Here is a 57,671-nt window from a genome sequence, read left to right as displayed (position 1 = left end):
ATACCTTTGCCACGATTCGTACTGCAACCGCTACCGACTGTCCGCGCGCAGTTCCAACACGCCCGACTCAGCCAGCGCCAACCTGGGTTTCCGGACAGTGGCCCTCTGACTCAGGCGCAGGCCTCTGACTCAGGCGCGGCCGTGGGCCCGATGCCCGAGCTTCCCTTTGGGTCCTGCCGGAAGTTCGCCTGACACGATCCGCGTCGCGGTCACCGCAGTGCCGTCCTTGATCCCGCTGGCGTGCACGGTGTCACCGGCCTTCAGCTCAGCAACCGTGGCCGAGGGCAGCATGGGCTTGCCCTTTCCGTTCCGGAGCTGCGACAGGTCCGTCGGGATCTTGGTGATGCGGGTTTCGGCGTTGATGGCATACCGCTGGGTGAAGCCGTCTTCGCTCTTGACCGTGACCTCCGAGTCGCTCACCGATTCAATGGTTCCGGCCTGGGTGACCACGGTGCGGTAGCTGCCATCCTGTTGTTTCACGACGTGCTCGCCGTGGATACCTTTTCCGCGTCCCTCCGCGGCCTTGGTGTCCGCTGAGGTGGTCGGGCTTGGTGAGGCGGTGGAGCTCGACGGCGAAGGGCTCGGTTGGGTGCCCGCCCACACTGCGGCGGTCCCACCTCCGGTCAACGCGACGGCGATCCCACCGGCAAGGAGGACCTTTCGAAATCCTGGTGTGATGGTGCCCATGCATCCATTGTGCGCGCGTCAGGACAAAAAAGTAGCCCGCCGTGGTGGCGTTCCGGATGGGAACGGGCACCACAGCGGGCTACTTGCGGGTCAAGCCAAGGGATCAGCCCTCGACGCCGAGCTTCTGCAGGATCAGCTCGCGGACACGGCCGGCGTCGGCCTGGCCACGGGTGGCCTTCATGACGCCACCAACGATCGCGCCGATGGCCTGGACCTTGCCGCCTCGGATCTTCTCCGCGACATCCGGCTGCGCGGCGAGTGCGGCGTCGATGGCTTCCAGGAGGGGGCCGTCGTCGGACACCACGGCCAAGCCGCGCTTCTCGACGATCTCAGCCGGAGTTCCTTCGCCGGCGAGCACGCCGTCCAGGACCTGGGTGGCCATCTTGTTGTTGATCTTGCCGTCTTCAACCAGCTTGTTCAGCTCCACGATGACCTGTGGGGTGACACCCAGCTCGGAAGGATCGACGTCGGCAACCTTGGCGCGGCCAACGATCTCGCCCATCCACCACTTGCGGGCAACGTCAGCAGACGCTCCTGCTGCGATGGTTTCCTCGATGGAATCCATGACGCCGGCGTTCACCACATCGCGGAACTCGAGATCCGAGTAGCCCCAGGCTTCCTTGAGGCGCTTACGGCGTTCCGCCGGGGGCTCCGGGAGGGTAGCGCGAAGCTCCTCCACCCACTCACGGGAAGCAACGACGGGAACCAGGTCCGGCTCCGGGAAGTAGCGGTAATCGTCGGCGTCGGACTTGGGGCGACCGGACGTCGTCGACCGCGTATCCTCGTGCCAGTGGCGTGTCTCCTGGATGACCGGCTCGCCGGATTCCAGGACGGCAGCATGGCGCTGGATCTCGTAACGGACGGCGTGCTCGACGGCGCGCAGGGAGTTCACGTTCTTGGTTTCCGAACGGATACCGAAGCGCTCCCGGCCGTGCGGCCGCAACGAAACGTTGGCGTCGCAACGGACGTTGCCGCGCTCCATCCTGGCATCGGAAACACCGAGGTTCTTGACGATCTCGCGGATTGCCGCGACGTAAGCCTTGGCCAGTTCCGGTGCGCGGCTGCCCGCGCCCTCGATCGGCTTGGTGACGATTTCCACCAGTGGCACACCCGAACGGTTGTAGTCCACCAATGAGTAGTCGGCACCCTGGATACGGCCGGCAGCGCCACCCATGTGGGTGAGCTTTCCGGCGTCTTCCTCCATGTGTGCGCGTTCGATCTCCACGCGGAACACCGTGCCGTCTTCCAGCTCGATGTCGAGGTAGCCGTCATACGCGATCGGCTCGTCGTACTGGGACGTCTGGAAGTTCTTGGGGGTGTCCGGGTAGAAGTAGTTCTTCCGGGCAAAACGGCATGATTCGGCGATCTTGCAGTTCAGGGCAAGGCCGATCTTGATGGATGACTCCACCGCCGTCTTGTTCACCACGGGAAGGACACCGGGCATGCCGAGGTCTACTTCGTTGACGTTGGTGTTCGGCTCGTCACCGAAAACGTTCGGAGCGGAGGAAAACATCTTGGTCTTGGTGTTGAGCTCCACGTGGACCTCGAACCCCAGGACGGGATCGTACTTCTCCATGGCCTCTTCGAAGCTCAGGGTTGCGTCGACGGACATTAGTTGGAACCTCCGGCGGTAGTTGCGGCAGCGCCAAGTGCTGGTGCCTGCGCGAGCATCGGGCCGCCCCACTTCTCTTCAAGGATGGATTCAAGGACAGCACCCACGCGGTACAGGCGGGCATCCTCGCGGGCCGGAGCCAGCAGCTGGATGCCGACCGGCAGGCCGTCTTCGTCGGCCAGGCCGCCCGGCAACGACAACCCCGGAATGCCGGCAAGGTTGGCCGGAATCGTCGCGACGTCGTTCAAGTACATGGCCAGCGGATCGTCGAGCTTCTCGCCGAGCTTGAACGCCGTGGTGGGCGCCGTCGGAGAAATCAGGACATCGGCCTGGGCGAAAGCGGCATCGAAGTCGCGTTGGATCAGGGTGCGAACCTTCTGGGCCGAGCCGTAGTAGGCGTCGTAGTATCCGGCACTTAGTGCGTACGTGCCCAGGATGATGCGGCGCTTGGCCTCGTCACCGAAACCTGCCGCGCGGGTGGCTGCCATGACACGCTCAATGGTCATGGGGCCGTCCTTGGGCAGGACGCGCAAGCCAAACCGCACGCCGTCGAATTTGGCCAGGTTGCTGGACACCTCGGACGGCATGATCAGGTAGTAGGCACCCAGGGCGTACTTCAGGTTGGGGCAGGAAACCTCAACGATTTCAGCTCCGGCATCCTTGAGGATCTGGAGGGACTCGTTGAAACGGTTCTCGACGCCGGCCTGGTAGCCCTCGCCGTGGAGTTCCTTCACAATACCGATCTTCATCCCGGCTACGTTGCCCATGCGGGCAGCGGCCACCAGGTTGGTGAACGGGTCGGTCAGGGACGTGGAATCGAAAGGATCGTGCCCGCCGATGACTTCCTGCAGCAAAGCGGAGTCCAGCACCGTACGGGAAACCGGGCCGATCTGGTCCAGCGACGACGCCATGGCAATGGCGCCGTAACGGGACACTGCGCCATACGTCGGCTTGACGCCCACGGTTCCGGTGACAGCGCCAGGCTGGCGGATGGAACCGCCCGTATCGGTGCCCAGTGCCAACGGGGCCTCAAAAGCGGCGACGGCGGCCGCGGAGCCACCGCCTGAACCACCAGGAATGCGGTCCAGGTCCCAGGGGTTGCGGGTGGGACCGAATGCCGAGTGTTCCGTGGAAGAACCCATGGCGAATTCATCCAGGTTGGTCTTGCCCAGGATCGGCATCTTGGCTGCGCGCAGCTTCTTGACCACGGTTGCGTCGTACGGGCTGTGCCAGCCCTCAAGGATCTTCGAACCAGCTGTAGTCGGCTGGCCAATGGTGACAATGAGGTCCTTGACGGCGATGGGCACGCCGGCAAGGGCGTGCAGTTCCTCGGCGGCGGATCCCCCGGCGGCGCGGGCAGCGTCAACCTCGGCGGCTACGGCGAGCGCTTCTTCCGTGTTGACGTGCAGGAAGGCATGTACCTGGCCATCGACGTCGGCGATCCGGTCGAGGTGCGCCTGTGTCACCTCGACAGCGGATACGTCGCCGGAGGCCAGCTTGGCTGCGAGATCAGCAGCGGAGTGGCGGATGAGTTCGTTCTTCAGTTCAGTCATCAGTAATTAGTCCTCATCCAGGATTGCCGGGACCTTGAAACGGTTCTCGTACGCATCCGGAGCGCCGGACAACGCCTGCTCAGCCGTGAACGTGTGACCCACGACGTCCTCACGGAACACGTTGGTCAGCGGAATCGGGTGCGACGTGGCCGGCACGTCCTCTCCCGCGGCTTCGCTGACGGACTTCACCGAATCAACGATGACGGCGAGCTCGCCAGCCATCCTGTCCAGTTCTTCGGCACTCATTTCAATGTGAGCCAGACGCGCAAGATGCGCGACGTCGTCACGGTTGATCGCAGCCATGGATCTCCCCTGCAAAGTTCAAATGGTTTTCCGAACCAGTCTACTTGGCCGGGCACGCGCCTCGGTCAGCCCTCAGCCGCAACTGCTTCAGCGTCCGGTCCGGGTTCAGGTTCCTGATCCGGTTCCGGCCCGGACAGCGTCTTGAAGACGGTCCATCCGACGGCGGTGACAGGAACGGCGAGCAGTGCACCCACGATTCCGGCGATCATGGTGCCGGCAGCCAGGGCCAGCAGGATCGCCAATCCGTGAATGCTGAGGACCCTGCCCATCAGGAGGGGTTGCAGGAGGTGGTGTTCCAGCTGGTTTGCACCGACGACGACGGCCAGCACAATCAGGGCCGTCACAGGACCATTGGAGATCAGGGCGACGGCGACCGCCAAGGTTCCCGCGGCCGTAGCGCCGATGATCGGGATAAACCCTCCAATGAAGACGAAGGCGCCCAGCGGCAACGCCAAGGGAACGCCCAGGATGGCCAAGGCCACCCCAACGATGATTCCGTCCGTTGCGGCAACGATGGCAGTTCCGCGGACGTAGCCGCCCAGGACGACCGCGCTGCGTTCGATGGCCATGTGCGCTTTGGGGCGGCGTTCGGCGGGCAGGAAGCCGATCAGGAAGTTGCGGATCTTGTGCCCGTCCTTGAGGAAGAAGAACAGGATCACAGCCATCAGCACCATTCCGGCCAGGATTTCCCCCAATGTCCGTGCCCCGGTCAGTGCTTCCGTACCAAACGAGCTGGAGGTGAAGAACCGCTGTACCGATTCGCGGGTGTCGTTGATTTGGGCGTCGCTCACCGGGATTGGTCCGGAGGTCAGGAAATCGTGGAGGTGGTCGAGGCCGGCAACCGCCTTCGCTGTCAGGTCTTTCGACTGTGCCCGGATGAGGAACACGATCCCCGTCACAATCCCGCCGAACACCACAAGGATTCCCACGAACGAGGCCAGTACGGCGAGGGCGCGCGGCCAGCCGTGCCGGTCAAGCCAACGCACCAGCGGCGCGATCGCAGCGGCCAGGATCAGCGCGATCGTGAGCGGGATCAACACCAGTGGGACACGGGTCAGCGCCCAGATGACAGCCCAGGCCAGCGCCCCTACGGTCAGGGCCTGGATGGAGCGGATGCTGGCACGTCCCAGACCGTCGGCCCATATCGCGGGCAGGCCGGCGCGAAGGTCAGGCATGGCGATCTCCTTCTCAGCGCCCTCGAAGATGTTGGGCGTTCAGTTCTTCCAGTTGCTCGTCGGTCAGGTCGTCGAAGCCCCGGGCCTCACGCTTGTCGCTGCGCGAAAACCGGATGAACATCAGGATGATGAGCGGCAGGTCCACGATTTCACAGATGAACCACAAAGCATCCCCCGCCAACTGCTGGTCACGCAAGGGATCCGGGAACCAGCCCAAGGCCGCTTGCGTCGTCATCACGTGATCGAGCACCTGCCCGTTAAGGCGGAGCAGGATGCCGGGGACCGCATCGACCAGGAGCTCGATGAAGACGAAGACGAACTCCAGGGTGATGTAGGCACTGGACCGCTGGAAATCGGCTTCCTCGATGATGGGCAGTGCCATGAGAAGGCCCAGCAACGGAATCAGGATGGTCAGGAGAGCCTGCGCCAAAGGATCGGCCCGCAGGGTGTGGAAGGCAGGGGTCAGGAAGGTGGAGAACAGCGCCAACCCCAGTAGCGGCGCGGCGAGCGAATTGCTGACCAATCGCACGGCGGGATGGGCCAGGACGGTGTTCAGCCTCTCGATGCCGGAGGGAGGCAAGGCGGCACGGGCCAGTGAGATCGGCCTGCCCAATCCGATCAGGAGCGGCACCACGAACAGGAGCAGGGAAACCTTGACTGTGAAGGCCCACCGCAGGTCTGAGCTATAGACTCCGAGGAACCCGCAGGTAAGCACAGCCAAGGATCCGAGGCCCAGGACATAGAACGCGACGGTTCGCCAGAGGGGCCAGCTGTGGCCATTGGCGGCGGCAGACTTCAGTCCAAGACCATAGAGCACGCCGAAAGCGCTGATCATGATCACAGCTGCCCAGTCGATCTGCCAGGCGCTGACGAGGACATCAAAGGGCGGCACAGAGCAATGATAGGCACCTGTGGGCGCCCTTGGGTATTTCCCAGAATCGCTCAGTAGCATAGGCCCGCCCCCACCCAGAGGAAAGGCCAGTGCCGTGATCGGTCGCCACGAACGCCCCGCCCCCAACTCACCGGATGGTGATTCTCCCCGCTACCCCGGACAAGGAAGCCTTGTCGAGGAAAGTACCGGCTCACCGCGCCGCAGACGCCCCCGCTGGCCCCGGATTGGGGTCATTGTGGTTGCTGCTGCAGTCGTTGGAGTCCTTTGCTTTGGCGGCTACTGGCTGTGGCGGCTTCAATCGAATATCTCCACCACTTCCCTTGGAGCAGGCGGCCAGCGAAGTGAAGGTCCGGTTGATGACAGGAAGGACCGCCTCCAGATCCTGGTGCTGGGCAGTGATACCCGAAGTGGTAAGAACAGCCAGTACGGAACGGCGGACCAGTCCTCCGGCTACGGGCAGTCCGATGTCATGATGCTGGTGGACATCTCCGCGGACAACAACCACGTGAACGTCATCAGCTTCCCCCGGGACCTCCTGGTGGACGTCCCCGCCTGCAAGGACCAGGCAAGCAACGAGCAGCACGACGCCCGCCCGGGCGTGATGATCAACAGCGCCATGGCCGAGGCAGGAATCGGCTGCGCTGTTGACACCGTCAACAAACTCACCGGGCTGGAAGTGGACCATTTCATGATGGCCGATTTCAACGCAGTCAAAGAGCTGACCACCACGGTGGGCGGGGTGGACGTGTGCGTCAATTCCGCCGTCAACGATTCCGACTCGGGCCTTCACCTCCCCAAGGGAACCTCCCAAGTGCAAGGCGACCAGGCCCTGGCGTTCCTCCGGACACGCCACGCTTTTGCCGACGGCGGCGACCTGGGCCGCATCAAGGCCCAGCAGTCCTTCCTGGGCTCCCTCACCAGGAAACTGAAGTCGGAGGGGACGCTCAGCGACCCCCAAAAGCTGCTGGGCATCGCCGATACGATGACCAAGAACCTGACGGTGGACACTGGCCTGGCCTCGGTTCCTGCCTTGCTGACCATTGGCGACCGGCTCAAGAACATCGACCCCGCCAAGGTGAACTTCATCACCGTGCCCACCGTCCCGGCCCCGTCAGATCCCAACAGGCTCGGACTGGATGAACCCGCAGCCTCGAATCTCTTTGCTGCCCTCAGGAACAGCGCGGACCTTACACAAGCCGGAACCCCCTCCCCCGCGCCGTCAAGCTCCGAAGCCAAACCCGCCTTTGACAAAGCACTCCAGCCCATCAGCATTGCCAACGGAACCGGTGTTACCGGCAGAAGCAACGCAATCGCGGCCTTGGTCACGGCTGCGGGCTACACCAAGACCGTCCGGCTGCAGGGCCAACCCCGCGCCCAAACCATGGTGTACTACCAGGCCGGCTTCGCCGACGTGGCGGCGGACATCGCCGGGACGTTCGGCCTCCCGGCAGCAAACGTCCAGGAGGTGACGGGTATCCAAGGCGTGCAGCTCTACGCCGGTGAAGACTTCGTTTCCGGCGACAAGCCAGCTCAAAGCACTACGCAGGGCAACATCCCCACACAAACGGCAAATGACCAGACCTGCCAGGCTACGAACCCGGTGGGCTGATCATTTGCCGTCAGTGTGGGGGCCGGGCACTCCTGCCACCCACGTCGGTCAGCCGATGCCGATGGCTCCGGTCAGGACTCCGACGGCCAGCATCACAATCGAGATGACTGCGGTCCGCCACAGGACCTTCTTGTGGTGGTCACCCAGTTCCACCTTGGCCAGGGACACCAGCAGCAGGATGGCGGGGACCAGCGGGCTCTGCAGGTGGAACGGCTGGCCGGTGATGGAGGCGCGGGCCATGTCCGCTGCACCAACACCGTAGTGCGCTGCGGTTTCGCTGAGGACGGGCAGGACGCCGAAGTAGAACGCGTCGTTGCTCATGAAGAACGTCATGGGGATGCTCAGGACGCCCGTGATGATGGCCATGAACGGACCCATCTCGGCAGGGATGATCTGGACCAGCCACTCGGACATTGCCTTCACCATGCCCGTGCCGTTCAGGACACCGGTGAGCACAGCGGCGGCCATGACCATGCTGACAACGGCGACGATGGATGGTGCGTGGGCGATCAGCTGTGCACCCTGGTCCTTGACCTTGGGGAAGTTGACCAGCAAGGCGATCGCGGAACCGACCATGAAGACGAACGGCAACGGAACAATGTTGGCGACCAGGGTGACCATGACAGCCACGGTGAGGACCAGGTTGAACCAGAAAAGCTTTGGACGCAGGGTCTTGCGGTTGGGGTCCAGCGCGGTGTCGGCCATGGCGGTGTCGTGGTCGTCCACCAGTGCTTCGGTACGTTCCAGGACCGCGACGCCGGAACCTCCGCCGGTGCCCGGCTTGCCGACGAGAGCAGTTGAGCCGGTACGGCCGAATCCGAAGCGTCCCTTGCCGGAGCCGGAGCCGCCGGCGACAGAACCGCCGCGGCCGGTGCCGCCGTCGAACGCGTCAGCAGGATCGGCGACGTCGCCCCAGATCTCCGGAGCGACTGAGCGGAGGCGGTTGCGTTCCTGCAGGCCGAGCAGCCAGGAGAAGACCAGCACGACGATCAGCCCAACAATGAGCGAGGGGACCATGGGCACGAAGACGTCGTTGACGTCGAGCTTGAGCGCAGTGGCAGCGCGGGCAGTGGGGCCACCCCACGGCAGGATGTTCATGGTTCCGTTGGCGAGGCCGGCGACGCAGGTCAGTACCACGGGGCTCATCTTGAGGCGCAGGTAGACGGGGAGCATCGCGGCGGTGGTGAGGATGAACGTGGTGGAACCGTCCCCATCGAGGGAGACCGCTGCTGCCAGGATCGCGGTGCCCAGCACAACCTTGGCCGGGTCGTTGCCCAGCTTGCGAAGGATGAACTTGACCAGCGGGTCGAAGAGTCCGACGTCGATCATCAAGCCGAAGTAGATGATGGCGAACATCAGGAGCGCGGCCGTTGACGTCATGGACTTCATCGAATCCATGACCATGGGTCCGATGCCCAGGCCTGCCCCTGCGAAGAGACCGAAGATGGTGGGGACGATGATCAGCGCCAGAACCGGCGTCAACTTTTTGGTCATGATCAGGACCATGAATACCGCAATCATTGCGAATCCAAGCAAAACCAGCATGGCCGGCTCCTTTACTACTGTGAAGGGCACCACATCGATGTGATGCGCACTACAGACAATAGGGTGGCGTCGATCACGGACCGGGGTTTCAGGGAATTGTTCAGGATAGTGCTCGTTGCGCACGTTTTGCGCATTGTGCTCAGTGCTTCAATGGAGCAGGAGGAAAGGAGCAAAGGTGCCTGTTTTCAGCAAGGTGGGTATGCGGTTCTCCACCCAGACCCTCCTCCTCCAGCTCGGAGTGGTCCTGCTGGTGGTCCTGCTCAGCGGCGCCGTCCATGCCTGGTTGGTGTACGGACGGATCGGTGACGAAGCCGAAAACCAGGCCCTCACCCTGGCCAGGACAGTCGCGGCAGATCCGGACATCAGGACCGGCGTCCAGGAAATCAGCAAGGAAGAGGGGACCCCGCCGGCGGATGTGCTGGCAGTCGGCCCACTCCAGGCCGCGGCCGAAGCCGTCCGAGCGCGCACCGGAGCCCTCTTCGTCGTCATCACGGACGAAACAGGCCTGCGCCTGGCCCACCCCGACCTTGCCCGGCTCGGCGAACGTGTGAGCACCGACCCCTCCGTAGCCCTCGCCGGGAAGGAAATCACCACCCGGAATACCGGCACGCTGGGCCCCTCAGCCGGCGCCAAGGTCCCCGTATACTCCCCCGATGCCGCCGGCACCATCGTGGGTGAGGTCAGCGTGGGCTATTCCGTGGAGTCCCTCAGCAACAGCCTGGCACGCGACATTGTGCCCATTGCGTTCACCGCCGGCGGCGCGCTCCTCGCAGGCGTGCTGGCCTCCTTCCTCCTTCGCCGCAGGCTGCAGCGGCTCACGCTTGGCTTGGAACCGGAAGAGATCAGCACCCTCGTCCACGACCAGGTGGCTGTGCTCCAGGGGGTGGACGACGGCGTGATCGGCATAGCCGCCGACGGCAGGATCTCCGTCTTCAACGCAGCCGCCTCCCGGCTGCTGGACCTGCCCGATGCCACCGGCCAGGACTGGGCAACTGCGGGCGTCCCCGAACAGCTCAAGCAGCTGACGCAGCCTGCGGCCCGGGATGCAGAGCCCGTCGAACTTGTGGCCGGCGGCCGGGTTTTGGTGGCCAGCGCGCGGAAAGCATGGCATCGGAAAGAGGATCTCGGCTGGGTTGTCATGCTCCGTGACCGCACCGAGCTGCAGCAGCTGACACGCCAGCTGGACGCTGTCGGGACAATGTCCACGGCCCTGCGCGCCCAACGCCACGAGTTCGCCAACCAGCTCCACACCATCGCCGGTTTCATGAGCATCGGACAATACGATTCCGCGAAGGAATACCTCGCCCGGATTTCCGCCACCGGTCCCCTGAAATTTCCCGTTGAGCAGGCCGAACTGCTCCAGGACGCCTACCTTCAGGCCTTCATCGGCGCCAAGGGAGTGGAGGCCTCCGAGCGCGGTGTGAGCCTGCGCGTCGGGCCGGAGACCATGGTCCGTGGCCACGTCGCCGATCCGCAGGACGTCACCACCGTGCTCGGCAACCTCATAGACAATGCGGTCAGTGCCGCCGTCGCCGGTTCCGCCGCGGACCGTTGGGTGGAAGTGGAACTGCTGGACGACGCCGGACGCCTGCACCTTGTAGTGGGCGACTCCGGAGACGGGCTGGGTGCCGCGGACCCGGAGGACATCTTCACCGAAGGATTCACGACGTCGGCGCAACCGGTACGCTCGGGGGCTGGACAAGGATTGGGGCTGGCTTTGGTGCGGCAACTGGCACGCAGGCGCGGAGGTGATGTCCGCGTCCTGGAACACGGCAGCGAGGGTGGCCCGGGCGCGGTGTTCATGGCCACCATTCCCGGGGTCATGGATGAAGGGCCCACAAGCTCAACGGAGAGGGAGGACCGCAGTGGTTGAGGATCTGAGGGTGCTGATCGTCGATGACGACTTCCACGTCGCACGGCTGCATGCGGCGTACGTCGATTCGGTGGCGGGCTTCATGGCCTTGGCGCCTGCGGGGTCGGTATCCCAGGCTTTGCAGGCGATCCACAGCCTGCGCCCGGACCTGGTGCTGCTGGACGTGTACCTGCCCGACGGTTCCGGACTGGACCTGCTGGGGCAGCTGGATGTTGATGCTGTGATGCTGACTGCCGCCTCTGACGCGCAGTCCGTCCGCGTTGCCCTGCGGCGGGGCGCCTTGGGCTACATGCTCAAACCCTTCACCGCCGAAACCTTGTCCCAGCAGCTCCGGTCCTACGCGCGCTACCGCAGGATCCTCGGCCAACAGCCCAACATTGACCAGGGCACCATCGAACGGGCCAAACGCTCACTCATTCCAGGGGATGTATCGCCGGCGGCCAAGCCCCGGTCCGCCACCGAAGCCGCGGTCCTGGAATCCTTGCTTCCCGGCGAACAGTACTCCGCTGCCGAAGTCGCGGAACGGGTTGGCGTTTCCCGCGCAACAGCGCAAAGGTACCTGTCGTCGCTTGCTGATGATGGCGCCGTCGAAATTCAACTGCGGTACGGAACCACGGGTCGCCCGGAACACCGGTACGGCATCCCGGGCTGACCCAAATATTCGGCTGCTACGCGGACTTCTGCGCTACGAGCTCGATCTCCACCAGCATCTGCGGGTCCAGGAACGGCAGGACGTGGACCAGGGACAACGTGGGCCGGATCTCGCCGAATACTTCTCCGTGGGCACGGCCGGCGTCCTCCCACTTGCTGATGTCGGTCAGGTACAGCTTGGACTGGACGACGTCCTCATAGGAGAAGCCGGCATCTTCGAGGACAGAGCCAAGCTTTTCGAGGATGAACCTGGTCTGGGAGTAGAAATCATCGCCGACAATGCCGTTTTCGCCGGAAGCTGCCGTAGCGGAAATGAAGAGGGTGTTATCCACCTGGACCGCGCGGGAGTAGCCAAGGGTCTGTTCCCAGACCGAACCCGTGCCGAATGTCTTGCGCATGCCGCGCCTTCCTGTCGTTGCGCCCGGCCCGGTGACCGGCGCTTCGAAGGAAACTTTATTGCTGTCTGAGCTCGAGCCTGTAAACGAACAGTTTTATGTCGGTGCCGGGCACGAACCAGTCCCTGTGCGGGGCGCGGTCAAAGCCGGTCCGCGAGTAAAGGGCATTGGCGCTCTCCCACGTGGCACCCGTGGTCAGGGATACTGCGTTGATCCCGGTCATCGCCTTGGCTTTGTCCACGACAGCCTGGACCAGCGCGCGGCCAGCCCCGGAGCGCTGGACTGCCGGATCCACCACGAGGGTGCGAAGTTCCAGTTCGTCGTCCAAGCCGATGTCCGAGAAGCCGCCACCGGCCGGTGCCGCGGTCACGGATCCGATAACCTCGCCGTCACGCTCAGCCACCAGCACGTCGGCGTGCTCTGCCCGGCCGGCCACATCCTGGAGCTTCTGCAGGTACGGGTGGTTGGCGTCACCGTAGTACCCCGCAGTGACGTAGGAGTCCTGCGTGATGCGGGCAACGTCGTCGTAGTCTTCGGGCAGGGCGGGACGGACGGTAATCGGGGAAAGCACCTACCAATGGTAGTCGCCGTCCCGGTGCCGGAACCGCCAAATAGCGCTTTCCGTGATGGAACTATCAGTCATGAACAGTAGTCACGACGCCGGTTGTCCGGGTTGCGTCCGCACTTTTTGTGTTGCTTTCCGTGGCGTCGAATTGAGCCGGGTTGCGTGCCGTGAACCCCGGTTTCGCGCTGTTGCGGGCACATGTCGGAGCGCTGGCGGTGTCCGTGAGGGGCGTGTTTGAGTTGCCCCACACCACAGCTTGCCTCCCCCATCAGGTATGAACCGAGGAGAACCCCCATGACCGAACCACAGCGCCACCTCCACCTCAACGCCTTCCTCATGAGCACTGGCCACCACGAAGCATCCTGGCGCCTGCCGGAGAGCGATCCGTTGGCCGTCACCAAGGTGGAGCACTACCAGCAGCTGGCCCGAACAGCCGAACGCGGGAAGCTGGACTCCATCTTCTTCGCCGATTCCCCGGTCCTGTTTGGTGAAGTGGGCCGCCGTCCCGCCGGCAAACTGGAGCCCACAGTATTGCTGACCGCCATCGCGGCAGCGACGCAGAAGATCGGGCTCATCGCCACCGCCTCCACCACCTACAACGACCCCTTCAACCTGGCACGCCGTTTCGCGTCAGTGGATTGGGTCAGCGGAGGCCGGGCAGGCTGGAACGTGGTCACTACTGCCGGACCCGACGCCGCCCGCAACTTCGGCGTGGACGACCAACCCGCCCACGCTGTCCGCTACGAACGGGCAGCGGAATTCATCGAGGTGGCCCGGAAACTCTGGGACAGCTGGGACGATGACGCCGTGCTCGCCGACAAAGCCGCCGGTGTGTGGGGCGACGACACAAAAATCCGCGTCATCGACCACGAGGGCAAGCATTTCCGGGTCCGCGGGCCGCTGAATGTACCGCGCTCCCCCCAAGGCCACCCCCTGATCGTCCAGGCCGGATCCTCGGAAAACGGCAAAAACCTCGCGGCACAATACGCAGAAGCAGTCTTCACCGCCCATCAAACCCTCGCCGACGCGCAGGCGTTCTACACGGACCTCAAAGCACGCACCGCTGCCGTGGGCCGTAACCCGGAGGGTATCAAGATCCTGCCGGGCATCGTCCCGGTGATTGGCTCCACGGAGGAAGAAGCGCTGAAGCTGGAGCGCGAACTCGACCAGCTGATCAAGCCTGAATACGCTCGGGAGCAACTCGCCAAGACCCTGCGGCTCTCCCCCGAAGACCTTCCGTTGGACCGTCAGCTGCCCGCGGACCTTCCCTCGGAAGACGAAATCGAGGGGGCCAAAAGCCGGTACACCTTGATTGTGGAACTGGCCCGCCGCGAGAAACTCACCGTCCGGCAACTGATCGGCCGTTTGGGTGGTGGCCGTGGACACCGCACCTTCTCCGGCACTCCGGAACAGGTAGCAGACGCCCTCCAGGATTGGTTCTTCGCCGGGGCTGCCGACGGTTTCAACATCATGCCGCCAGTCCTTCCCTCGGGTTTGGAAGTGTTCGTGGACCAGGTAGTGCCGATCCTTCAGCAACGCGGTCTCTTCCGCACCGACTACACGGCCTCCACGTTGCGCGGTCACTACGGTCTGGAGCGGCCCGTGAGCCAGTACGCCCACGCCGAAGCCAAGGAGCTCACCTCCATCGGCTCAGCGTTCTAGCCCCTAGCGCCTGGGCCAGCTCCACGACGGACCCTCGAGGGACCCCAGGCCCTTGATCCTGGTTTCGCCCATGTCCTTGTACAGCTCATGCTCATGCGCCGCGCCGCTCTCGCGAAGCGCCTTGAGCAATGCCTCTGAATGGGTCACGACGATCATCTGGCTGCTGGCACTGGCTTGGACAATCAATCCAGCCAGTGCCGGCATCAGGTCCACATGCAGGCTGGTCTCCGGTTCGTTGAGCACCATCAATTCCGGCGGCCGGGGCGTTAGGAGCGCAGCAGTCAGGAGTAGGAACCGCAACGTACCGTCTGAAAGCTCTGCGGCTTTCATGGGCCGCAGCATTCCGGGTTGGCGAAGCTCCACGCTGAACCTGCCGTCGTTGACCGCGACCTCCAGCCGGCTTCCGGGAAAGGCGTGGTCGACGGCGGCATCCAACTGCCGCTCGAAGCCCACCTCCCGCAGCGTCTGGAGGGCCGCCGCCAGGTCCCTTCCGCTGTGGTGCAACACGGGGGTCCGCGTCCCGATCTGGGCTTGCCGGGCAGGAGCATCTGCGTCCGTGCGGAAATGGTCGTAAAACCGCCAGGACCGAACCGAATCCCGCACACGTAATACTTCCGGGGCCCGGTCCTGGTCCGAGACTTCCGTCAGCATGCTCTGGAATGTGTCCAGCCGCCGGGAGAGCTCAGTCCAGTCCCCGCCCGGTTCCCGCAGTTTGGCGAGGCTTCCCTTGCGATCCACCAATAGCGAACCCGGCCGGGCCACTGGTCCCGAAAAGATCTGCTCTCTCTTGATCTCGGGGTCCAGGCTGAAGGCGGAGCGGCGGGGCCTGCCCGTGGCTTCGTCAAAACCGGCACCGCTGGCAACCGGCATCCCGAGGTCCACCAAGTATCCGAAGTCGTCACCGGAGTAGCCCAGTTTCAGGTTCACGGATTCCCGCCGGACCGTTCCTTGGACGGGGACGTCGCCGCGCCGCATGGCCTCACTGATGGACTCCGGACCGGCCCACAAAGTGGACGACAAACCGCCGTCCCTGGCCAGGGAGCCCACCACGTTTCCGGAATCCCCGCCTGCGCACTCGGCCAACAGCCGCAAGGCTCGGTACAACGAGGACTTGCCGCTGCCATTGGCCCCCGTCACGACATCCAGGCCGTGCAACTCCATGGCGAGGTCCCGGATGGAACGGTAGTTGGCGATGGCGAGTGTGGTGATCACAGGGCCGTGGTCACAAGGGGAATTTGCCGGACAGTTCCAACGCCCCGGCGCACATCCACGCCGCCAAGCGGTCTTCGGTGCTCGGCCCGCCGTCGAGCGGGCTCCGAAGCCGTGGCCGGCGAACCCAGCAGCCGGCCTCTTCCGCGATCAGCGCTCCCGCGGAAAAATCGTGCTCGTTCAGTCCACGTTCCCCATAGGCGTCAAAGGTGCCATCGGCCACCATGCAAAGATCCAACGCCGCCGAGCCCAGGCGCCGGACGTCGGCGAAGCCGTCCATCACCTCACCCAGACCCTGCAGTTGGCTTGCGCGGGTGGCGGGGTCGTAGCTGAAGCCCGTCGCCAGGATCAACCCCTTCCGCCCGGGAACCGGCCCTTCGAGGCGTGTTGACTGCCCGGCAGCTTCAACCCAGGCGCCGTGTCCACGGGCGGCCGAGTAGACGCGGCCCAGCGCCGGCGCGTGCACCACCCCAGCCAGCCACACGCCGTCGGAGTCCGCCACGGCAACGGACGTTGCGTAGTAGACGATGTTGCGGATGAAGTTGGTGGTCCCGTCCAGCGGATCAATGGACCAGCGATACCCTGAATGGTCTTCGGGCCGGGTGGTTCCGTGTTCTTCCCCGGTGAGCGCATCATGCGGGCGTTCGGCCAGGATTGCGTCGCGGACTGCGTTCTCCGCCGCGACATCGAAGGCGGTGACCCAGTCGCCCGCTTCCCCTTTATTGGTGGTTTCCAGGCCCTCCCCGGCGGTTCCGCTGACGGACCGGCGGGCAAGAACAGCTGCGCCGGCAGCGGCGGCACGCTTGGCAACTGCAAGCAACTCCAATGGATCGGTCATTCGGATGCTGCCTCCGCTACGGGGTCAGCAACCGCGGCCGCCTCTTTGCCCTCGGCGGAGTCCTTGGCCGCAGGTCCGTTGGCCAACAGCTCACGGAAGCCGTCCTCGTCCAGCACGGGAATGCCCAGCTGTTCAGCCTTGTCCAGCTTGGTCCCTGCGCTTTCGCCGGCCACGAGGTAGCTGGTGTTCTTGGAGACTGACCCCGAGGCCTTGCCGCCGCGGATGATGATGGCTTCCTTGGCTTCGTCCCGGCTGAAGTTCGGAAGCGTTCCCGTGACCACCACGGTCAGGCCTTCAAGTGTCCGGGGCATTGAGGAGTCGCGCTCGTCCTCCATCCGAACCCCCGCAGCAGCCCAGCTGTCCACGATCTCGTTGTGCCAGTCCACGGCAAACCATTCCTTAAGGGCCACGGCAATGGTGGGGCCAACGCCGTCCACGTGCGCCATTTGCTCTTCGGTGGCGTTCCGGATGGCGTCCATGCTGCCGAACGCCGTAGCCAGTGCACGGGAAGCCGTGGGGCCGACGTGCCGGATGGAGAGCGCCACCAGCACCCGCCACAAGGGCTGCTTCTTGGCTTTCTCCAGTTCCGCAAAGAGTTTCTCGGTGGTCGCCGTCGGCTTGGACGGGGTTTTGGCGGTTCCCTTGGTGTAGAAGTACGGGACGAGTTCGAACTCCCCCGTGCCCACGCCCTTGGAGCGCTTTTCCCGGCGGATCAGGACATTGGCAAGGTCCTCCCGCGTCAGGCTGAACAGTCCGGCCTCGCTGGTAAGGGGTGGGGTTTCCGGCTCCGCAGGCTGTGTCAGTGCAACGGCCGCTTCCCAGCCCAGCGCTTCAATATCGAACGCGCCCCTGCTGGCGACGTGGAACACGCGCTCCCGCAACTGGGACGGGCAGGACTTGGCGTTGGGGCAGCGGATATCCACGTCCCCTTCCTTGGACGGGGCCAAAGGCGTGCCGCAGGAGGGACATTCGGTGGGCATCACGAACTCGCGGACCGGTGGGTCCTGTTTGTCCCGCAAGGCCAGGACCGGCCCGACAATTTCAGGGATGACATCGCCGGCTTTCCGCAGGATCACGATGTCCCCGATCATGACGCCCTTGGCCTTCACCACATCCTGGTTGTGCAGCGTAGCCATGCCCACGGTGGAACCGGCAACCTTTACCGGCTCCATCAGGCCGAACGGGGTGACCCGCCCTGTCCGGCCGACGTTGACCATGATGTCCAGGAGCTTGGTGTGCACTTCTTCCGGCGGGTATTTGTAGGCCGCTGCCCACCTGGGCACCCTGGAGGTGTAGCCCAGGGCGCGTTGCGTCGCGAAATCATCGATCTTGACCACGATGCCGTCGATCTCGTGGAGGAGGTCATGGCGGTGCTCGCCGTAGTGCGCGATGAATTCGAGGACGCCTTCGTAGGTGTCCAGCACTTTCGAGTAGGGACTGACCGGCAGCCCCCATTCGGCGAGCAATTGGTACGTTTCCGATTGGCTGGTGGCCTCCAGTCCCTCACGGGCGCCGATGCCGTGGACGAACATGCTCAATGGACGCTTCGCCGTTTCGGCCGGATCCTTCTGACGCAGGGAGCCCGCTGCCGCGTTGCGGGGGTTGGCGAGGGGCGCTTTTCCTGCAGCCACCAGGCTCTGGTTGAACTCAGTGAACGCCTTGGACGGGATGAAGACCTCGCCCCTGATTTCGACTTCGGTGGGATAACCGGAGCCGCTGAGTTCCCGCGGGATTTCCTTGATGGTGAGGACATTGTGGGTGATGTCTTCCCCGGTGGTGCCATCCCCGCGTGTGGCCGCGCGCACCAGTTTGCCGTCACGGTAGAGGAGGTTCACGGCGAGGCCATCGATTTTCAGTTCGGTCAGCCACTGAATAGGCGGCACCCTGTCACCCAGCTTCGCGACGGATGCTTCGGCCTTGCGGACCCAGGCTTTGAGTTCGTCCAGCGAAAAGACGTCGTCAAGGCTGTACATCCGCTGCAGGTGCGCCACTGCGGCGAACGCCGATGAGACTTCCCCGCCGACTTCCTGCGTCGGGGAATCGTTGGAGACGAGCTCCGGATGAAGCGCTTCCAGCTCCTCCAGGCGACGGTAGAGTTCATCAAACTCGGCGTCCGAGACCGTAGGCGAGTCTTCCTGGTAGTAGGCATACCGGTACTTGCGGACGAGGTCGGCCAATTGCTCATACTCGTCCCGCAACGACCCTGAAGGCGGGGTCCCTTCCGCTTCGACGACGGCGGCCGCCGCACCTTCACCTGTGGTTTCTACCGGATTCGCAATTTCTGGTGTGCTCACAGGTCTATCTTGCCGCAAGCCACCGACATTAAAGCGCTGTTAGTGGGAGGAGAGCCGGTTCTTACTCCAGAGGGCGAACCCCAATCCACCCAACCCCACCAGCAGCACGCCTCCCAGGATGCCGAACAAGCCCATCAGGTTGGGCCCTGTAAAGGAGTTCGATGCCAGCACCGCGGCCTGCGTTGGGTGGCCCTTGTCCACGGGCGTGTTCCAGTTGGAGGACTTGGTGGGACTCGGGCTTGCAGTGCTGGGTGTCGCTGATGGAGTCGCCGACGGCGTTGCCGACGCCGCCGTGGTTTCCGGGGCCTGGGTTGGCTCCGGGGTGCTTTGTGCCGGATTGGCCACCTGGGGTGCCACGGTGACGAACTGCGTTACGGCCGGCTGTTGTGGAACCTGCACGGGAGGGGCCGGCGCAACCGGTGCCGGTGCGGGCTGGGTTTCCCGTACACGGGTGGGTTCCGGCTTCGGTGCGGGCTTCTGGTCGAGTTCCGGCGCCAGCCCCGGCTGGGTCGGTGAAGGGTTCACTGCTCCCTCGGTGGGGGCGCAGGCCAGCTTGCCTCCGCAGGGGACGGCTTGGGCAGCGGCGGCGGGCGCAAGCAGCAAGCCAGCGGCCAGGAAAACGGCAGGGACAACAGAGTGTCGCATGAAAGTAACCTCAGCTGGGGCGTTGGGGCGCCCCGAAATTGGGGGTGTTTCGAGAAATCCTCCTACATTCTCCCGCGTGGCGGCAAATCCTAGCTGCGGTTCTCGGGCGGCATGGCGATCTGAAGCTTGCGTACTTTTCCGCGCCCCACGATGTACCCGCGTCCTGGAATGAAGTCCGTGCTGACCCGCCCAAGCGAGGTGTTGAGCAAGGAATCACCCTCGACGTCTCCTGGATTCAGCAACAGCCCGCGACGCCCGGATTTGAAAGGCTGGGCGAGGGACCAAGCCTGCGACCAGGTCGACGTTTCGGACTCACCCACCACCCATTGGTCGGCCTTGATCGCTGCCGTGACCAACCGGCCGACGCCGGACTCGGCCAACGTATCGGTGAACTCTGTCAGTCCCTCGATGAATATGGCCATGGTGCCCGGATTATCCGATGCCTTGTCGATCAGGTCATCAACCACATCCGAGACCTCGTCCGGTCCCACCAGGGACCTGCTCCAAATGTTCAGGTCCGCGACCGCCGAGCGCCGCGACCCGATGTAGATGAGGTCGGTCCGGGGATTGGACCGGCGCAGCGCGTACGCCAGGGTGACCAGTGCCACCGTTCGCCCGGCGCCCGGGGGGCCTGCGAGCAGGAGCGAACCCTTGGCCGCAATGGCAGCCGGGCCGAGGGTTTCGTCGTCGACGCCGATGACCGGGTTGTCCGGCGCGCCGCCGGGCAGGATGTCCAGGTCCACCAGTTCGGGGAGCCGCTGGATCTGGGGTGCCTGTTCGAGGCCCTGGCGGATCATTGCCTGGCTGAGCTTGGCCACTTCCCTCGCCTGAAGGGCAAGGTTGGAGTTGCCGCCCAGCACGGCGAGCTGGACCTCGAGTCCGTCCAGCAGTCCACGCCCGGGAGGCGAAGCTGCATTGAGGACGTCCTTGGGAACGTCAAGGGTCATGTAGTCGTCCTCGGAGCTGAGGCGAAGAACCAACCGTTTCTGGATGGATGCAAGGAGCGACGCCGGGACGGAGTTGGTGCGGTCACCGCTCACTACCAGGTGGATGCCCAAGGGACGACCGTCCGTGGCCAGGGTCAGGAAGATGTCCCAGAGCGCGGACAGCTTGCTGTACTCGTACCCTTCCCGGAACGCCGACATACCGTCCACCAGGATGAAGATGCGCTTTTCGTCCGGTTTGTTGGCCAGTTCCCGGTATTCGACGATCGTTGAGGCCCGGACCTCCGCAAACCGTGCTGCCCGGTCATCAGCGACGTCCTTGAGCCAGCGGAGCAGCCTGCCGACTCTTTCGACGTCGTCGCCGTTGATGATTTCGCCGACGTGCGGAAGACCCTCGAGCATCTTCAAGCCGTTGGAACCACAGTCGATGCCATAAACGTGCACGGGCCCGCCACGGGGTGTGACGGCCGCGGCGATGGCGATGCTGCGCAAGGCTGCCGATTTGCCGGATCCACCCGTGCCGTAGACGGCCATGTTGCCGTCCTTGTCCGGCTCGTAGAAAACGGTCGGCTGGTCCTGGTGGGCGGGGTCGTCGGCCACTCCGAGCAGAAGGCGCTCATCGCTTCGCGGGTTCGGGAGCTTGGAGAAATCGTAGGTGGTGGCCAGTTCGTTGAGCCACGGCTTCCTGGGCGGCTCAATCGACAGGACGTCAGCTGCCCGGATGATGTTTCCGGTCATCCTGGCAATGTCGTTGGGACCGGCAGGTTCTTCCTCTCCATGCTGGTCCAGGGGCGGTTCCCACGCAGGTCCGGATCCGAAGGCCATCTCCACAATGTCGATGCGGGGACGCTGGGGTTTGTCCGTGGTCCAACCACCGGCATAGCCGGTCTGGAAACCCTGGATGCGTCCCGGGCCGGTCTTCGCGGCACCGCGGCCTGGAATGGACGGGTCAAAGTACGCTGCAGTGGGAACGCCGAGGATGTCCACCGCGTCCACTTCGTCGGCCATGCGCAACGCAACCCGGAGATTGGTGTTGGCGCGCAGGTTGTCCTTGATGACCCCGGCGGGCCGTTGAGTGGCGAGGATCAGGTGCAGGCCCAAGGATCGGCCACGGGCTGCGACGTCCACAACGCCATCGACGAACTCCGGAACCTCGGTGGCGAGTGCGGCGAATTCGTCCACGATGATGATGAGGTACGGCGGCGCTTCGGGATCCGCTTCGCGTTGGAGTGCCAGCAGGTCCTTTGCCTTCTTCCGGTTAAGGAGGCGTTCGCGGTAGTGCAGCTCGGCGCGCAGGGATGTCAGTGCCCGGCGGACCAGGTGCGGCGAAAGGTCGGTGACGAGGCCTACGGTGTGCGGCAGGTGCAGGCAGTCCGCGAACGCTGCACCGCCCTTGTAGTCGACGAAGAGGAAACTGACGCGGTCCGGACTGTAGGCGGCGGCCATGCCCATGACCCAGGACTGCAGGAACTCGGACTTGCCCGCACCGGTGGTTCCGCCCACCAGCGCGTGCGGTCCCTCGTTCTTGAGGTCCAGGTAGAACGGCTCCACGCCCTTGGAGCCCACCAGGGCCCGGAGGCTGCCGTTGTCTTTGCGGTTGGGCACGGCCGTGGCGTGGACGGAGTTGTTCTCCTGCCACCGCTCGGCAACGGCCTGCGGGTTGTCCATCAGCTCCTTGCCGATCAACGTGGCGTAGGAGACAGCACGCGGAAGGTCGGAGTCGTCCTCGAGCGGGTTTCCGACATCCACCAGGGGTGACATCATGCGAGCGAGTTGCGTCGCCAGCTCCGCATCGACGCTTTCGCAACTGACCGGATACGTGTGGCGGCCCAGGCGCACCTGGCCCGTGGTTGTGCCGTGATCGCCGTCGACCGACAGGAAATCGCGGCAGGCTGCCGGCAAGGACTGGACATTCGCGGCCACCCACATGATGTGGACGCCGTAGTCGGGGCCCCTCTCCACCAGGCGGGTGAGGCGTCCGCGGTCCACGGGAGCATCGTCCTCGACGACCACCAGGACCGCGGGAACAACGGGGCCAGGAAGCTCTTCGTGTTCGTCCTTAAGCCCGGGACGCAGCTGCGGACCCGGTTCCTTGGCCATGGACTCGCGTTCTTCCACGAGGTTCTCGAGACGGGACAACAGTGCTGCACCTGCCCCGGGACCGGCCGCCAGATGGTCCCCTGACAGGGGGCTGTGGCCCGAGCCCACGTGCGGGAGCCATTGCAGCCAGTCCCAGCGTTCCCGTGACCTGGCCGAGGTCAGCGCCGCCAAGACCACTTCCGCCGGTGAGTGGAGGCCTACCAGTTGAAGTACCACGCCGCGGGCGACGTCGTCCACCACACTGCGGTCACCGGCCACCCCGAAGGAACCCGAGGTGCGCAACTGCGAAACAATCGGTACACCCTCGATGACGCGGACCTGCTGCAGGCACTCTTGGATTTCGCGCATGTACCGGGGTTCGGTTTCGTTTGCACCCGGTTCCTCGAACTGGATCCGCGACGGCGCGGAGCCGAGCCCGAACCGCACCCCGAGGAAGTGCTCGTGCTCTGGACGCTTGGTCCACAGGAGCGGCCCGAGCTTGTAGATCGCGTCCACGGTGTCACTGACGGACGGCGCTTCCTGCAGCCTGACCGCCCGTTCGATGTTTTGCTGCCGGTCGATGTCCTCGCGGAAAGCCAGCATGGCAGCCGTGAACTGTTTGTGGCCTTCCTTGGCCTGGCGCTTGCTCTGCATCTTGTGGTCCACATAGTGGCCGACGATGAAGAGCGGCATCATGGCAATGAACAGCACTGAGAGCAGGTTCTGGGTGACGGCGAAAAGCACGCCACCCATCAGCAGCGGTGCCACCAGCATGATGTACGGGAACGGCTGGTGCTCGGGACGTTTCGGACCGGCCGGAGGGACCCGCTTGGGCGATTCGAACCTGGGGAGCACACGCGGCGAGCGGTTGAAGTCCACCAGCGGCGAGGACGGTCCACCACTGTGGTTCCGCGAGAGGGCAACCACGCCCACGGTGGTGTCACCCAGCGTCACCGTATCGGAGGAACCAAGGGTTGCCCGCGTCACGGGCAACCCGTCCATGAGCAGGCCGTTGGCCGAATTCGTGTCAACGATCTCGACGGTTTCGCCCACTGTGACCCGCGCATGGCGCTTCGAGGTGAGCGGATCCGAAAGGCGGATGTCCACGTCCCGGTCCCGGCCGATGTAGCTGGTACCGAAAGGCAGCGAAAATTCGCGGCCGACGTCGGGCCCTGACAAGACGCGCAGGGTCGCCGCCGCAGGACCCCTGTTGTTGCCGTCGGCGTGGCCGTTCGAGGCGAATTGCTCACTTACCTGCGCGAGGGAGACTTTGGAACCGGGCCGGAGTCCCGACTCCAGCAGGTTGTCCGTTGGCCGGAGGACGTGCCCGGAAAGCCCGCCACCGACGAACGCTTCGTCGACGCTGATGGACAGGTTCGACGGCGGTTCGGTCCCCTTACGCGCGGGGTCCGCCACCCAGAGCTCGGTGGCGATGTCCGCGACGGTGGCGCGGCCATCAACTGTGACGGCGAGGTCCTTGGCTTCAGCCGGATCGCGCCGCAGGGTCAGGCGGAACTTCATGCTTCGTCTGCTCCAGTCATGGCTTCAAGGAGGTGCAGGTCTGCCGCTGTCACCAGATGCGAGGTCACGGCGTGCTCAACCAGGCGGGCACGGCGGTTGGTGGCGAGTTTTCCGGCTCCCCCACGCAGCCCAACCACGCCTACGCGGTCCAGTTTGTCGCACACATTGTCCAACTTGCGGTTGAATCGGGTCAGCGCCCATCCCAGCCTTTTTGCGGCCTCAGCGGACGACGGAATTGCGCTGAAACCGGTGCCGTCACGCCGGAGCATGGGCTCGGCCAGCGCGACAATCAGCGCCTTCTGCGAATCGGTGAAAACCACGGGCCCAATGGTGGTGTCGCCTGCCTGGTCCTCATCGCGTGCTTCGTGGCGGAACGAAGGGGTTTTCAAATGCACCGCGAACTCGTAGGTGGTGGGACCGGCCGTGAAAATCACGTTGGTGTGGCTGAAGACCAGCGGAATCCGGGCCCCGGGAGCCAGCCAGGCCTGCATCCCGCCGGAACCGTCGGCGATGGTGGCGGACAGCATGCTGCCCACGTTGCTGAGCCACCAGATGCCGTCGTAACGGGCAATCTGCAGGAAGCGCCGGTGCAAGTAAGGGTTGTCATCTACCTCAAGGTCGCCTTCGCGGCCGATGTCGAACACGTCCTCATCGGATGGTTCGTACCATTCCCCACAGAAATCTATTGCTAGATCCCCCATGATCTGTGCCTCCTCAGTGGGCAGTGAATTTGTTGCATAAGCCGTCTACTTGTCCAGGCAAGCGATGGAATCGGGTCCTCCGGGCGACGCTGATCCGTCAGCCCTGACCAGGATGACCTGGATACACACCGGTGGTGCTGTGTTACCCGACACCACTGCGTTGGTGGCGAGCGTCGACTCGTAGGGACCATCGGACTTGGCCGACTTGGTCCTCCATTTGAACGTGTCCCCGGGCTTCATCTCGACGTAATCCCACCGGAAAATAATGAGTGGAGGTCCCATGCCGCCGGACTGCTGTTCTGCGTGCAAACCGGTCACTTCAGGAACGCCGCCATCACCCAGCGCGTCCACGGGTGGCTTGCTGCTGCTCTCGGTGGGAGCTGCCTTGGGTTGGGCATTTGCCCCCAGGACCACGCCCACCACAATGGCTACCACCAGGACAGCTGCCCCGGTTGCCGCCAACCACAGGTTTCGTTTGCCGTGGTCGGCCGGCTGCGGCTCAACCGGCGAGGCACCCGATGGCGCGCCGGAGCGGCTGACCGTGGCGTCGACGTCGTCGTTTTTGCCGGAAGGCTGCCAGCCGCGCAGGACCGTGGACTCGGCGGTGTCCGGCTCCGCGGGCGCGCGGTTGGCCGTGTGGTCCGGCATCCGGAATTGCGGCGGTGCCTGGAACTGGGCAGGCGTCTGCACCGTTTGTGGCGGGTTCTTGGGCTGCACAGGCTGCGGACTTGTACCTGGAACCGTGGACGGGAACGTGCGTGCCGGGAACGTCGGGGCGGACCCGGTCGTGGCGGTTCCGGAAGCGTCGGGGTCGATGGAGGCGATGCTCCGGACGCGGGTTTCCTCGACGTCGTCGTCCGGGTGCTCGTCGCCATGGCCCGGTTCTTCGAGCACTTCGAAGGGCGTGACGGAGAGGTTGAGCTCGGTCTGGATCCGCTGCAGCGCCAGGGCGAAAGCATGCGCTGAGGAGTAGCGGGATTCGGGCGACTTCGCCATGGCCGTAGCCAAAACCAGCTCGAGGGATTCGGGGACATCGGCCCGGCCCAAGCGCGGAAGTGCCGAGTTGGTGATCCTCGAAATCAGTTCACGCTGTGAGTTGTCCTGCCCCGGAAGAACGAAGGGCGAACGGCCGGCCAGCAGCGTGTACAGGGTGGCACCCAAAGCCCAGATGTCCACGGGGACACCTTCTACTGGCCCTCCCCGGAACTGCTCCGGCGGCGACCACGGAATGGACATGCCGGCGTCGTCCTCGGTGTCGGCGCCGATGGTGCCGGAAATGCCAAAGTCCGTCAGCGCAGGCCTGTTGTAGTCCGTGACCAGGATGTTGGCGGGCTTGATGTCGCGGTGCACGATTCCGGCGCGGTGCGCGGTCTCGACGGCGGACGCCACCTGGATCCCGATGGCGAGGACCTCGTCCACGCTGAAGCGCTGACGACGGTAGCGGACGTCCAGGCTTGGCCTGGAGCAGTATTCCATGGCGAGGTAGGAGTGACCGTTTTCGGTGATCTCCGCCTCGAAGATCGTCACGATGTACGGGTGTGACGACAACTGCGCCATCAGGTTCGCCTCAGACTCGAAGCGGCGGCGCGCCCCTTCGGTCTTCAGGTCCGACAACAGCACCTTCACAGCCACTTTTCGTCTCGGCCTGTCCTGCTCGTACAAGTAAACATCCGAGAAGCCACCGGAACCCAGCAGGCTGATGTATTTGAAACCCGGGATGGGTGGAGGCGGCGCGGGGGGCCTCTTGGAACTCAAAGAATCTCCTCGAAACGCAATGAAATATCGTCACCCAGTTCGGCGATGTCGCCGTCCAGCAGGATAGCCATCTCGTTCTGGGCGAGCCGGCGTGGCGCTTGCCCTTCCCTGATGAGCACGGTGCCATTAGTGGCCTTCAAGTCACACAACATGACATGCCAGCCCTCCAGCCGCACCTCGACATGCGAGCGCGAAATATCCCCGCCAGGGCTCTCCACCTGAACCAAACGCGGCATGGTGCCACCCTGAACACGGGAAACCGAAGGCTGCCGGCCAATAATCAGCGACTGGTCAAGGTCGATCAGCTCACCTGTGGAAAGCCGCATGCGGCCAAGCCTGGGGCGCGGGACGTGGACGGCGTCCCCGGACAGTGCCATACCGCACACGGAGCATTGCGGGTAGGTTGGCGGATTGGCATGTCCTGCTGGGCAGACACGCGCCAGGACACTCGGCCCATTGACGGGTGCCGTTCCTGCAGCTGCTCCGGGCTGCTGGGCGGCTGCGTCGTTACCGACGGGAAGACTGCTCTTCATGATGGTTTCGCCGTCGTGGTCCGGGTCCGCTTCTCCGGGCGTCGCCGACGGCGGGGGCGGTGGCAAGGCAGGCGACCAACCCGTTGGCATTTGGGGTGCGGGTTCGGCCACTTGCTCCGCGGCCTGAACCGCCGGCGCAGCAGACTGGCTGCCGACCGCAGTTGACGTGCCGGAGCTGCTTCGGAGCCACGGAACCGAATCGATGAGGCCCGTGGCCGGTACAGCCTGGACCTGCCCGACGGCGGACTCGGCCGGAGCGGGCCCGCTCGCTGCCGCTCTGGTTTCCGCGGCCGGTGGTTCTTGCGGGGTTGGCGCAGCCGGAGGGGCTGGTGCTTCGTGTGGGTGCTCGGCTTCATCGTCGATGCGGACGGCGGCGTCCTCGATGTTCCGCATCACCGTCTTATCCCAGAGGTGGTCGTAGTTGGTGGTGTTCTCCAGCGACGGGACCAAGGGATCGGTGGTGCTGGGGTGGCCGGGACGTTCGGCTGCTTCTTCTGGCTCCGGTTCGGGTTCGGGCTTGGGCTCCGCTTCGGGCTCCGCTTCGGGCTCCGGATCGGGCTCCGGATCGGGTTCCGGATCGGGCTCCGGGAAGCCGATCATGGTTTCGTCGGACACCGGTTCGGAGACAGGGGTCCCGGTCGCTGCGGTTTCAGGAACGGCTATGGCTACGGCTTCAGCGTCAGCCTCGGCCACAGCGCGGCCTGCCCCGGTACCCAACTGGACGTCAAGGGATGCCAGCAGCACCACGCCTTCGGCCAAGGGAAAGCTGTTCAGGGCAGCCCCGCTCAACGAAGACTGGTCCAATGGCCCGGTGCTGCTGTCGATGCGGAGACTGTAACCCCGGGCATCCGCGATCCGACGTTCGGTCCAGGTGGTCACGTCCCGCCCGGTGATCCGTTCCTGGCCGTCCTCCAAGTGCACCAGCAATTCGAGCTCCCCGCGGAGGAAAACACGCAGGGCATCCGTGGCGGCGATGATCCCGAACGGAGGGATGCGGCTGAGCGAGACCCCGAAGGCCTCCGTCACTTCGTGCAGCACCTCATGGGCCTCGGGCGCAGATGCCAGCAGCTCCCACACTGTATCGATGAGTGCGTGTGGCGTGTCAGGGCCCAGGAGAACAACTGTCCCCCCACGGACCACGCCGAACCACTCACCGTGCTGGTATCGGGCCGGCGAGCGGTGGTTACTGCTTGCCATCGGCGCCTTCCTGCTGGTCAGTTCCATTCACCCAAGCCCTGGGAAGGGTGTCTTCCTCCACCTCGGACGCGACCTCAGGCCTCGGCGCGGTAGTTGCGATGCCGGCGTCGTTCAACACGTTCTTGGCGTCAACCACAATCACGGTGACGTTGTCCCGGCCCCCGCTCCGCAGAGCCGCCTGGATCAGCGCGTCCACCGCGTCCTGCGGGTGGGCCACTGTGCTGAGGATGCGGAACATGTGCTCATCGCCGAGTTCGCCGTTGAGGCCGTCAGAGCAGACCATGATCCGGTCGCCTTCCTGGATTGGAAGCAACCAGAAGTCGGCCTCGGTTTCATCTCCCGTACCCAAGGCGCGCGTGACCACATGGCGCCGAGGATGGACTGCCGCCTGTTCGGCAGTGATGTCACCGGAGTCCACCAGTTCCTGCACTTCGGAGTGGTCCACGCTGATCTGGGCGAACTCGCCCTGGCTCAGGCGGTAGGTCCTGGAGTCTCCGATGTTCATCACCAGCCAGTAGGGCAGGCCCATCTGTTCCACCACCACGACGCCGGACAGGGTTGTCCCTGCCCGGGCTCCGGTGGCAGCCCGGATGGCTGCGTCGGCGTTCAGCAGGCAGGCCTGCAGCTCCGCCGCAGAGGCGGTGCGGACGCCCGACGCGAGTTCGGGTGAGCTCCCCAACGTCCGCACGCACATGCCGCTGGCTATTTCGCCGGCCTCGTGGCCGCCCATGCCGTCAGCCACGGCAAAAACGGGGTCGGCCGCGATGAACGAATCCTCGTTCAGCTCGCGCCGGAGACCACGATCGGTCCCGTACCCGTAACTCAGGCGGAAGGTGGACGGTGCTGATGCCTGGCCGGCGTCAGCGGGCGTGGACGGCTGTGGATTCATGCTTGTCCTAGGTGGAAGGAGCGGTCGCCAAAGTGGACTGTCGAACCGGGACGGACCAGTATGGCGTCGCCGGGGTGGAGCCTGGTCTGAATGCCGTCAGGCGTGGTGACTGCACTCCCGTTGGTGGAATTCCGGTCGGTGACCCACACGCCGTCGCCATCAACCCGGAGGTGCAGATGGGTTTTGGAGATGGACCTGCCGGGGTCCGACACCGGCAGCAATTGCTCCACGGTTTCCCCTGGCTGGGGTGCAGGGTTCCGCCCAAGCAGGACCGAGCCGCCGAGCTGAACATCCTGGCCGTCGTCGACCGTAATCCTCAGTACCGCCTGGGCCCGGCGGGCCCCGGGCCGCATTTGGGTCCGTTCGACGTCGTCATCCGGGTGGGCAGCAAAACCGTGCTGCTTGGCAGGTTCAGGCCGCGGTGCGGCATGGGCCTCTTGGGGGACGACGGCGGTGGCTTCCGGGTTCACGGTCGGTTGCAGTCCCGCTACGGTTACGGGGCGCGGGGCTGTGGGTGGCCGCCATTGATTGGGGTCGTGCGATGGCTGCACGGACGGCGCCGGGCTTGGGCCGGGCGCGGCCTGCGACGGTGAAACCTGCGTCGGGGCACCCTGCGCACGTTGGGTGGGCCTGCCGCCCGGGACCGGCGAGGTCACAGGCTGCACCGGCGGGAGGTTCATCGGCGCGAAACTGTAGGGACCCTGGATGCCGCCGGTGGTCACGGGATTGCGCCCTGCACCAACATCGAAGGCCAATGTCTTCGCGGCCTTGTCGTGCCAGCCACGCAGCTTGCCGTCCTTGTCCCATGCGTTGGAGACGACGACCAGGATGGCCCACACCGCGCCCAGCACCACCAGCGGCAATCCAATCCACAGGACCGGACCAATGAGGCCAAGGGCAGAGAGGATCACCGAGGCGAGTGCGCCGAGGAACAGGACACACCCGGTCACGATGCCCCTAACAAAGACCGCACCTGCGCCGGGTGCGTAGCCGTCGGAGTCCGTGCTCCGGATACCCATCAGCTTGTTCCCAATGGTGTTCCCGGTTCTGGCTTCCAATCCCAGGAGCACAAACGCGTAAACCACTGTCACTCCCAGGCCTATGCTGCCCAGGAGGACCAACAGCCCGGTGTCATAGACAATGAAGCCGTTCCTACGGGTCTGGGTGATGCCGGCAATGCCAATGGCGAAGGTGGTGGCCAGGACGGCGATGGGACCAAGCCAGTCCAGAACCGCCGCACCGAGCCGCTTCCCGGTGGATGCAGGCACCAACTCCAGCTTGCTGGTCATTGTTGCCCCTCCCCCTGGTCCCGGTCCTGCGTCCGGCGTCGTTGTTGTTCCCGCCTGCGCATGGTGCACCGGCGATGACACTACCGAGATACTACCGGGATCGGTGGGGCCTTGCCGGGCGGAAGACTCCAGAGCAGCCATTTGGGCGTGGTTGATGTTGCCCTCCTTGCGTGCTCCACGATTGCTCAGGGGAGATCCGCACTGCGTACAGAATGTGGCCCCCGGACGGACCGGGTGACGGCAAGCCGGACAAAGTTCTGGCTGGCTACTGTTCATCAGTGGAGTCCTTCATGCGCTTCAAACGAAACCGCCGGCGGCCGGCAGTGGTTGATGACTGTTCGCGACGGCGGAGCGCTGCCCTTCCGTCCGACAACAGCGACCGCGGTGAGAACCTCGCCTGCTGCCGTTTCCAGAAGCCAACGCTCCCCGTGATATCGGTCAGGGACGAATCCACGATCTTCCAGTACTCCTTCACCTCTTCCTCGCTGGGCTGTCCGGCCCCGAAAACGGCCGCATCGGCCCGGTGGGCGAGCATGGTGGTGGTGCTCCCTGTGGACGGGAACGCATCCGCGATGACCGTGGCGGACTCGCGGCGGGTGGACTTGGTATCGATGGAAGCACCCAGGTCAGTTGCGAGGCTCAGTACTTCGTTCCAGCCACCGCCCACACGCTGGGCCGGATGGCCATCACGGAAGCGTGCCTTACGGCGTCGTGATTTCAGCAGGAGGATCAGCAACAGCGGAATGGCCAGGATCCCCAGTGGAATCAGCGCAACCCCGATGGCAGCGAGCAACGGACCCCAGAAGAGCCAGGGGTTGTTCTTCTTCTCGTCCGCGTCCAACGCGTCAGGAGTGGAGTCCGGCGGCAGATCCGCAGGTTCCTGGGGCGGGGGTGGCGGCTGCAGCACCTGCGGCTTGGGCTTTGACTTGTTCTCCGGGTCCGGCGGGATCGGCACGTTGTCCTTGGGCGGCGTGGGATCGAACGACACCCACCCTACCCGGTCGAAGGCCACCTCCACCCAGGCGTGTACGTCCTTGCCCGTGATCTTGATATCGCCTGCACCGTTCTCGGGGCTCTTGGGATCAGGATAGAAACCCATGACGACGCGGGACGGAATCCCCAGGTGGCGAAGCATGAGCGACATGGAAACGGCATACTGCTCGTCGTCGCCCAGCATCTGCTTGGCCGAAAGCATGTTCCTGATGCGCGCAGCACTGTGGCCGGGAAGGCTGGGAAGCTGGCCGTCGGCTACCAACCCGTTGCTGAATGCCCCGCTCTTTTGGAAATGGGCCTCGATCTGGCGGACACGATCAATGGCGGTGGGCGCGTCGGCAGAAATTTCGTTGGCCTGCGACGCCACGATCGGCGGAACGTCCTGGGCATCAGGCAGGGTCATCTTCGCAAAGTCGTACTGCGTCAGCTGGCCGTGCTCCAAGGTGCCCGGATCGGAGACCTGGACCGTATAGGTGTCGCCCTTGGCCATGCCATTGGTGGTCACGGCGGTGTCTGTTCCGGAGTTGAAATAGAGACCGGAGGCGGCGCCCGAAGCATCAGCGAAACTCATGCCGGTGGTGTGGCGGCCACCCGGGACGAAGTATCCCTGATAGTCCTCAATGCTGATGTCCAGGGTGTAGTTGGTGGCCTTGACCGGGCTGCCGGCGTCAGCCAATGTGTTCAACGACTTGGCATCTCCCACTTTGCTGAAGTTTCCGGAGCTGTTCGGGTCCATGGTGTAGTTCGTGCCGTTGAAGGCGTCCAGTGCCGCGAGCCGGACCCGGGCATCCTTGGGCAGGCCCTTCACCGTAAAGAGGGTGTGGTCCTTCTCGTCCTTGACGAAATTCCGGAAGCTCGCCAGCGGCGTGATGTAGTCCCGGGGGTCGAAGGGGGGCACGATCGTGTTGCGGAGGACCTTCCGGTCGTCGCTGGCGGTCACCAGGGGTGATGCGAGCGCGGTGACGCCAACCGCAACGGCGATCACGGCTGCAGCAGTCCCCAGGCGGCGGAGCTGTCCGCGGCGGGCCGCACCGGCGTCGGAATTGGGCCTGTTGGCCGAAACGGTCCTGGTGCTGCTCTGGCGCAGGACGTCGCGGCGGAACGTCGCCCAAACGATTGACACGATGGTCAGCGAGACGCCGCGCTCCACGTTGAGGAACCCGGCGTTGGTGCTGAACGCGATACCGGTAACGAACAGTACAAGCACTGGAAGCAGCGGCCAGTAAGGGCTTTTCAGCCGCCATGTCAGGAGTCCCGCGGCCAGGGCCGTGAGCAGCGAGCTCAGGAACGGCACGATCAGCGTGCCGTTCGCGGTCCCCACGGGAACCCCGACGGTCAACATGTCTTTCCAGGCGAAGACAACGCCCAGGAGCAAGGTCCTCAGCGACTCCAGGCTTGGCAGGACGCCGAATGCCGCAGAGTCCGGGACCGCCAGCGCCGGGCCGAGCAGCAGGTAGGCGCCAAGGGCCAAAGCGGTAGTGATGAGCATCCCCAGGCGCAAGTGCGCGTTCAGTACCGCAATACCCAGTCCCAGGAGCACACCTCCCAGGCCTGCGATGAAATAACGGGGGTCTCCCCCGAAGCTGAGGCTGAAGCCAAGAACGCCGAGCAGCAGCAACACTGTCAAAGAGGCGAAGTCGACGGCGAAATGCCACAGGGGGCGGCCTGCACCGAATGGCGATCCCCCGCCGGTATTCCTGGTCCGGCCCGCAGACCTGGCCGCACGGGGCCGGACGCGAACGTTGGGCGCGGAGCTCATGCTGCCGCCTTTCGAAGAACAATGGCGAGATCGTCCAGGTCGCCAACGGTGAGGACGGTCAGGTCCGCGATGTTGGCCCTGGACGCCGCGGCCCCGGGTTGAACCCGCACGGCCAGGCTTCGCACGCCCGGCGGAACGGAGGCTGCCGAGGTACGGAGCTGGGTCGCTGTGACGTGGCTGCCGACGACGAAGAACACCACGGAGGCGTTCGGGACAGCGTCTGCAAGATTCCGGGCGAGGTCGACGGCGGTCTTTCGCATGGGTGCCCCGACAATCCGGGTGGTGTCGTCCAACAGGTTGCGGCCAGTTTCACAGCGAAGCGGCCCCTTTTGGGTCAGGACGTCCAGGTCACGCTGTTCGCGGATGGCTTGGCGGCCGATGGACGCCGCAACCGAAATTGCCATTTCGAACTCCGCCTCGGAGTCGTATTCGTCGGTGTTGATCGACAACGCAATGGCGAGGTGCGCGCGGCGCGTCTCCTCGAACTGGCGGACCATGAGCTTGTTGGTGCGCGCGGTGGTCTTCCAATGGATATGGCGACGATCATCACCGGGGACGTAATCGCGCAGGGCATGGAAGGAGACGTCGGCGCTTGAGAGCTCGGTGGTCGGCATGCCCTCGAGGTCGCGGATGAATCCAGCGGCGGAACTGCCCAAAGACACCGTCCGCGGGTGCACGAACAAATCCACGGGCTCGGTCCACAGCACCCTGCGACGCAGGAGGTGCAGGGGGTCGGCCCGAACCGAACGGACAGGCCCCACCACTATCACTGCCCGGCGGGCTGTGGGGATGGTGAAGAGGTCCTCATGGACCTGGGCGGGTTTCATGCGCGGCAAGTGGAAGATCGCGGTGTTGGCGCCCACGGGCAATTCAAGCGCCGCAGGCAGGAGGGGCCGGGTGGAAACGTTGGATACGGCGATGCTGCCCACCGCGTCGTCTCCAACAGCTACACGGGTGCGGGCAAGGTCCAGGACCACACCGTATGCGGAGCGGCCAACAATGAACGCAATCGCGAGGACAAACAGGAGGAAAGCGACCAACGCCGCGGACTTGGCCTCCTGCCACCCCCACGCCGCTCCGGCCCACCACAGGCCAATGGCAGCAGCCAGGACAACCCAGCCCAGGAGGCTGACCACGGCAAGAACGGGCCAGGCATACGTCAACCAGGCTTTCCGGACTGCACGCCAGGCCGGGAGCAGGACCTCACCGGCCGTTCCAGCCGCTTCAGCCCAGAGCGACGCCGGGTGGAGCTTGCTTGCCTTGCTGGTTCGGCCACCCCGGTCGGGGCGGTTGCCCGAGGGATCGGCCGAACCGCGGAGGCCGCGGACGGCGCCGCCAAGCGACGAGGCAGCGCGCTTGAGCGAATCAGCAGCCCTGTTCAGGGGTGTGCTGGAGGACATGTGGGGACCTTTGTTCGTGCCGGAGTTGTTCGTGCCGGACTGCAGGTCCGGGGTCGGTTTGGAGTACCGGCTACGCCGTGGCGCGCTGCTGTGGTGCAGCGACATCGGCGAGGACGCGGTTGAGCACCACTTCCGGTGTGGCACCGGAGAACTCGGCTTCCGGATCCATCACCAATCGGTGCGTCCACACCACCGGCGCCAGTTCCTTGATGTCATCCGGCAACACGAAGTTCCGGCCTTGCCCGGCTGCCCACACTTTGGCAGCCCGAACCATGGCCAGTGCGCCACGGACGGACACACCGAGGCGGGTCTCGGAGGCGTTGCGGGTCTCCTCACACAGGCGGGAAATGTACTCAAGCACGGCCGTGTCCACGTGGGTTGTGGCTGCGAGGTCCGCCATATCAGCCACAGCCTGGGTGGTGATAAGCGGGGTGAGCTCCTTTGAACGGTCCTTCAGGTTGGCCCCACCCAGCAACCGAACCGTGGACGCGTGGTCCGGGTAGCCGATGGAGGTCTTGATCAGGAAGCGGTCAAGCTGGGCCTCGGGCAGCCGGTAGGTGCCTGCCTGCTCGATCGGGTTCTGGGTTGCCAGGACCATGAACGGGCGGCCGGCGTCGTAGGTGGTGCCGTCCACGGTCACCCGGGACTCCTCCATGACTTCGAGCAACGCGGACTGCGTCTTCGGCGAGGCACGGTTAATCTCATCAGCCAGGACGATGTTGTTGAACACCGGACCCTTGTGGAACTCGAACTTCTGGGTCTTCTGGTCATAGATGGTCACACCAGTCACGTCCGACGGCAGGAGGTCCGGGGTGAACTGAATGCGGTTGTGCGAACCCTGGACCGTCGCGGCAAGTGCCCGGGCCAGCGACGTTTTACCGGTGCCTGGAGCGTCCTCGAACAGGACGTGCCCTTCGGCCAGCATCGCCGTGAAGGTCAGCCGGATGACGTGTTCCTTGCCCAGTACGGCCTGGCCCACGTTGGCAACGAGCTTCTCGAACGTCTCTGCAAACCACGCGGCTTGCTCGTTTGTCATGGTCATCGGTTGATCCTGTTCGTTGTGAAGGGGGTGTTGGGGTGACGGTGTTGCCCAGCGTCGTAGGCCGGGTTCAGCACGGCGGAGGGACGGGGCCATAAAGGTCCACCGTGATGGGCTTGACGAACCAGCCATCCTTCGGTGATCCCTTGAGCTTGTACCAAGCCGTGCCGTTGCGGTAGATGTCCTGCCTGCAGGTGACATCAATCCGGCCCCACGAGCGTTCCACCCAGCCAACTCCACACGTGGGACCGCTCGGGTTGTACGTGTCAGCCTGACCCGGCTTGCCGGGGCACGTGCTGTTGTGCGCCTGGATCTGGGATGGTGTTGGAGGCGGAGGCGGAGGGGTCGGATCGACACCGGACGTGGATGCGACGTTTCCACTGCCTGGTCCTGCGACTACCGTGACGGCGCGGACCTTCAGCTGCCGGGTCTTGTCCCAACCGCCACCGGGCGCGTCATAGCTGTTTGCCTTGCCCACTCCAGTCCAGCCGCCGTTGTCGAGGCTGACCTCGTAGTGGTCCAGTGGCCGGCCGTTCATGTTCGGGTTGTTCCACGTCCAGTGGACCTGGCCGTCGCCCTTGGCGGATTTGCCGCCGCTGACGTTCGGTGCATTGGGCGGGCCGTACGGGTTACCCGAGCCGATGTTCTTGCCGTCGCCGGCCATACCGTTCTTGACCGACGTCGCGATGATGTTGACCGCAACATTGGTGCCGTTGGGTTGCCCCCCGATGTCACCGCCACCGCGCCCGATGGGACCGGAGCCGTTGGCCGTCTGCCAGCGGTAGGTGATTTCGTTGTCTTGGGAACCGTTCCGTTCGGCGGCGGTAAGCGGCGTGAACGCCACCCGAAGCTGACCACTGGTTCCTGTCGCCGTGACCGAGCCGCTTCCAACGGTTCCCGGCTTGCCTGCGGCTCGGATGCCGGCCGACTGCTGGCTAACCCCACTGACACCCGCCTTGTTCGTGGCCGAAACAGTGAAGGTGTAGTCAGCCTCGGCATTGGCTACGGTGACGTTCTGCGACGTCGCGGCCACAGACTGGGTGCCGACGACGGCTCCACCACGGTAAGTGGTCAACGTATAGGCAGAGATGGCGTCACCGTTGTTGTTGGGTGCCTTCCAGCTGACCTGCAACTGGCTCTGAGTTCCTACGGACCCGGCACCGGAAACGGTCGGCGCCGCAGGTGTGGCCGGAATGCCCGCAGGAGTTTCCGCGGCGGAATAGGGGCTCCACTCCGAAGGCTCCTTGGCATCATTCCGGGCAAGCACCCGCACCTTGTACGCCACGCCGTTGGTCAGGCCCGACCATACATGGCTGGAGCCGGTGAGGTTTTGGATCTGCGGGTTCTGACCGGCCGGAGCCGGTGAGATTTCCAGATCGTAGGACTTCACGGGTGAGCCCTTGCTGGCCGGCGGAACCCACGCCACGGAGAGCTGCTTGTCGCCGAACTTCAGGGTGGGCGCAACAGGTGTGTCCGGTTTGACGTCGGGACGGACCTCGGCCGATACCGGTGAACGTTCGGACTCTTTGATGGCATTGGTGGCTGTCACGGCAAAGTGGTACTTCACGTTGTTGGTCAGGCCCGTCAGGGTGCAGGTGTTGGCCGGGCAGTCCTGCTTGAATCCGCCCTCGCCGTACACGGTGTACTTGGTAATGGGCGATCCCCGGTCGGCGGGGGCATTCCAAGTCAGCAGGGCCGTTTGATCCCCGACGCTTTGGGCCAGCGGAGTGGTGGGGGCCTCGGGTTTGTCCTTAACCGTGAGGCGCACACGTGCCGTGGCGTAGCGGGACAACTCACCCGTCTTGTCTGAAACGGTGTAGGCAACAACCATGGTGCCGGTGAATCCACCACCGGGCGTCACCGTGACGCTGTCTCCCGCAGGCTCAGCCGAACCTTGGCCGGTCTCCACCACGGCCGAAACGATCTTCAGGGCCGTGTCCGGGAACGGATTCGAATCGTTCGCGAGGACGTTGACGGTCACCGGTTTCCCGGACTGCGCATCCGGTTCCACGTCATCATTGGCTACCGGTTTGGGCCTGTTGGACGCGCTCAACGACAACTTGTAGGTAGCCAGCGCTTCCAGCCCGCGGGGATCCTTTGCCTTGACCTGGACAGCGCCGCCCTGTCCGATCTGCACCGAATCATCAGCGGAGACCTTCAACGACTTGCCGTCGACATTGACCCTGAAGCCATTCGGGGCCGCGCCCACCAGCTCATATTTCATGTTTTGGACGTCGTCAGCATCCGGGTCGGAGGTGAGCTTGCCGAGGTCCAGGCTGGCAGAGTCACCCTTGGGTACCTCAAGTTCACTGCCGAGCAGCACGGGCGGGTTGTTCTTGTTCGGATCCGGCAGCACCTTGGTGCGGATGCTCAGCGTCGATTTCAGGCCGTTGGGGTCGTCGGGACCAGTACCATCGGTGACTTCGAAGCTGATCGAACCGGGACCAACGTACTCCGCGCCGGCGGTGTATTTGATGGACGTTCCGTTGTTCGCCACGGGGTCGCTGCCATCGGCACCAATGAGCTTGATGCGGTCCACCTGCGTCAGGCGCGGCGAGCGTCCTTCACGGACCTTCACCCACTCGGCGAGATCAACGGTCGCGGACTGGCCCGAGATCAACTCCACTACGTCATCCTTGGCGAGCGTGGGAACCTGCTGGCCGATGCCCGGAACCCAGATGATGGCGGTGGACTTTTGGCCGTCCACATCTTCCACGGTGTAGGGCACCAGTTGCGGCTGCTCGGTGAGGTCCACCACCACGTTGCCGTCGGATCCTGGCCGGGCCGTTTCCAGGCCGGTAGAGATCTTCAGGTTCTCGCCTACGCCGTCGGGGTCCTCGTCGTTCTTCAGGACCGGTACGTCCACGGCCGTCTTTCCGAGGGTCTGCGCAGACGTTACACGATCATCCCGTGCGATCGGTGCCTGCAGCGGGATGTCGTTCTTGACGATCACACGGATGGTGGCGTTACCCACGGCATCTCGATCATCAGCCACCGAGTAGCGCACGTTGATGGTGCCCTCGACGGCCGGGGCTGTCACCAGGACACGGCCACTGGTCTTGCTGACTTGGGCATCCACGCCCTGTTCAGCTTCGATGCTGTCCGTCAGGATACGGATGATGTCGCCATCGGGGTCGGTGTCATTGGCGGTGGCGTCCACGGCGATCTGCCGGCCTGGACGGACCTTGACCTCGTCATCCACCGGTGCCGGTTTCTGGTTGTTTTCCCCACGGGGTGCGACGCCTACCGTCACCGTTCCGGTGTTGACTGCGCCTTGCCGGTCGATCACTTTGTATCGGAACGTATCGGTGCCGGCGCCGTCACCGGCGGCAACGAAGTCGATAAAGCTGCTGCCCGCCGTCGCCGTTCCCATAGTGGGCGTGCTGTCGATACCGGTGAGCTGGACTGAATCGCCGTCGGGGTCTATGCCGTCCAATGGCACCGGAATCCGGACACTGCCACCAGCCACCACCCGGGCCGTCAGGTTTTGCGGCTGTGGGCGCGAGTTCTGTGTGTCCTCCAACGGCAGGATGTGGATGGTGACGGCGGCGGCGCTCTTTTGCCCTTGCGGGTCCACCGCGTTGTAGATTGCCCGCACCGTCTTAGGGGTCGGTCCTGCGATGAAACGGAGGGTCTTCTCGGAAATGAACGCCTTGCCGTCTTCCTCCGGTATCCCCTGGGCCAGCACCGGGTCCACGGACAGCTCTTCACCCTGCGGGTGGGTGTCGTTGTCCAGGACAGGAATGGTCACGACGTCGTTGACGCGGACGTTGACTTCGTCAGGTTTCGGCTGCGGAGCTTCGACGACGGCGGGAGCCGGCACCGGGACGACGCCCACCGTACCTGTGGCTGAGGCGCGACCGTTGGACATGGTGTAGCTGAAAACGAAGGGTTCCTTCGCGCCCAGGACGTCCGTGACACGCAGGACGCTGTGGTCAATGACGCTCACAGAAGCGGACGAGCCATCCGGGACGGTCACAGACTGCAGGACCAGCACGCCTCCGGAAGGATCCGAGTCGTTGGCCAAGGGGTCCACCAGAACGCTTCCTCCGACGGGTAGCAGCGCGACGTCGTGGACGGCCACCGGGGCGCCGGCGTCCTTGCCGGACTCCACGTCCACACGGATCAGGCCTTGGCTGCTCTGGGGGCCATTGCTGGCAATGTACGTCAAGTAGACCGGGCCCGGGGTGTTGCTCCGGAAGGTGAACGTCCCGCCGTCGGTCACCGGGCCGAGCTCCGCTTGACCGGCAGCCTCGACATGCGCCACCCGCAGGGCACCACCGTTGGGATCAACGTCGTTCTTCAACGGTGCGATCACCAGGTCCTGGCCCACCACCGCAGTGACGTGGTCCGCGTTGACCACCGGGGCGAGGGCACCTGGGGGCTGCACGTTGACCACCACGCGGCCGGTGGTGGTGGCACGCCCGTCCCACACGGTGATGGATACGTTTTTCTTACCCGGAGCGGCCCCGGAATCCTGGTAGGTGAGGAGGCCGTCGCGGCGCACCTTTACCTGGTCCTGGTCGTTATCCGACTTTGCGTCCAGGAGGACCAGGTCGTCCCCGTCCGGGTCCATCCAGTCAGTCAGGATGTTCTGGCTCACCGATTTGCCTTGTTCCACCAGCATGGTGGTGGGCTCGCCGCGTTTGAAGAAGGGCGGCTTGTTCTCGTCCGGCCCCACCACATGAAGTGTCACTTGGCCGCCGGCTGACAGGCCCCTGCCATCGGAGGCGTTGTAGTCGAAGACTTCCGTTCCCGGTTTCGCTTCGGCCGGGACCTTGATTTGGAAGGCCGAGCCACCGTAGATGTTCTCCAGCGCGCCCGCCTTCGGGCCGTTGGCCCCCACAGCAGCGGTAAGGACATCGCCGTCGGGATCTGAATCGTTGTCCAGAACGCTCAGGATGGATGTCCGGCCCGGGCGGACACCGAACTCATCAGGTTTGGTCTCCGGTGGGCGGTTCGGCTTGGTGCGGTCCGGGAGGACGTTGATGGTGTTGTTGTCCGCCGACTCCTGGTCCTGGTCATCAGACTGGTTCTTGGGAGGGACAACGTCGTCCCAGTTGTTGACGAGCTGCATGTTCTGGTTGACCAGCCACACGCTGCCCGAATTCACATCGTTGAGGACCACGAGATCGCGGTTGACGCGGAACACGTAGCTCGGCGAGGCACTTGCCTTGGGAACATTGTTTTTCTTGTCATCGGCGTCGTTATCGCAATCGCGTACGTACTTGTTGGCTCCCGCCCAAGCTGCGTGAACGCACTTACTGACCTGAACCGGCGCTGCCGGAACGCCCTCGCCGTCGGCGCTGACGGTAGCAGCAGTCCCTCCGTCCAGCGGTTGCTTCAAAAGGGCCTTGCGCGTAGCGATGGCCACGTAACTGCTGCCTTCGCTGCTCTGCTGCAGCTTCGCCTCGCGGGCGTCCTGCAGTTGGAGCTTGCGGCCGCCCGGGAGGAAGAGATTCCCCGAATTGGCGTCCAGGAGCACTGGCTTGTCCCCCACCACAGCGATCTGCAGGTCGCCCGCTCCCTTGAGCCCGTCCACGCTGGTGACCTCGGAGTTGGCGCGCACCCCATCGGCGTCAACCGTAGTCACGGTGACCTCACCCTTGCCGGGATCGGCGGTGTAGATGCGGTTGTCAGCCCCGACGGCCGACACGAGGCCCTGGTTTCCCGTCAACACGGGCTCGGTGCCCTCTTCGTCGAAGCCGTTGACGGTGGACGGCGACAAAGCCCACACCTTGCCGCGGGCAGGGTCTGTCACGGAAAGGACGGTTGAACCGTAGCTGACTTGCGAGGACGACGGCAGTTGCTTGTCGCCGCCGAGCTTGAGGTTGGCGGCCGACACCTGGTTGATCGTGGAACCGGATTCGTCGTCCACAAAGACGTTTCCGTCGTGCTGCAGGACATCGAACGTCGTGGTGGCCGGAGTGACGGCACCGTCGAGGACGCGGGACGGATAGTTCAGCCGACCCACGGCATTCTTGGTCTTGCTCACCACCCAGACGCCGCCGTCGTTCAAGTCCACCTCAGTGGTTTTGAACCCCGGATACAACACAGCGCCGGCCACCAGGACTGCGCCCGCAGCAGTGCCCGCAATGCCCGAAATAAGCTTCCTGTTTTGACGCTTTTTCAGCCCCAGCTTGGCGAAGAAAGTTGTCACAGCCCCAAAATTCCCTTTGTGTACAGCCGCCCACACGCAGCGACTTCCAGGCCAACCGGCATGTGCCGGCAGCCGTGCATTCCGCAGTACCCCCATACGGCGGCGGAATTTTCAGTCCCTAAGACTATCCCACGCACCCCACGGCCAACGGAGGAGACCCGAGACCCGGCTATCCATTGGCTTTGACAGCCTACGGCCTCGGCATGCCGTTGCGCGATGGGGACAACTGCCCGGTCTTCCGCCATCATCACGGTCAGCAGAATCAACGCACAGCCTACCGGGTTAATCCATCGAATAGCCAAGCTGTGACTTGAAACGCACCGTCCGAACCGCTAGCTGCCCCACCCTCTCGCACATCCCACCCCCTTACACCGGAACGCTCTCCCACTTTCTTCAAGGAAGTGAGAGAGCGTCCGGCGGAATACGGCGGGATGTGAGAGAGCGTCCGGGGTGGGTGGTCGGAGGGCCGCGGGGGCTTACCGTCGGGCCCTAGTCCAGGACCAGGCCCTTACCCCGGCCACGGGCCAGCATGACGGGATGGATCTCGCCGAAGCCACGGACATTCTCGGACTTCTGGGGAACCAGGACAAAGCGGTCGTCCTGCCCCAGTGCCGCAGCCGTCATGGCATCCACCAAAACCGTTCCGGGCTGGGCCAGGGTGGTGAGCCGTGCAGCAAGGTTAACCGTAGGCCCGTAGATGTCGCCGAGCCGGGAAAGGATGCGGCCCCACACCATGGACACACGGCATTGGGGCAGGATCTCGTCTTCCGTGAAGGCCTGGGCGAGCGCCAGCGAAATTTCGGCTCCGGCCGCAGGCGTTTCGGCAATGTAGAGGACTTCGTCACCGACAGTCTTAACCAAGCGGCCACCGCCGACGGAGATGATTTCCGCACACTTGTTCTCAAAGCGCTGTACCAGTTGCGCCAGCGTCTTCTCATTCATCCGGCGCGAAAGGCTGGTGTAAGAGACCAAGTCCGCGAACCCAACGGCCCGGGCCAGGGGCAACGGCGAATCGTCCTCATCGCCCTCGCGGCCTTCTTCGCTGGCCTGCAAGCCGGCTTCGGCGCGAACGGCCAGCCGCTGAACGCCGGCGTTGAGTTGGCGGCGGTAGGAGTAGACAAGGATCTCTTCGAGCGAGTCAACAAGGGCAGGCAGCTGGGCCACCAATTTCTTGCGGGCGACGGCGTCGGGAATGCCCTGTTCGGACACCATGTCCTCCACCAGGGCTTCGATTTGCCAGACCACCATACGGTCGGTCATTTGCCCGATGGACCGGGTCACGGAAATCGCGGCCTCTTCAGTCAGGAGGCCCGCACGCACCAGGTCAAGGATGCGGGACAGCGCCGCCTGGTCCCGCTCGGTGAAGGCAACGTCCTCATCGCCAAAGTTCGGGAAGCCCAGGGCTCGCCATATCTTCCGGGCGGAAAGGATGGACACGCCGGCACCGGCGGCAACTTCACGACGGCGGAGCTTGCGTTCCCCACCCAGGAGCTTGGACTCAAGTGCCTTAATGGCGAGGCGCTCCGCGGACATCACGCCAGTGGGCGGACCGGTGGTCACCGGGGCGGGCCGCGCCTCGGTGTCCTCGTCCGCGGAAGGCTCGGGTACGGCGTCGAACTCCTGGTCCAGGTCCTCGCCGGACTGCTGATCCTCAACGCTCATCTCTTCCACCTTCTCTCAGCTCCCACGGCAACTCGTCAAAATCCCTCAGCACTTCACCCTCAAAAACCTCACCCTTCGGGAGCTCATCCATCGCGTCAAGAATGAAGCCCCTGAATCTCCCAACCAGGGGGACGTCGTTCAGCACGGCCACTCCGGAGTGCCCGGTATCCAAGGATATATTCCCGGAGTGCAGTGCCCGCTGGATCACCGTCTGATGAACCCCCACGTGACGTACCGCCATGAGGGAAACCTGCCAGTCATTGCGTCGAAACATGCCGTACTTGGCAAGTATCCTGCGGCTCGTCAGGATGTATCGGACAGAACGCCAGTGGAGCACACGTTTGAAGCAGTAGGCAAGCAGCACCCACGCAGCAAGAACCACCGCAGCGCCCATGAGCCATGGCGTCCATTCCGCGGTAATGAAGGGGGCCAGACGCTGTGCATTGCCTTTGACCACCCAGGCACAGGCGTAAGCGGCGACAGCCGGAACGACAATGAACACCAGCACGGGAAGAAACAAGGTTCGGCCCTGCTGCCGTGTCACGGCGATGACCTGTTCCCCCGGTAGCAACTCCTTACGCATAACCGCTTTCTGTGGCGCGCAAATGCACCACATCCCCGGCTGTAATAACGTGCTCCCTGCCGCCATGGTCCACAACCAGCAGCGAACCATGCTCATCAAGGCGGGACGCATGCCCCACCAGTTCATTGTCACCAGGCAAGTGGGCCCGGACCTCGCGACCCAATGTCACCATGGCGGATTCAACGCGCTTATGCAGGGACTGTCCCCCGGCCAGGCCGGCAGCCGGGTCACCTTCGGCGTTGCAGAAACTGCGGTACAACCGCGCAAACCGCGATAGGTAGCTCTTCAGCAGCGCGGTGCGGTCCGTCGTCGTGGCCCCTTCCAGGGCGAGTGACGTGGCCGTGGGCACCGGAAGTTCGTCTTCGGCCAGGGACACGTTGAGTCCGACTCCCAGGATCACCGCGGGGACCGACCCGTCCCCCAAGGGCGTCATCTGGGCCAGTATCCCTGCGATCTTGCGTCCGTTTACCAGGACATCATTGGGCCATTTGATCTCCGCGGTCACACCGGCCGTTTCCTGCAGTGCCTCCCGCAGCGCGACGGCAGCCAGAAGAGAAATCCACGAATAGCTTTGCGTGGGGACGGGCATGCCGTCAGCCGTGACGGGGCGCAGCACCATGGACACAGACACGGCGGAGCGTTCCGGCGATTCCCAATGACGGTCCAGCCGTCCGCGTGCGGCAGTCTGGTGCTCCGCAGTCAGCACGGCGAGGTCGGCCCACTTCTTCGGCTCGACAGTGACGGCCCGCACCAGGTCCTGGTTGGTGGATCCTGTGGACTCGACGATGTTCAGTTGGGAGATGCCCGTTGCCGACAGGAAGTCCGGCTCAAGGAGCGCCTGGCGGTCCAGCCCGGGCCGGTCTGTGTGGGCAGAGGGGACGTGCGGCTCGCTGCTCTCTGGCTGTTCGGCATCCATAGCTGAATCCTATCCAGTTGCGGCGGCCTGGGATGGTGTCTGGCTCCAAAAGCGTCTGGGAATCCGCCTAGAGAAAAATGTCCGGCACCAGGCGGTCTTCGGGGGCGCCGAGGCTGTACGGCGTGAAGTCCGACACGCCGGCGGCGCGGAGCACCTGTTCGTCGGTGAAGAAATTACCTGTGGTGCCCTGGCCGGTCAGCACAGCGTGCGCGGCGTCGGCCATGATCTCCGGGCCACGTGCTGCTTGGACGATCTGCTGGCCGCCGGGCATGTTCCGGATCGCGGCCGTGTCGATCAGGGTGCACGGCCAGAGCGAGTTGACCGAAACGCCGTCGTCCTTCAGCTCTTCGGCGAGACCGAGGGTGGTGAGGCTCATCCCGTACTTGGCCATTGTGTAGGCCAAGTGCATCCCTGCCCACTTGGGGTCCAGGTTGAGGGGCGGCGACAATGTGAGGATGTGGCCGTGCCCTGACTCACGCAGGGCCGGTAACGCCAGCTTGGAGAGCAGGAAAGTGCCACGGACGTTGATGTCCTGCATGAGGTCATAGCGTTTCATGTCCACGGCGTCGGTTCGGGACAGGTCGATCGCCGAGGCGTTGTTAACGACGACGTCGATCCCTCCGAAACGCTCGACGGCGGCGGCGACCGCTGCAGCGACATCGTCATCGTTGCGGACGTCCCCGACCAGCGGCAGCGCCTGGCCGCCCGCTGCGACCAACTGGTCAGCAGCGGTAAAGACCGTCCCCTCAAGTTTGGGATGCGGGTCGCCGGTCTTTGCCATCAGCACAATGTTGGCGCCATCGCGGGCTGCACGAGTGGCAATGGCCAGTCCGATGCCGCGGCTTCCACCGGACATCAGGATGGTCCTGCCCTTGAGCGATCCGGTGGCCACGTAGGGAGTTTCTGCCTTCGGGAGTGCGCGGGAAGCGTCGTTGCTTGAAGTCATGGGGACACTCTAACCCAAGTATGTTACTGACGGGTAACATAGCGTTGCCTTTGGCTTGGACGCGGAAAATTGTAGGGTTTCTACAGCGGTTCGCGGCAAAGGCGTCACTAGACTGGCCTGCGGGGCCTGTTCTTTGTACGGAAGCTACTTAAGCTTTGCGCCAACACCGAACTGCGCCAGCGAAAATCAGCTACAGAGCCGGAGACACTTGATGAGCCACGATCTGACAACGACAGCGGGAAAGATTGCCGACTTCCGCGACCGCCAGGCACGTGCCGAGCAACCCTCCGGCCCGGAAGCGATTGAGAAGCAGCACGCACGCGGTAAGAACACTGCCCGCGAACGCATCGACCTCCTGCTTGACCCTGAATCGTTCGTCGAGTTCGACGCCCTTGCAGTCCACCGCTCCACCGCGTTCGGCATGGAAAAGAAGAAGCCCCTTGGCGACGGCGTCGTTTCCGGCTACGGCACCGTGGACGGACGCCTCGTCGCCATCTACAGCCAGGACTTCAGTGTCTACGGCGGCTCGCTGAGCCAGGTCAATGGCGAGAAGATCGTCAAGGTCCAGGAATTTGCCCTCCGCAACGGCTGCCCGGTTGTGGGCATCAACGACGGCGGCGGGGCGCGTATCCAGGAAGGCGTCGCCTCGCTGGCCATGTTCGCGGACATCTTCCGCAACAACGTCCACGCTTCCGGCGTGGTCCCCCAGATTTCCCTCATCATGGGCCCGTGCGCCGGCGGCGCCGCGTACTCCCCCGCGCTGACCGACTATGTGGTCATGGTGGACAAGACATCCCACATGTTCATCACCGGACCCGACGTCATCAAGACCGTCACCGGTGAGGATGTGGATATGGAAACCCTGGGCGGCGCGCGGCAGCACAACGCCACCACCGGCACCTCCACTTATCTCGCTTCCGACGAAGCAGACGCCATTGAGTTTGTCCGCGAACTCCTTGACTTCCTGCCGTCCAACAACCTATCCGAGGCCCCCGTTGTGGAGCACGACCAGGAACTGGAAGTCGACGACGACGACCTCGCCTTGGATGGGTTGATCCCCGACTCCGCCAACCAGCCTTATGACATGCGCAAGGTCATCGAGCAGATCGTGGATGACGCCCACTTCCTTGAGATGCAGTCCCTCTACGCCCCCAACGTGATGATCGGTTACGGCCGCGTTGAGGGACACACTGTGGGCATCGTGGCCAACCAGCCCATGCAGTTCGCGGGAACCCTGGACATCTCCGCCTCGGAAAAGGCTGCCCGCTTTGTCCGCCACTGCGATGCCTTCAACATCCCCATCATCACCCTGGTGGACGTCCCCGGCTTCCTGCCCGGCAAGGACCAGGAATTCCAGGGCATCATCCGCCGTGGCGCCAAGCTCCTCTATGCCTACGCCGAGGCAACCGTTCCCAAGCTCACCGTCATCACGCGCAAGGCTTACGGTGGCGCCTACATCGTGATGGGCTCCAAGAAGCTCGGAGCAGACCTGAATCTCGCCTGGCCCACCGCCCAGATCGGCGTCATGGGAGCCCAGGGTGCGGTGAACATCCTGTACCGCCGCGATCTCGCTGCGGTGGCCGAAGCCGGCGGTGATGTCGAGGCCAAGCGGGCCGAGATCATCCAGGGCTACGAGGAAGAACTCCTCAACCCCTACCAGGCCGCTGAACTGGGTTACGTTGATGCCGTGATCGCTCCCTCGGATACCCGTGTGCAGATCATTCGCGGCCTGCGCGCCCTTCGCGACAAGCGTGCCAGCCTGCCCACCAAGAAGCACGGAAACATCCCGCTGTGAGCACGCCGAAGCACCGCGCCGATACGGCGCCCGATCAAGAACCGGCCACCCCGCTGTTCTCGGTGGTCAAGGGCGAACCGACGGCCGAAGAGCTCGCGGCGATTGCCGCCGTCGTGGTTTCCCTTGGGACACCGCAGGAAGCGGCCCCAACCAAGCCGAACGTCCGTCACTGGGTCCGTCGCCAACAACTGCGCCTGGATCCCAGCCCAGGTCCGGGTGCATGGAAGCGCAGCCGCGGCTAATTTTCCCGCTCGTAGAAAAGTTCAGCAACCCTTTCACGTAAGCGGCGTCGCGGATAGGCTCTGTGGGTGACTACTGCAAACACCCCCGTACGCCCGAAGTCCGCCATCGATGCCGTCGCTGACGCGTACACAGAAAAGCTGATCGAACTCAATCCCAGCTTCGCCACCACGCTTGGACTGCCGGGACACGAAACCGAATACCAGGACTATTCGCCCGCCGGTGCCGAGGCTCATGCGGAGGCCACACGGTTGGCATTGGACGCTCTGGCCGGCCTTGAGCCTTCGGATGACGTGGACGCCGTCACCCTGGATGCCATGCGCGAGCGGCTCGGACTGGAGCTGGAGATCCACGAGTCGGGTTGGGACGCCGCCGACCTCAACAACATCGCCTCACCGGCCCAGGACATTCGTGCGATCTTCGACCTCATGCCCACGGACACGGTGGAACAGTGGGAGCATATCGCCGGCCGTGCAGCTAATGTTCCCGGGGCGATTGAGGGGTACATCGCTTCCCTCCGGACCGCTGCCGCGTCGGGCAAAGTAGCTTCTGCCCGTCAGGTTCGGATTGTCATCGAGCAGACCGGCAGGTACGCGGCAGAGGACGGATTCTTCGCCAAGATGGCTTCATCGGCCGCCCTTAATGGCCAGCCGCTGCCCGCCGATGTTCAGGACAGGCTCGACGCCGGGACTGCAGCCGCGCGTTCTGCGTACAGCGCCCTGGGCGATTTTCTGCGGGACGAGCTCCTCCCCCTTGCACCGGAGAAGGACGCGGTCGGGCGCGAACGCTACGCGCTGGCCTCGCGTTCATTCGTTGGCGCACAAATCGATCTGGAAGAGACGTACGCCTGGGGCGTTCAGGAGCTCGAGAGGCTTATCGGCGAGCAGGAAAAGGTCGCGGCGCAGATCAAGCCCGGCGCATCCATTGAAGAAGCCAAGGCCATCCTCAACAACGACCCCGCGCGCCAGATCAAGGGCACCGACGCACTCAAAGCGTGGATGCAGGAACTTTCCGACCGTGCCGTGTCTGAGCTGGCCGATGTCCATTTCGACATCCCGGATGTCATGAAAACCCTCGAGTGCATGATCGCCCCTACCGACGAGGGTGGCATCTACTACACCGGCCCCTCCGACGACTTCTCCCGACCTGGGCGCATGTGGTGGTCAGTTCCAGCAGGCGAAGACACCTTCACCACGTGGTCCGAAACCACCACGGTCTTCCACGAAGGCGTCCCCGGCCACCACCTCCAGGTCGCCACGGCAACTTACCGCCGTGAGCTCCTGAACAACTGGCGCCGCAATGTCTGCTGGGTCTCCGGCCACGGCGAAGGCTGGGCGCTCTACGCGGAGCAGCTCATGCTGGAGCTCGGATACCTCAAAGACCCGGGTGACCACATGGGCATGCTGGACGGACAACGCATGCGGGCAGCCCGCGTGGTGTTCGACATCGGCGTCCACCTTGAACTGCCTGTCCCTGAACGCTGGGGCACTGGAACCTGGACCCCTGAAAAGGGCTTCGACTTCCTCAAGGCCAACCTCGATATCAGCGAAGGCCAACTCCAATTCGAATTCACCCGCTACCTCGGCTGGCCGGGACAGGCGCCGTCCTACAAGGTGGGGCAGCGCCTGTGGGAACAGATCCGTGCCGAGCTTGAGGGGCGCGACGGCTTTGACCTGAAGTCCTTCCACAGCAAGGCACTGAACATCGGCTCTGTTGGTTTGGACGTGCTGCGGCGGGCGTTGCTGGGCTGATTCGTTTGAGTGGCTCCGGCCAAAGGCCGGGCTTCCTCAGTGTGCTGCTCCTTCGTGTCTTGACGCACACTGCCGGATGTCCGGCCTGCAGCCGTGGGTTCTCGTAGATCATTCGGATTTAGCTGCCAAGTGCGGACCGCACGCCGTGCGGTCAGGGACAGTACCTGGGTGGTGTTGGCACCGGCGAGGGTCGGACGGGTGCTGCGGGGGTCGATCACGGCGGCCGCGGGTGTCGTACTCGAACCGGGTCCTGCCACCCACCCCGTTGATCGTCCCGGTCAGTTCCCCGGCGAACCACCCCCACCGGGTCGGCACTGCGGAAGGGTCTTCGCCGAGAGCAACGTCACACGGAGCCGTGGAATAACTTTTGCGCACGTAACATTTCTCAACGTCCGTTCGCTATGTTATTGGCCAGACACCTAACGTGTTCCGGTGAGCACCTCAACCAACACTTCCCCAGCAGCTGGCAAGCCCGGCTTCCGGCTCCCCAAGTGGGCCGGTTCCTTCGGCGTCCAGATCATCGCAGCCCTCATTGTGGGCCTCGTCCTTGGCCTCATCGCCAAGTACACAGGCAGCACCAAGACAGCCCCCAACGGCCTTGGCGCAACCCTCCAGACGATCGGGTCCAGCTACGTCTCGTTGCTGCAGACCGCCGTCGTTCCTTTGATCTTCACCGCTGTGGTGAGCTCGATCGCCAACCTGCGGCAGGTCTCCAACGCTGCCCGTCTGGCCTGGAACACTCTGCTCTGGTTCGCCATCACGTCGCTGGTTTCGGTATTGATCGGCATCGGCCTGGGCGTACTCCTGCAGCCCGGGGCAGCCACTGGCATTACCCAGAAAGCTGAATACGCTGGCAAGACCGGTGACTGGTGGGCCTTCCTGATCGGCCTTTTCCCCAAGAACTTCCTCGGCCTCGGCGCCAGCTCTACCGTGACCGAAAGCGCCAACGCTGCCACAACGGTCAGCACTTCCGTCAGCTTCAACGTGCTCCAGATCCTTGTGGTCGCCATCGCCGTCGGCATCGCCGCACTCAAGGTAGGCAAGCAGGCTGAGGCATTCCTGACCTTCAACGCTTCCGCACTGGCCGTTATCCAGAAGGTCCTCTGGTGGATCATCCGCATCGCTCCGCTGGGCACCGTGGGCCTGATCGGCAACGCTGTTGCGATCTACGGCTGGGACACCATCGGTTCTCTGGGCAAGTTCACGGCCGCCATCTACATCGGCCTGGCACTGGTGCTCTTTGTTCTGTACCCGATCCTGGTCCGCGTCCACGGCCTGTCCGTCAAGCAGTACTTCTCCGGTGTGTGGCCCGCGGTCCAGCTGGCGTTCGTCTCCCGCTCCTCCATCGGCACGCTGCCGCTCACGCAGCGCGTCACTGAACGGAACCTGGGCGTCCCCTCCGGCTACGCTTCCTTCGCCGTGCCGCTGGGCGCCACCACCAAGATGGACGGCTGCGCAGCAATCTACCCTGCCATCGCAGCGATCTTTGTAGCCCAGTTCTTCGGCATCAACCTGGACTTCAGCCAGTACCTGTTGATCGTGCTGGTCTCCGTCCTTGGTTCCGCTGCAACGGCCGGCACCACCGGCGCAGTGGTCATGCTCACCCTGACCCTGTCCACGCTGGGACTGCCGCTTGCCGGCGTCGGCCTCCTGCTGGCGATCGATCCCATCCTGGACATGGGCCGTACCGCCGTCAACGTTGCGGGCCAAGCGCTGGTCCCCGCCATCGTGGCAAAGCGTCAAGGCATCCTGGACGAGTCGCTCTACAACGCACCCCGCAATGGCGCTGCCTTTGCTGATGAATACGCAGCCGACAAAGCCGCCGCCGAAGCGGATGAAAGGGAGCTCGTGGGCACGAAAGCCTGATTCCGGCCCTTTTTTGACGGCGTAAATCCCCCGGGGAGTTCTCCCCGGGGGATTTCCCTCTTAATGGGCCCAAAGCTGGATAGGCTCTGACCATGCTGATCGTCACTTCAAATGAAATTCCGGGTCACCGGATCGACGCCGTGTTCGGCGAAGTCATGGGCCTCACTGTCCGTTCACGGGACATCGGCTCGCAGATGCTTGCCGGTTTCCGCTCACTTGGAGGCGGTGAGCTGCCCGAGATGACCAAGGCACTCTACGAGAGCCGCCAGGAAGTCATGGCACGCATGGTCAACGAAGCGCAGCAGCGCGGCGCCAACGCCATTGTGGCCATGCGTTTCGACACCTCCGAGATGGGCACCAACTGGACCGAGGTCTGCGCCTACGGAACCGCCGTCTATGTGCTCCCCCTCGGCGAAGGCGAGCCCGGGGCTACGGGGCAGTCGATCTATTTGACCAAATCGGCCGCCCAACAGCCGGCCCAGCCGCAACAACCGGCCCAGCCGCAGCAGCCAGCACCGCCTGCCCAGCCCACCCCGCCGGCTCCCCCGGCGCAGTTCTAAACCAAGCCCCCGGCAGATCCCGTTCTTGTTCGCTCTCCTCCCCTTCAACGGTGAGGAGAGCGAACAAGAACGGGATCCCTTTTGCCCGGGATCGCTTCAAATTGCGCAGAGTGCAAAGTTGCACTTAGTGTAAGTATGTGACCCAAACCAGCAATCACGATGCCGTTGCAGAGTCGCCTGCCCTTGCCGATGCCGCAGTGCCCTCCCGGCGCGAGCTCAACAAGGCGGCCACCCGCAGCTCCATCGCGTCCGCCGCCCTGGACCTGTTGCGCAGCAACGGCTCCGGCAATTTCACCGTCGAGGACATCGCTGCCAGCGCGGGAGTTTCCCGACGGACCTTCTTTAACTATTTCCCCAGCCTTGAAGCGGCCCTGGCATCAGTAGCCGACGGCTTCATGGACCACGCCCTGGAACAATTCCGCCTGCGCCCCGCCGAAGAATCCATCCTCGAATCGGCTCGGGCGGCCCTCATGGCACTCGCAGATCCGATGTCCGTGGCGCCCATGGCCGAGCTGTTCAGCCTCACCCAGGACAACCGCTCGTTGGCCCGGTCCGAGCTTGAAGCCTGGGAACATTGCACCGGGCAAATCATTGACGCTGCCCGCAGCCGGCTCGGTGAAGGCATCAGCGAGCTCTACTTGCATGCGTTGGCCGGGTCGGTGATCTCCTGCGGCAAGGCGGCCATGACCGTGTGGTTCGCCGAACGTGGGCCCGACCTCTCCGCGGAATCCCTCGCCATCCTTCGCCAGCATCTCATCGACGCGATGGGTCTCCTCGGCGCCGGCTTCGCGCCGCCGTCGGACGTTTCAGCCCCACAATCTCCGGCATCAGCCGCACCCTCTGTTCCAACCACCAAAGATCGGTTCTGACATGGCTTCGTTCCTCTACCGGCTCGGCAAATTCTCGTACCGGCGCCGCTGGCTGGTGATCTCCATCTGGCTGGCCGTCCTGGTGGCCGTGGGCGGTTCAGCCGCAGCTTTCCACGGCACCATGTCCAACAACTTCACCATCCCCGGCACCGAAACCCAGCGGATGGCCGACAAGCTCAAGGAAGCCCTGCCTGCTTCCTCCGGGGGATCCGCGAGCGTCGTCTTCGACGCCGGCGACGCCGGTTTCGACCAGGCCAAGAAGGATGCCGTCGCGGCCGCCCTCGACAAGCTGCAGGACATGCCCGACATCCAAGGGACGGTGAACCCCTTCACCACGCAAGAACAGCTGGATTCCGCGGCCGGCCAAATCGCCGACGGTGAAGCCAAGGCGGCGGCAGGTCAAGCCCAACTGGATGCCTCCCGCGCACAGCTGACGGCTGGCGAGGCGCAGCTCGCCGCGGCAGAGCAGCAGCTGGCGGCCTCCGGCCTCACCCCGGCGCAGATTGACGCGCAGCTCGGTGCCAAGCGCGCTGAGCTCGCCGCGGGCAAGGAAAAGCTCGACGCCGGCACAAAGGAAGCGGCCGACGGCGCCACCACCTTGGCCCTCTCGAAGCGGCAGGCTGCCGCCTCGGAGGGGCTCCGGTTCGTCTCCAGCGACAACAAAGCAGCAATTGCGCAGGTCCAGTTCAAGACCTCCATCAACGCAGTGGATCCAGCCGTCCGCAAGCAAGTACAGGACATCGTTCACGAGGTCTCCTCCGCAGGCGTCACGGCTTACGCCAGCAAGGAGATTACGGAGGACGTTTCGCAGATCTTCGGCATTGCCGAAATCGTGGGCGTCGCCGTCGCCGCGCTGGTCCTGATCCTTATGCTCGGCACCCTGGTCGCAGCCGGCCTTCCGCTGGTGATGGCTTTGATCGGTGTCGCGGTTGGCGTCGGTGGCACGTTCGCGCTCACCAGCGTGATCGACATGAGCTCCATCTCCCCGATGCTCGCCCTGATGCTGGGCCTTGCGGTGGGTATCGACTACTCCCTGTTCATCGTCAACCGCCACCGCGGCCAACTGTTGGCAGGCATGGACGGCGAAGAGTCCGCGGCCCTCGCCACGGGCACCTCCGGCAACGCTGTGTTGTTCGCGGGCCTCACCGTGATCATCGCGCTTGCTGCCCTGGTGGTCCCCGGACTCCCCTTCCTCGCAGTCATGGGTGTCGCCGCCGCGGCGACAGTGGCGGTCGCCGTCGTCGTCGCTTTGACCCTGACGCCCGCCATCCTGGCGCTGATCGGCCGCCGGCTCATCTCCAAGCGCGCCTGGGCCAAGGCCGCCAAGCACAATGCCGAACCGGGCCACGAAGCGGCTGACCGCGCCCTCGAAGAGAAGCGCAGCAGCGGTGGCTGGGGCGGCCTTGTTACCCGGCATCCGTGGTTCGCGCTCGTGGCCAGCGTCGTGCTTCTTGGCGCCCTGGCTCTGCCTGCTTCCCAGTTGCGGCTTGCACTGCCCGACGGCGGTTCCGAACCTGTCGATTCACAGGCGTTCAAGGCCTATGACCTCACGCGCAGCAGCTTCGGCGAAGGCATGACGGGCCCGATCATCGTGGTCGCCGAGTTCCCTGAAGGTCTGAGCGAAAACGACGCCAAGAACAAGCAGTACGATGTCGCCGACGAGCTGCGGGGCGTGGACAACGTGATCGCCGCAGTGCCTGTGGCCTTGAGCGATGACCTCCGAACGGCCGTTTACCAGGTCATCCCGAAGGAAGGCCCCGCCAGCGCCAGCACCGTCCAGGTGGTTTCCGATGTCCGCGCCAAGGGCACGGACATCCGTGAACAGAACGATGTGACCATCGGACTGACCGGCCAGACTGCAGGCAACATCGATGTGTCCGCCAAGCTTGGTGCCGCTTTGCCGCCTTATCTGGCGATCGTTGTGGGCCTCTCGCTGATCCTGCTCCTGCTGGTGTTCCGCTCCATCGTTGTTCCGCTGTTGGCTACCGGTGGCTTCCTGCTCTCGCTGGCTGCTGCCTTCGGTGCCGTAGTGGCCGTGTACCAGTGGGGCTGGTTGGGTGGGATCTTCGACGTCGCCAACCCCGGCGCCGTCCTGAGCTTCCTCCCCATCATTTTGATCGGTGTGCTGTTCGGTTTGGCCATGGACTACCAGGTGTTCATCACGTCCGGCATGCGCGAATCGTTCATGCACGGCGAGTCCGCCAAGCACGCAGTACGCTCCGGGTTCAGCCACGCAGCGGCAGTGGTCACCGCCGCTGCCATCATTATGGTCAGCGTGTTCTCCGGCTTCATCTTCAGCCACCTCACCATGGTCCGGCCGCTGGGCTTCGCAATGGCGTTCGGTGTGCTCATCGATGCGTTCGTGGTCCGCATGACGATCGTTCCGGCCGTGATGTACCTGTTGGGCGAAAAAGCCTGGTGGTTGCCCAAGTGGCTCCAGCGGATCCTCCCGGACGTGGACGTCGAAGGCGCCAAGCTCACCCGCAGCGACCGCCCCAAGGCCGGATCCGAGGAACTGGTCCACTAACGCTCCTCCACGTAACCAACCCTTCAACCCGACGCTCCATCACTTGCTTCACGGCAGTGATGGAGCGTCGGGCGTTTAAGCGCGGACGTGAGCGAGGGACGGCGGGAAGCAGGCGGGATGTGAGCGAGGGACGGCGGGAAGCAGGCGGGATGTGAGAGAGCGTCGTATTAGGCTGGAGGGCGTGACCCGATTGATTCTCGCCTCCCAGTCCCCCGCCCGCACCAAGCTGCTTACGGAGGCGGGAATCCAGCATGAGGTCCTGGTCTCGGACGTCGATGAGGATGCCGTCCAGGCAAAGTACGGCGTAACGGATGCCCACGACACAGCCCTCCTGCTCGCCCGTGCCAAGGCAGAAGCCGTTGCAGCCCTCCCCGAAGCCGAAGGCGCCCTGGTGATCGGGTGCGACTCTGTCTTCGAATTCGACGGCGAGTCCCACGGCAAGCCCTACACCCCGGAGGTTGCCCGGGAGCGGATGCTGCGGATGCGCGGTTCACAGGGAGTACTTCACACAGGGCACTGGCTTGTTGACTGCCGGGATACCGCAGCGGACGCGGACCAGGATGATGCCGGCGACGGGTCCCCGGACGGCACAGGCGCCACGGTGGGCGGGGTCTCCAGCGCGGAAGTTCACTTCGCGCAGATGTCCGAAAGCGAGATCGACGCCTACATCGCCACCGGCGAGCCCCTGCACTGCGCCGGTTCCTTCACCATTGACGGCCTGGGTGGGGCCTTCATCCGCAAGGTCGACGGCGACCCGCACGCCGTCGTCGGGCTTTCCATCTCCACCCTCCGGGATCTGCTGGTGCATGCGAACGTGGGCATCACAGAGCTGTGGAACTCGAACAGCCAGTAGAAGCAATTTGTAGCAACCCTACAAAGGAACATCGCCTCACACACGGAATCCCCCATCAATATGGGCGGAACCCTCACAATCACGCTAGGCTCCCTGAAGGACAGAAGGAGTCAACAACTTGTCAGCTAACCCGGCGCAGCCCATTTCCAGCCCTCTTACCAAGGTCTTGATTGCCAACCGCGGCGAAATCGCGGTCCGCATCATCCGAGCCGCCCGGGACGAAGGCATTGCCTCCGTGGCGGTCTACGCCGACCCTGACCGCGACGCCCTCCACGTCCGCCTTGCGGACGAAGCCTATGCCTTGGGCGGCAACACCGCCGCTGAGTCATACCTGGTGATGGACAAGATCATTGAGGTTGCCAAGCAGGCTGGCGCCGACGGCATCCACCCGGGTTACGGCTTCCTGGCCGAGAACGCCGAGTTTGCTGCGAAGGTCATCGACGCCGGTATCACCTGGATCGGTCCCTCCCCCGAGGCAATCTCGGCTTTGGGCGACAAAGTCCAAGCCCGCCACATCGCCGAAAAGGTGGGGGCTCCGTTGGTCCCCGGTACGGCTGAGCCCGTGGAGTCCGCAGAGGAAATCCTGAAGTTTGCCGAGGAATTCGGGCTTCCCGTGGCCATCAAGGCTGCCTTCGGCGGTGGCGGGCGTGGTATCAAGGTGGCCCGCACCATGGACGAAATCCCTGAACTGTACGAGTCTGCCGTGCGCGAAGCCACCGCAGCTTTCGGCCGCGGCGAATGCTTCATCGAGCGTTTCCTCGATGCACCGCGCCACGTTGAGACCCAGTGCCTGGCAGACGGCTTCGGCAACGTGGTTGTCGTCTCCACCCGCGACTGCTCCCTGCAGCGCCGCAACCAGAAGCTCGTCGAGGAGGCTCCCGCGCCGTACCTGAGCGAAGAGCAGGTCAAGCGCCTCTACGAATCCTCCAAGGCCATCCTCAAGGAGGCCAACTACCTCGGCGCCGGCACCTGTGAGTTCTTGGTGGGCCAGGATGGCACCATCTCCTTCCTCGAGGTCAACACCCGGCTCCAGGTGGAGCACTGCGTCTCCGAAGAAGTCACGGGCATCGACCTGGTCCGCGAGCAGTTCCGCATCGCCCGCGGCGAAGCCCTCGGCTACGAGGACCCCGAGGTCCGTGGCCACTCCTTCGAGTTCCGCATCACCGGCGAAGACCCGGGCCGCAACTTCATGCCCGCCCCGGGCACCATCACCACCCTGAAGAACCCGACCGGACCCGGCGTCCGGATCGATTCCGGCGTGGATCAGGGAGACGTCATCAGTGGCAACTTCGACTCCATGCTCTCCAAGCTGATCGTCACCGGCGCTACCCGCGAG

At 64.3% G+C, this 57,671-nt stretch carries 41 protein-coding genes (2 of these 41 running past the window's edge); 14 read left to right on the top strand and 27 right to left on the bottom strand.

Features of this window, described 5'->3' with window-relative positions; genetic code table 11:
* Positions 1-109 carry the end of a formylglycine-generating enzyme family protein gene (locus tag QRM57_RS08060; RefSeq protein ID WP_502868631.1) on the top strand. Its footprint begins 938 nt before the window's first position, so the window shows 109 of its 1,047 coding nt (coding positions 939-1,047); its start codon lies beyond the left edge, outside the window; it ends in the stop codon at positions 107-109.
* Between the two features lie 20 nt (positions 110-129).
* On the opposite strand, the gene QRM57_RS08055 is transcribed toward QRM57_RS08060, so the two are convergent.
* The 6 genes from QRM57_RS08055 to QRM57_RS08030 all read right to left on the bottom strand — a co-directional run bounded on the left by QRM57_RS08055 (position 130) and on the right by QRM57_RS08030 (position 6,222).
* Entirely contained in the window at positions 130-687 is a 558-nt protein-coding gene (locus QRM57_RS08055) for a DUF5666 domain-containing protein (protein WP_284986202.1), read from the bottom strand.
* Between the two features lie 103 nt (positions 688-790).
* A complete protein-coding gene (gatB, locus tag QRM57_RS08050; protein WP_235519568.1) occupies positions 791-2,299 on the bottom strand; it encodes an Asp-tRNA(Asn)/Glu-tRNA(Gln) amidotransferase subunit GatB in 1,509 nt (502 codons plus the stop codon).
* Complete coding sequence (gatA, locus tag QRM57_RS08045; protein WP_257368524.1) at positions 2,299-3,852, bottom strand: Asp-tRNA(Asn)/Glu-tRNA(Gln) amidotransferase subunit GatA; 1,554 nt, start codon at positions 3,850-3,852, stop codon at positions 2,299-2,301. The genes gatB and gatA overlap by 1 nt, the downstream gene beginning before the upstream one ends.
* Before the next feature lie 6 nt (positions 3,853-3,858).
* Positions 3,859-4,155, bottom strand: a complete 297-nt coding sequence (gene gatC, locus QRM57_RS08040; RefSeq protein ID WP_167264767.1) for an Asp-tRNA(Asn)/Glu-tRNA(Gln) amidotransferase subunit GatC — start codon at positions 4,153-4,155, stop codon at positions 3,859-3,861.
* A 65-nt stretch (positions 4,156-4,220) separates the two neighbouring features.
* Entirely contained in the window at positions 4,221-5,330 is a 1,110-nt protein-coding gene (locus tag QRM57_RS08035) for an AI-2E family transporter (protein ID WP_284986201.1), read from the bottom strand.
* Between the two features lie 13 nt (positions 5,331-5,343).
* Positions 5,344-6,222, bottom strand: a complete 879-nt coding sequence (locus QRM57_RS08030; protein ID WP_284986200.1) for a cytochrome c oxidase assembly protein — start codon at positions 6,220-6,222, stop codon at positions 5,344-5,346.
* A gap of 94 nt (positions 6,223-6,316) precedes the next feature.
* On the opposite strand from QRM57_RS08030, the gene QRM57_RS08025 reads away from it, so the two are divergent.
* A complete protein-coding gene (locus tag QRM57_RS08025; protein WP_502868630.1) occupies positions 6,317-7,831 on the top strand; it encodes an LCP family protein in 1,515 nt (504 codons plus the stop codon).
* 48 nt (positions 7,832-7,879) lie between these two features.
* Here the strand turns inward: QRM57_RS08025 and QRM57_RS08020 are convergent, their stop codons facing one another.
* The gene (locus QRM57_RS08020; RefSeq protein ID WP_284986198.1) at positions 7,880-9,376 is read right to left on the bottom strand and encodes a CitMHS family transporter; all 1,497 of its coding nucleotides are present in this window, start codon (positions 9,374-9,376) and stop codon (positions 7,880-7,882) included.
* 199 nt (positions 9,377-9,575) lie between these two features.
* Between QRM57_RS08020 and QRM57_RS08015 the strand changes: the two genes are divergently transcribed.
* The gene (locus QRM57_RS08015; RefSeq protein WP_284986238.1) at positions 9,576-11,249 is read left to right on the top strand and encodes a sensor histidine kinase; all 1,674 of its coding nucleotides are present in this window, start codon (positions 9,576-9,578) and stop codon (positions 11,247-11,249) included.
* Positions 11,242-11,901 carry a response regulator gene (locus QRM57_RS08010; protein ID WP_284986197.1) on the top strand — a complete coding sequence of 220 codons (660 nt, stop codon included), beginning with the start codon at positions 11,242-11,244 and terminating at the stop codon, positions 11,899-11,901. The genes QRM57_RS08015 and QRM57_RS08010 overlap by 8 nt, the downstream gene beginning before the upstream one ends.
* A 16-nt stretch (positions 11,902-11,917) precedes the next feature.
* Here QRM57_RS08010 and QRM57_RS08005 read toward each other — a convergent pair whose 3' ends face one another.
* Both QRM57_RS08005 and QRM57_RS08000 read right to left on the bottom strand, forming a co-directional pair.
* Positions 11,918-12,298 (bottom strand): RidA family protein, encoded by a 381-nt coding sequence (locus tag QRM57_RS08005; protein WP_235519550.1) that lies wholly within the window; start codon positions 12,296-12,298, stop codon positions 11,918-11,920.
* A 55-nt stretch (positions 12,299-12,353) separates the two neighbouring features.
* The gene (locus QRM57_RS08000; protein ID WP_284986195.1) at positions 12,354-12,866 is read right to left on the bottom strand and encodes a GNAT family N-acetyltransferase; all 513 of its coding nucleotides are present in this window, start codon (positions 12,864-12,866) and stop codon (positions 12,354-12,356) included.
* A gap of 288 nt (positions 12,867-13,154) precedes the next feature.
* Between QRM57_RS08000 and QRM57_RS07995 the strand changes: the two genes are divergently transcribed.
* Complete coding sequence (locus tag QRM57_RS07995; RefSeq protein ID WP_284986194.1) at positions 13,155-14,522, top strand: LLM class flavin-dependent oxidoreductase; 1,368 nt, start codon at positions 13,155-13,157, stop codon at positions 14,520-14,522.
* Between the two features lie 3 nt (positions 14,523-14,525).
* Here QRM57_RS07995 and QRM57_RS07990 read toward each other — a convergent pair whose 3' ends face one another.
* The 18 genes from QRM57_RS07990 to QRM57_RS07905 form a co-directional block, all read right to left on the bottom strand.
* The gene (locus QRM57_RS07990; RefSeq protein WP_284986193.1) at positions 14,526-15,734 is read right to left on the bottom strand and encodes an AAA family ATPase; all 1,209 of its coding nucleotides are present in this window, start codon (positions 15,732-15,734) and stop codon (positions 14,526-14,528) included.
* Positions 15,735-15,744: 10 nt separating this feature from the next.
* Complete coding sequence (locus QRM57_RS07985; RefSeq protein WP_284986192.1) at positions 15,745-16,569, bottom strand: inositol monophosphatase family protein; 825 nt, start codon at positions 16,567-16,569, stop codon at positions 15,745-15,747.
* Positions 16,566-18,863: an NAD-dependent DNA ligase LigA gene (gene ligA, locus QRM57_RS07980; RefSeq protein ID WP_284986190.1), complete on the bottom strand. Its 2,298-nt coding sequence runs from the start codon at positions 18,861-18,863 to the stop codon at positions 16,566-16,568. Before ligA ends, QRM57_RS07985 begins: the two co-directional genes overlap by 4 nt.
* Before the next feature lie 39 nt (positions 18,864-18,902).
* Entirely contained in the window at positions 18,903-19,508 is a 606-nt protein-coding gene (locus QRM57_RS07975; protein WP_235519537.1) for a superantigen-like protein SSL4, read from the bottom strand.
* Between the two features lie 89 nt (positions 19,509-19,597).
* Complete coding sequence (locus QRM57_RS07970) at positions 19,598-24,052, bottom strand: type VII secretion EssC family protein (protein WP_284986188.1); 4,455 nt, start codon at positions 24,050-24,052, stop codon at positions 19,598-19,600.
* A complete protein-coding gene (locus QRM57_RS07965) occupies positions 24,049-24,753 on the bottom strand; it encodes a hypothetical protein (RefSeq protein ID WP_284986187.1) in 705 nt (234 codons plus the stop codon). Before QRM57_RS07965 ends, QRM57_RS07970 begins: the two co-directional genes overlap by 4 nt.
* Before the next feature lie 45 nt (positions 24,754-24,798).
* Positions 24,799-26,508: a serine/threonine-protein kinase gene (locus QRM57_RS07960; protein WP_284986186.1), complete on the bottom strand. Its 1,710-nt coding sequence runs from the start codon at positions 26,506-26,508 to the stop codon at positions 24,799-24,801.
* Positions 26,505-28,238 (bottom strand): FHA domain-containing protein, encoded by a 1,734-nt coding sequence (locus QRM57_RS07955; protein ID WP_284986185.1) that lies wholly within the window; start codon positions 28,236-28,238, stop codon positions 26,505-26,507. The genes QRM57_RS07960 and QRM57_RS07955 overlap by 4 nt, the downstream gene beginning before the upstream one ends.
* A complete protein-coding gene (locus QRM57_RS07950) occupies positions 28,225-29,127 on the bottom strand; it encodes a PP2C family protein-serine/threonine phosphatase (protein ID WP_284986184.1) in 903 nt (300 codons plus the stop codon). Before QRM57_RS07950 ends, QRM57_RS07955 begins: the two co-directional genes overlap by 14 nt.
* Positions 29,124-30,692, bottom strand: a complete 1,569-nt coding sequence (locus tag QRM57_RS07945) for an RDD family protein (RefSeq protein ID WP_257368547.1) — start codon at positions 30,690-30,692, stop codon at positions 29,124-29,126. The genes QRM57_RS07950 and QRM57_RS07945 overlap by 4 nt, the downstream gene beginning before the upstream one ends.
* A complete protein-coding gene (locus tag QRM57_RS07940) occupies positions 30,682-33,168 on the bottom strand; it encodes a transglutaminase-like domain-containing protein (protein WP_257368549.1) in 2,487 nt (828 codons plus the stop codon). The genes QRM57_RS07945 and QRM57_RS07940 overlap by 11 nt, the downstream gene beginning before the upstream one ends.
* A complete protein-coding gene (locus QRM57_RS07935) occupies positions 33,165-34,568 on the bottom strand; it encodes a DUF58 domain-containing protein (RefSeq protein WP_284986183.1) in 1,404 nt (467 codons plus the stop codon). Before QRM57_RS07935 ends, QRM57_RS07940 begins: the two co-directional genes overlap by 4 nt.
* 70 nt (positions 34,569-34,638) lie before the next feature.
* A complete protein-coding gene (locus tag QRM57_RS07930; RefSeq protein WP_257368553.1) occupies positions 34,639-35,610 on the bottom strand; it encodes an AAA family ATPase in 972 nt (323 codons plus the stop codon).
* A 67-nt stretch (positions 35,611-35,677) separates the two neighbouring features.
* Complete coding sequence (locus tag QRM57_RS07925; protein WP_502868629.1) at positions 35,678-41,863, bottom strand: fibronectin type III domain-containing protein; 6,186 nt, start codon at positions 41,861-41,863, stop codon at positions 35,678-35,680.
* Between the two features lie 393 nt (positions 41,864-42,256).
* The gene (locus QRM57_RS07920) at positions 42,257-43,429 is read right to left on the bottom strand and encodes an adenylate/guanylate cyclase domain-containing protein (RefSeq protein WP_235519495.1); all 1,173 of its coding nucleotides are present in this window, start codon (positions 43,427-43,429) and stop codon (positions 42,257-42,259) included.
* A complete protein-coding gene (locus QRM57_RS07915) occupies positions 43,419-44,012 on the bottom strand; it encodes a PH domain-containing protein (RefSeq protein ID WP_257368556.1) in 594 nt (197 codons plus the stop codon). The genes QRM57_RS07920 and QRM57_RS07915 overlap by 11 nt, the downstream gene beginning before the upstream one ends.
* Positions 44,005-44,928: a biotin--[acetyl-CoA-carboxylase] ligase gene (locus QRM57_RS07910; RefSeq protein ID WP_284986181.1), complete on the bottom strand. Its 924-nt coding sequence runs from the start codon at positions 44,926-44,928 to the stop codon at positions 44,005-44,007. The genes QRM57_RS07915 and QRM57_RS07910 overlap by 8 nt, the downstream gene beginning before the upstream one ends.
* 67 nt (positions 44,929-44,995) lie before the next feature.
* Positions 44,996-45,874: an SDR family oxidoreductase gene (locus QRM57_RS07905; protein ID WP_235519487.1), complete on the bottom strand. Its 879-nt coding sequence runs from the start codon at positions 45,872-45,874 to the stop codon at positions 44,996-44,998.
* Between the two features lie 211 nt (positions 45,875-46,085).
* Between QRM57_RS07905 and QRM57_RS07900 the strand changes: the two genes are divergently transcribed.
* The 9 genes from QRM57_RS07900 to QRM57_RS07860 all read left to right on the top strand — a co-directional run.
* Positions 46,086-47,669 (top strand): acyl-CoA carboxylase subunit beta, encoded by a 1,584-nt coding sequence (locus QRM57_RS07900; protein WP_257368560.1) that lies wholly within the window; start codon positions 46,086-46,088, stop codon positions 47,667-47,669.
* On the top strand, positions 47,666-47,911 hold the full coding sequence (locus tag QRM57_RS07895; RefSeq protein ID WP_257368562.1) for an acyl-CoA carboxylase subunit epsilon: 246 nt from the start codon (positions 47,666-47,668) through the stop codon (positions 47,909-47,911). Before QRM57_RS07900 ends, QRM57_RS07895 begins: the two co-directional genes overlap by 4 nt.
* A 66-nt stretch (positions 47,912-47,977) precedes the next feature.
* Entirely contained in the window at positions 47,978-49,660 is a 1,683-nt protein-coding gene (locus QRM57_RS07890) for a DUF885 domain-containing protein (RefSeq protein ID WP_284986180.1), read from the top strand.
* A gap of 432 nt (positions 49,661-50,092) precedes the next feature.
* Positions 50,093-51,526 carry a dicarboxylate/amino acid:cation symporter gene (locus QRM57_RS07885; protein ID WP_284986179.1) on the top strand — a complete coding sequence of 478 codons (1,434 nt, stop codon included), beginning with the start codon at positions 50,093-50,095 and terminating at the stop codon, positions 51,524-51,526.
* Positions 51,527-51,618: 92 nt separating this feature from the next.
* A complete protein-coding gene (locus QRM57_RS07880) occupies positions 51,619-52,086 on the top strand; it encodes a YbjQ family protein (RefSeq protein ID WP_284986178.1) in 468 nt (155 codons plus the stop codon).
* A gap of 137 nt (positions 52,087-52,223) precedes the next feature.
* Positions 52,224-52,955, top strand: coding sequence for a TetR family transcriptional regulator (locus QRM57_RS07875; RefSeq protein WP_374111507.1), 732 nt, complete (start codon positions 52,224-52,226; stop codon positions 52,953-52,955).
* Position 52,956: 1 nt separating this feature from the next.
* Entirely contained in the window at positions 52,957-55,482 is a 2,526-nt protein-coding gene (locus QRM57_RS07870; RefSeq protein ID WP_284986177.1) for an MMPL family transporter, read from the top strand.
* Positions 55,483-55,663: 181 nt separating this feature from the next.
* Positions 55,664-56,335, top strand: coding sequence for a Maf family protein (locus QRM57_RS07865; RefSeq protein ID WP_257368569.1), 672 nt, complete (start codon positions 55,664-55,666; stop codon positions 56,333-56,335).
* 118 nt (positions 56,336-56,453) lie between these two features.
* A protein-coding gene (locus QRM57_RS07860) for an acetyl/propionyl/methylcrotonyl-CoA carboxylase subunit alpha (protein WP_284986175.1) crosses the window boundary here: on the top strand, positions 56,454-57,671 show its 5' portion. It continues 597 nt past the right edge of the window; 1,218 of the gene's 1,815 nt are visible here — the first part of the coding sequence; its start codon is at positions 56,454-56,456; the stop codon falls past the right edge of the window.

Origin of the sequence: Arthrobacter sp. fls2-241-R2A-172 (genome assembly GCF_030208885.1) — a bacterium.
Taxonomy (GTDB): Bacteria; Actinomycetota; Actinomycetes; order Actinomycetales; family Micrococcaceae; genus Arthrobacter.
Note: the sequence above shows the minus strand (reverse complement) of the source record. Positions and strands in the feature narration are given on the sequence as shown.

Bases quoted from the DNA above. Each gene is read 5' to 3' on its own strand.
- QRM57_RS08055 (WP_284986202.1), bottom strand. From the start codon at position 687: ATGGGCACCATCACACCAGGATTTCGAAAGGTCCTCCTTGCCGGTGGG.
- gatB (WP_235519568.1), bottom strand. From the start codon at position 2,299: ATGTCCGTCGACGCAACCCTGAGCTTCGAAGAGGCCATGGAGAAGTAC.
- gatA (WP_257368524.1), bottom strand. From the start codon at position 3,852: ATGACTGAACTGAAGAACGAACTCATCCGCCACTCCGCTGCTGATCTC.
- gatC (WP_167264767.1), bottom strand. From the start codon at position 4,155: ATGGCTGCGATCAACCGTGACGACGTCGCGCATCTTGCGCGTCTGGCT.
- QRM57_RS08035 (WP_284986201.1), bottom strand. From the start codon at position 5,330: ATGCCTGACCTTCGCGCCGGCCTGCCCGCGATATGGGCCGACGGTCTG.
- QRM57_RS08020 (WP_284986198.1), bottom strand. From the start codon at position 9,376: ATGCTGGTTTTGCTTGGATTCGCAATGATTGCGGTATTCATGGTCCTG.
- QRM57_RS08015 (WP_284986238.1), top strand. From the start codon at position 9,576: ATGCGGTTCTCCACCCAGACCCTCCTCCTCCAGCTCGGAGTGGTCCTG.
- QRM57_RS08005 (WP_235519550.1), bottom strand. From the start codon at position 12,298: ATGCGCAAGACATTCGGCACGGGTTCGGTCTGGGAACAGACCCTTGGC.
- QRM57_RS07995 (WP_284986194.1), top strand. From the start codon at position 13,155: ATGACCGAACCACAGCGCCACCTCCACCTCAACGCCTTCCTCATGAGC.
- QRM57_RS07985 (WP_284986192.1), bottom strand. From the start codon at position 16,569: ATGACCGATCCATTGGAGTTGCTTGCAGTTGCCAAGCGTGCCGCCGCT.
- QRM57_RS07975 (WP_235519537.1), bottom strand. From the start codon at position 19,508: ATGCGACACTCTGTTGTCCCTGCCGTTTTCCTGGCCGCTGGCTTGCTG.
- QRM57_RS07970 (WP_284986188.1), bottom strand. From the start codon at position 24,052: ATGAAGTTCCGCCTGACCCTGCGGCGCGATCCGGCTGAAGCCAAGGAC.
- QRM57_RS07965 (WP_284986187.1), bottom strand. From the start codon at position 24,753: ATGGGGGATCTAGCAATAGATTTCTGTGGGGAATGGTACGAACCATCC.
- QRM57_RS07955 (WP_284986185.1), bottom strand. From the start codon at position 28,238: ATGGCAAGCAGTAACCACCGCTCGCCGGCCCGATACCAGCACGGTGAG.
- QRM57_RS07950 (WP_284986184.1), bottom strand. From the start codon at position 29,127: ATGAATCCACAGCCGTCCACGCCCGCTGACGCCGGCCAGGCATCAGCA.
- QRM57_RS07945 (WP_257368547.1), bottom strand. From the start codon at position 30,692: ATGAACAGTAGCCAGCCAGAACTTTGTCCGGCTTGCCGTCACCCGGTC.
- QRM57_RS07940 (WP_257368549.1), bottom strand. From the start codon at position 33,168: ATGAGCTCCGCGCCCAACGTTCGCGTCCGGCCCCGTGCGGCCAGGTCT.
- QRM57_RS07935 (WP_284986183.1), bottom strand. From the start codon at position 34,568: ATGTCCTCCAGCACACCCCTGAACAGGGCTGCTGATTCGCTCAAGCGC.
- QRM57_RS07930 (WP_257368553.1), bottom strand. From the start codon at position 35,610: ATGACCATGACAAACGAGCAAGCCGCGTGGTTTGCAGAGACGTTCGAG.
- QRM57_RS07925 (WP_502868629.1), bottom strand. From the start codon at position 41,863: ATGGGGGTACTGCGGAATGCACGGCTGCCGGCACATGCCGGTTGGCCT.
- QRM57_RS07920 (WP_235519495.1), bottom strand. From the start codon at position 43,429: ATGAGCGTTGAGGATCAGCAGTCCGGCGAGGACCTGGACCAGGAGTTC.
- QRM57_RS07915 (WP_257368556.1), bottom strand. From the start codon at position 44,012: ATGCGTAAGGAGTTGCTACCGGGGGAACAGGTCATCGCCGTGACACGG.
- QRM57_RS07910 (WP_284986181.1), bottom strand. From the start codon at position 44,928: ATGGATGCCGAACAGCCAGAGAGCAGCGAGCCGCACGTCCCCTCTGCC.
- QRM57_RS07905 (WP_235519487.1), bottom strand. From the start codon at position 45,874: ATGACTTCAAGCAACGACGCTTCCCGCGCACTCCCGAAGGCAGAAACT.
- QRM57_RS07900 (WP_257368560.1), top strand. From the start codon at position 46,086: ATGAGCCACGATCTGACAACGACAGCGGGAAAGATTGCCGACTTCCGC.
- QRM57_RS07880 (WP_284986178.1), top strand. From the start codon at position 51,619: ATGCTGATCGTCACTTCAAATGAAATTCCGGGTCACCGGATCGACGCC.
- QRM57_RS07870 (WP_284986177.1), top strand. From the start codon at position 52,957: ATGGCTTCGTTCCTCTACCGGCTCGGCAAATTCTCGTACCGGCGCCGC.